45 protein-coding genes and 1 other annotated feature (1 of these 46 running past the window's edge) are annotated in these 57671 nt (G+C 45.5%); of the genes, 28 read left to right on the top strand and 17 right to left on the bottom strand.

Features of this window, described 5'->3' with window-relative positions:
- From btuF to gltB (JC606_RS12240), 8 genes are all read right to left on the bottom strand, one after another.
- On the bottom strand, positions 1–542 hold the 5' portion of the coding sequence (gene btuF, locus JC606_RS12275; protein WP_008222870.1) for a vitamin B12 ABC transporter substrate-binding protein BtuF. The gene continues 313 nt to the left of window position 1, outside the view; 542 of the gene's 855 nt are visible here — the first part of the coding sequence; its start codon is at positions 540–542; its stop codon lies off the left edge, out of view.
- Between the two features lies 1 nt (position 543).
- Positions 544–1497, bottom strand: a complete 954-nt coding sequence (locus tag JC606_RS12270) for a cobalamin biosynthesis family protein (RefSeq protein WP_137408242.1) — start codon at positions 1495–1497, stop codon at positions 544–546.
- A gap of 10 nt (positions 1498–1507) precedes the next feature.
- Positions 1508–2203, bottom strand: coding sequence for a 5'-methylthioadenosine/S-adenosylhomocysteine nucleosidase (gene mtnN / locus JC606_RS12265; RefSeq protein ID WP_198778669.1), 696 nt, complete (start codon positions 2201–2203; stop codon positions 1508–1510).
- Positions 2204–2330: 127 nt separating this feature from the next.
- Positions 2331–2759, bottom strand: coding sequence for a DUF1499 domain-containing protein (locus JC606_RS12260; protein WP_137408241.1), 429 nt, complete (start codon positions 2757–2759; stop codon positions 2331–2333).
- Positions 2760–2929: 170 nt separating this feature from the next.
- The gene (locus tag JC606_RS12255; protein ID WP_137408240.1) at positions 2930–4342 is read right to left on the bottom strand and encodes an FAD-dependent oxidoreductase; all 1413 of its coding nucleotides are present in this window, start codon (positions 4340–4342) and stop codon (positions 2930–2932) included.
- Between the two features lie 16 nt (positions 4343–4358).
- Complete coding sequence (gltB, locus tag JC606_RS12250) at positions 4359–8822, bottom strand: glutamate synthase large subunit (protein ID WP_198778668.1); 4464 nt, start codon at positions 8820–8822, stop codon at positions 4359–4361.
- A gap of 426 nt (positions 8823–9248) precedes the next feature.
- A complete protein-coding gene (locus JC606_RS12245; protein ID WP_102425685.1) occupies positions 9249–10718 on the bottom strand; it encodes a glutamate synthase subunit beta in 1470 nt (489 codons plus the stop codon).
- Positions 10718–15265 (bottom strand): glutamate synthase large subunit, encoded by a 4548-nt coding sequence (gltB, locus tag JC606_RS12240; RefSeq protein ID WP_198778667.1) that lies wholly within the window; start codon positions 15263–15265, stop codon positions 10718–10720. The genes JC606_RS12245 and gltB (JC606_RS12240) overlap by 1 nt, the downstream gene beginning before the upstream one ends.
- Positions 15266–15794: 529 nt before the next feature.
- On the opposite strand from gltB (JC606_RS12240), the gene JC606_RS12235 reads away from it, so the two are divergent.
- The 4 genes from JC606_RS12235 to JC606_RS12220 all read left to right on the top strand — a co-directional run bounded on the left by JC606_RS12235 (position 15795) and on the right by JC606_RS12220 (position 21544).
- Positions 15795–16748: a TIGR01212 family radical SAM protein gene (locus JC606_RS12235; RefSeq protein ID WP_198778666.1), complete on the top strand. Its 954-nt coding sequence runs from the start codon at positions 15795–15797 to the stop codon at positions 16746–16748.
- Positions 16749–16839: 91 nt separating this feature from the next.
- The gene (locus JC606_RS12230; protein ID WP_198778665.1) at positions 16840–18591 is read left to right on the top strand and encodes a sensor domain-containing diguanylate cyclase; all 1752 of its coding nucleotides are present in this window, start codon (positions 16840–16842) and stop codon (positions 18589–18591) included.
- A gap of 150 nt (positions 18592–18741) precedes the next feature.
- Positions 18742–21093: an aerobic respiration two-component sensor histidine kinase ArcB gene (gene arcB, locus JC606_RS12225; RefSeq protein WP_198778664.1), complete on the top strand. Its 2352-nt coding sequence runs from the start codon at positions 18742–18744 to the stop codon at positions 21091–21093.
- A 7-nt stretch (positions 21094–21100) separates the two neighbouring features.
- Positions 21101–21544, top strand: coding sequence for a hypothetical protein (locus JC606_RS12220; protein WP_198778663.1), 444 nt, complete (start codon positions 21101–21103; stop codon positions 21542–21544).
- 119 nt (positions 21545–21663) lie between these two features.
- On the opposite strand, the gene arcA is transcribed toward JC606_RS12220, so the two are convergent.
- Both arcA and JC606_RS23665 read right to left on the bottom strand, forming a co-directional pair.
- Positions 21664–22380, bottom strand: coding sequence for a two-component system response regulator ArcA (arcA, locus tag JC606_RS12215; RefSeq protein WP_004741534.1), 717 nt, complete (start codon positions 22378–22380; stop codon positions 21664–21666).
- Positions 22381–22752: 372 nt separating this feature from the next.
- Complete coding sequence (locus JC606_RS23665; protein WP_137408245.1) at positions 22753–22905, bottom strand: ribonuclease activity regulator protein RraA; 153 nt, start codon at positions 22903–22905, stop codon at positions 22753–22755.
- Between the two features lie 52 nt (positions 22906–22957).
- Between JC606_RS23665 and JC606_RS12210 the strand changes: the two genes are divergently transcribed.
- The gene (locus JC606_RS12210) at positions 22958–23443 is read left to right on the top strand and encodes a putative 4-hydroxy-4-methyl-2-oxoglutarate aldolase (RefSeq protein ID WP_061033359.1); all 486 of its coding nucleotides are present in this window, start codon (positions 22958–22960) and stop codon (positions 23441–23443) included.
- 63 nt (positions 23444–23506) lie between these two features.
- Here JC606_RS12210 and JC606_RS12205 read toward each other — a convergent pair whose 3' ends face one another.
- Positions 23507–23965: a ribonuclease regulator gene (locus tag JC606_RS12205; RefSeq protein WP_032498815.1), complete on the bottom strand. Its 459-nt coding sequence runs from the start codon at positions 23963–23965 to the stop codon at positions 23507–23509.
- Between the two features lie 318 nt (positions 23966–24283).
- Positions 24284–24402, top strand: a sequence feature (Thr leader region).
- A gap of 29 nt (positions 24403–24431) precedes the next feature.
- On the opposite strand from JC606_RS12205, the gene thrA reads away from it, so the two are divergent.
- The 4 genes from thrA (at position 24432) to JC606_RS12185 (ending at position 29977) form a co-directional block, all read left to right on the top strand.
- Positions 24432–26891 (top strand): bifunctional aspartate kinase/homoserine dehydrogenase I, encoded by a 2460-nt coding sequence (gene thrA, locus JC606_RS12200; RefSeq protein ID WP_102423581.1) that lies wholly within the window; start codon positions 24432–24434, stop codon positions 26889–26891.
- A gap of 17 nt (positions 26892–26908) precedes the next feature.
- Complete coding sequence (gene thrB / locus JC606_RS12195; RefSeq protein ID WP_198778670.1) at positions 26909–27865, top strand: homoserine kinase; 957 nt, start codon at positions 26909–26911, stop codon at positions 27863–27865.
- Complete coding sequence (gene thrC, locus JC606_RS12190) at positions 27862–29148, top strand: threonine synthase (protein ID WP_198778662.1); 1287 nt, start codon at positions 27862–27864, stop codon at positions 29146–29148. The genes thrB and thrC overlap by 4 nt, the downstream gene beginning before the upstream one ends.
- A 169-nt stretch (positions 29149–29317) precedes the next feature.
- Positions 29318–29977: an NADPH-dependent FMN reductase gene (locus JC606_RS12185; RefSeq protein WP_008224348.1), complete on the top strand. Its 660-nt coding sequence runs from the start codon at positions 29318–29320 to the stop codon at positions 29975–29977.
- A gap of 95 nt (positions 29978–30072) precedes the next feature.
- On the opposite strand, the gene grcA is transcribed toward JC606_RS12185, so the two are convergent.
- Positions 30073–30450, bottom strand: a complete 378-nt coding sequence (gene grcA, locus JC606_RS12180; RefSeq protein ID WP_004739575.1) for an autonomous glycyl radical cofactor GrcA — start codon at positions 30448–30450, stop codon at positions 30073–30075.
- A gap of 326 nt (positions 30451–30776) precedes the next feature.
- Here grcA and nfo point away from each other — a divergent pair, with 326 nt between their 5' ends.
- From nfo to JC606_RS12165, 3 genes are all read left to right on the top strand, one after another.
- Positions 30777–31685: a deoxyribonuclease IV gene (nfo, locus tag JC606_RS12175; RefSeq protein ID WP_170222461.1), complete on the top strand. Its 909-nt coding sequence runs from the start codon at positions 30777–30779 to the stop codon at positions 31683–31685.
- A gap of 375 nt (positions 31686–32060) precedes the next feature.
- Positions 32061–32741 carry a uracil-DNA glycosylase gene (gene ung / locus JC606_RS12170; RefSeq protein ID WP_102424746.1) on the top strand — a complete coding sequence of 227 codons (681 nt, stop codon included), beginning with the start codon at positions 32061–32063 and terminating at the stop codon, positions 32739–32741.
- 86 nt (positions 32742–32827) lie between these two features.
- Positions 32828–33379, top strand: coding sequence for a hemerythrin domain-containing protein (locus JC606_RS12165; RefSeq protein WP_105058979.1), 552 nt, complete (start codon positions 32828–32830; stop codon positions 33377–33379).
- 145 nt (positions 33380–33524) lie between these two features.
- On the opposite strand, the gene JC606_RS12160 is transcribed toward JC606_RS12165, so the two are convergent.
- Positions 33525–33713 carry a DUF3545 family protein gene (locus tag JC606_RS12160; RefSeq protein ID WP_004739567.1) on the bottom strand — a complete coding sequence of 63 codons (189 nt, stop codon included), beginning with the start codon at positions 33711–33713 and terminating at the stop codon, positions 33525–33527.
- Positions 33714–34425: 712 nt separating this feature from the next.
- Here JC606_RS12160 and JC606_RS12155 point away from each other — a divergent pair.
- Both JC606_RS12155 and yaaA read left to right on the top strand, forming a co-directional pair.
- Positions 34426–35853 carry an alanine/glycine:cation symporter family protein gene (locus tag JC606_RS12155; protein WP_102424747.1) on the top strand — a complete coding sequence of 476 codons (1428 nt, stop codon included), beginning with the start codon at positions 34426–34428 and terminating at the stop codon, positions 35851–35853.
- A 222-nt stretch (positions 35854–36075) separates the two neighbouring features.
- Complete coding sequence (gene yaaA, locus JC606_RS12150) at positions 36076–36852, top strand: peroxide stress protein YaaA (RefSeq protein WP_004739564.1); 777 nt, start codon at positions 36076–36078, stop codon at positions 36850–36852.
- A 114-nt stretch (positions 36853–36966) separates the two neighbouring features.
- On the opposite strand, the gene srmB is transcribed toward yaaA, so the two are convergent.
- Complete coding sequence (gene srmB / locus JC606_RS12145) at positions 36967–38232, bottom strand: ATP-dependent RNA helicase SrmB (RefSeq protein ID WP_137408230.1); 1266 nt, start codon at positions 38230–38232, stop codon at positions 36967–36969.
- A 107-nt stretch (positions 38233–38339) separates the two neighbouring features.
- Positions 38340–39068, bottom strand: a complete 729-nt coding sequence (locus JC606_RS12140; protein ID WP_102423001.1) for a tRNA1(Val) (adenine(37)-N6)-methyltransferase — start codon at positions 39066–39068, stop codon at positions 38340–38342.
- Positions 39069–39382: 314 nt separating this feature from the next.
- On the opposite strand from JC606_RS12140, the gene brnQ reads away from it, so the two are divergent.
- Complete coding sequence (brnQ, locus tag JC606_RS12135) at positions 39383–40696, top strand: branched-chain amino acid transport system II carrier protein (protein ID WP_102424027.1); 1314 nt, start codon at positions 39383–39385, stop codon at positions 40694–40696.
- Between the two features lie 119 nt (positions 40697–40815).
- Here the strand turns inward: brnQ and fldB are convergent, their stop codons facing one another.
- Positions 40816–41337: a flavodoxin FldB gene (gene fldB, locus JC606_RS12130; protein WP_198778661.1), complete on the bottom strand. Its 522-nt coding sequence runs from the start codon at positions 41335–41337 to the stop codon at positions 40816–40818.
- 150 nt (positions 41338–41487) lie between these two features.
- Between fldB and xerD the strand changes: the two genes are divergently transcribed.
- The 8 genes from xerD to JC606_RS12090 all read left to right on the top strand — a co-directional run bounded on the left by xerD (position 41488) and on the right by JC606_RS12090 (position 50941).
- Complete coding sequence (gene xerD / locus JC606_RS12125) at positions 41488–42402, top strand: site-specific tyrosine recombinase XerD (protein WP_008224436.1); 915 nt, start codon at positions 41488–41490, stop codon at positions 42400–42402.
- 26 nt (positions 42403–42428) lie between these two features.
- Positions 42429–43208, top strand: coding sequence for a thioredoxin fold domain-containing protein (locus JC606_RS12120; protein WP_128161960.1), 780 nt, complete (start codon positions 42429–42431; stop codon positions 43206–43208).
- Between the two features lie 119 nt (positions 43209–43327).
- The gene (gene recJ, locus JC606_RS12115) at positions 43328–45064 is read left to right on the top strand and encodes a single-stranded-DNA-specific exonuclease RecJ (RefSeq protein WP_198778660.1); all 1737 of its coding nucleotides are present in this window, start codon (positions 43328–43330) and stop codon (positions 45062–45064) included.
- A 236-nt stretch (positions 45065–45300) separates the two neighbouring features.
- Positions 45301–46399, top strand: a protein-coding gene (gene prfB, locus JC606_RS12110) for a peptide chain release factor 2 (protein WP_100205982.1) whose coding sequence is annotated in 2 segments (ribosomal slippage) — positions 45301–45375 and positions 45377–46399 — 1098 coding nt in all. Because the reading frame shifts where the segments join, the coding sequence is not laid out codon by codon here.
- A 64-nt stretch (positions 46400–46463) separates the two neighbouring features.
- A complete protein-coding gene (lysS, locus tag JC606_RS12105) occupies positions 46464–47981 on the top strand; it encodes a lysine--tRNA ligase (protein ID WP_061033349.1) in 1518 nt (505 codons plus the stop codon).
- Between the two features lie 270 nt (positions 47982–48251).
- Positions 48252–49586 (top strand): cyclic-di-GMP-binding transcriptional regulator VpsR, encoded by a 1335-nt coding sequence (gene vpsR / locus JC606_RS12100; RefSeq protein ID WP_116870031.1) that lies wholly within the window; start codon positions 48252–48254, stop codon positions 49584–49586.
- A gap of 587 nt (positions 49587–50173) precedes the next feature.
- Positions 50174–50425 (top strand): hypothetical protein, encoded by a 252-nt coding sequence (locus JC606_RS12095; RefSeq protein ID WP_008224444.1) that lies wholly within the window; start codon positions 50174–50176, stop codon positions 50423–50425.
- Between the two features lie 204 nt (positions 50426–50629).
- Positions 50630–50941, top strand: coding sequence for a DUF6482 family protein (locus JC606_RS12090; protein ID WP_061033347.1), 312 nt, complete (start codon positions 50630–50632; stop codon positions 50939–50941).
- A 48-nt stretch (positions 50942–50989) separates the two neighbouring features.
- Here JC606_RS12090 and mutH read toward each other — a convergent pair whose 3' ends face one another.
- On the bottom strand, positions 50990–51655 hold the full coding sequence (mutH, locus tag JC606_RS12085) for a DNA mismatch repair endonuclease MutH (RefSeq protein WP_105059059.1): 666 nt from the start codon (positions 51653–51655) through the stop codon (positions 50990–50992).
- A 616-nt stretch (positions 51656–52271) separates the two neighbouring features.
- On the opposite strand from mutH, the gene rppH reads away from it, so the two are divergent.
- The 5 genes from rppH to JC606_RS12060 are packed head-to-tail and all read left to right on the top strand — an operon-like array spanning position 52272 to position 57580.
- Entirely contained in the window at positions 52272–52790 is a 519-nt protein-coding gene (gene rppH, locus JC606_RS12080) for an RNA pyrophosphohydrolase (protein ID WP_004739545.1), read from the top strand.
- A 2-nt stretch (positions 52791–52792) separates the two neighbouring features.
- The gene (gene ptsP, locus JC606_RS12075) at positions 52793–55042 is read left to right on the top strand and encodes a phosphoenolpyruvate--protein phosphotransferase (protein WP_137408225.1); all 2250 of its coding nucleotides are present in this window, start codon (positions 52793–52795) and stop codon (positions 55040–55042) included.
- Positions 55043–55050: 8 nt separating this feature from the next.
- The gene (locus tag JC606_RS12070) at positions 55051–55842 is read left to right on the top strand and encodes a sulfite exporter TauE/SafE family protein (RefSeq protein WP_137408224.1); all 792 of its coding nucleotides are present in this window, start codon (positions 55051–55053) and stop codon (positions 55840–55842) included.
- Between the two features lie 55 nt (positions 55843–55897).
- Positions 55898–56719, top strand: a complete 822-nt coding sequence (gene lgt / locus JC606_RS12065; RefSeq protein ID WP_008221585.1) for a prolipoprotein diacylglyceryl transferase — start codon at positions 55898–55900, stop codon at positions 56717–56719.
- A 9-nt stretch (positions 56720–56728) separates the two neighbouring features.
- Entirely contained in the window at positions 56729–57580 is an 852-nt protein-coding gene (locus JC606_RS12060) for a thymidylate synthase (protein ID WP_102425317.1), read from the top strand.
- Positions 57581–57671 lie beyond the last annotated feature (91 nt).

The following is a 57671-nucleotide window of genomic DNA, read 5'->3' as shown; positions in this document are numbered from 1 at the left end:
ACGGTGATAATAGGTTTTTCACTTAGCTGGTAGAAGTAGCTGACAGGCTCCGCATCTTTGTATTTTAGCCTTAATGCGTTGAGCTGCTCTTTGTATTGCTTAGCATTATTCTCACCGATACTCGGATCGCTGGCGTATTGGCTAAGTTGCTCTATATTGGTCGCGATGCTGTCTAGGCTTTTGGTTTTCGAGTAATAAATATTAAAGCCAAACTGCTCCAGTTTCGCCAGTTCTCTCGGTGGATTACCCGCTGGCCAAGCAAGGATAAGATCTGGCTGAAGCGCGATGATTTTCTCAACCTTGATACCTTGATAGTTTGCCACTTTTTCTAGCTTATCGGCTTGTGGTGGGTAATCACTTCGTTCACTCACAGCAACTAAGTTATCGCCTAAACCCGCACTGTATGCGAGCTCTGTGGCGTGAGGGGCTAAGCTGACCACGCGTTTTGCCTTAGTTACTTCGGTTGCAAGCGTGCTTGGTATCCATAAGCTAAAGCTGATCGCGAAAGTTGCACATGATGTAACAAGTTGAGAGGGTTTCACTTTAAATCCCTTGGTGAATAATGAGTAAGGCTAAGCTTTGTAAGAATATCCAAATAGCGATGCGTCCAAATAGCAGCTTTTGAACCTGTGATAAGTGCAGTGCGGATGGGGCGATTCTTCCGCCTAATTTTGCGCGAATGGCTTTGGTATCGTTGTAAATAGCCGGACCACCGAGTGATAGCTCAAGCTTATTGCCTACTGCTGTAATCAACCACGCAGGGCCTGGCAGAGGCCAAGAGCGACTTTGAGTTAGCATCATCTTAAGTGTGTGAGACGCTTTATCACCGCATACGATCATCAAAGCAAATAAACGCATTGGGATAAATTCAAGGATCGCGACGATTTTGATGGCTGTTGAGCCAAAAGGAGAGAACTGCTTGCGACTTGGTGACCAAGCTCGAGCTAATTCGATAATCAGGCGATACATCAACGCCGCGATTCCGCCTCCGATGGCGTACCAAAACAGCACACAAACCACATTGCGACCGTAGCCCATGATGATGGTCTCAGCCCCAGCTTTCCCAAGCCCTAGTGACGATAGTGAATCCGTTTGACGATTGACAATCGGAGCCAGCAATTGACGCGCAGTCACTTTATCTTCTCGGCTAAGTGTTTTAATGAGCTGGTTTGCCAGCTTTTCATTATTACGCCAATCAATGGCGAGCAGTAACAAAGCCAGTTGAAACAGCTGAGTCTGCCAAACCAAAGGTTGCAGTGCCAAGAGAAGAATCAGAGCTGGAAGTACCATTAATCCCCAGGCTAAGGTGCCAGAGATCAGGCTTTGGGAATAGTTTTGGTTGTTATTAACCTTGCTTGCTAAAAGCTCAGCAAACTTATGCCATAAGGTCGTGGGGTGTGCGGCATGAGGGATAGGTAGAATCAAATGAAAAAGCAGTGCTCCCCACATTACAAGGAGCACGCCATTTGCAAATACCTGATCAAACAGTGTTTGCATGCTTAGTCGCTTACTTTAGTAGGGCAACCATTTTGATAACCATTTCAGAAGAGCTTTGTGCTGCTAGTGGCAGGAACTCTTCAAAACTCATTGGTGATACTTTGTCTGCAACGTCAGAGATTGCACGAACAACCACAAATGGTACTTGGAACTGGTGACAAGCTTGAGCAATCGCAGAAGCTTCCATTTCTACAGCAACCACAGATGGGAAGTGTTTACGGATGAACTCTTGGCGTTCTGCTGTGCAAACAAATGCGTCGCCAGTACAGATAAGGCCACGAACCGCGTGCTTGTCTTCCATTTGAGCTAGCGCTTGCTCAGCTACTTTCATCAGGTTCTCGTCAGCTTTGAATGCAGCTGGTTGACCTGCCATCTGGCCGATTTCGTAACCGAAAGCTGTTACGTCCGCGTCGTGGTGACGTACTTCTGTAGAGATAACTACATCGCCAAGGTTTAGAGTTGAATCAAAACCGCCAGCAGAGCCCGTGTTTAGAACGACATCTGGTTGGTATTCGCTTAGTAGGATAGAGGTACCAACAGCCGCAGCTACTTTACCAATGCCTGATTGAAGCAAAACAACGTCAACACCATTTAGCTGACCAGAGAAAAAGGTACAACCGCCTTTATTAACTTCAGTAATGTCTGAAATAGCTGCTTTTAGGATCGCAACTTCTTGCTCCATTGCGCCAATGATGCCGATTTTCATGTGTAGTCTCTTAATTAAAAAATATTTAAACAGTAGAGCGAAATTGTAGCATGGATAAGAAGCGTCGAGCGACTGCCCAGAAGCACTTCTCATCCGAATAGTGTGGATTTACTCCAGTATTCTTTGTCTATTTGATTAGACCTTCGCTTTGCAAGCTAGCACGAAGTTGTTCTGCTCGTTTACGGTTCACACCAAAGTCAGAGTAGCCAGTGCGGGACTCTGAACGAACGATGAGCTTGTCTCCATCGACTTTTAACTCAAGGTCATCGACAAAGCGCATGATGCGTGATGTGCACTCAACACGCAGGTAATCATCGGTTTTGTTGGCCGTTTTCGCGCCCGGCAAAGTCAAAGCGACTTGCTCAATGGCATCAAGGCTTGCTGAATCGGATAGCTCGTATGCAGCCAAAGCGTGTTGTTCACGGTCATCTTGTGTTGATACGCAATTTGGTTTGTCACCACAAGGTGATGAAGTTCTGTTTTTCATGTCCGTAATCCCTTGGCTGCAAGCGGTTAAAGTTAAAAGTGATAGCGAGAGGAGAGCGGCTTTTTTCATAGTGTTTCCTATGGCGAATTTTAGTTTTAATTGTAGTTCTCGGTATTGGTTAATTTTCGATTGTTTTACGTATTTTTTATTATGCCGTTAGTAAACGTATCGAACTTAAAAAAGGATCCATATGCGGATCCTTTTTTATAGTAACGAACTGAGTAATAAAGGAAACCTAATCACACTTCTAGATAATCCAATATCCCTTCAGCGGCTTTGCGACCTTCATCGATAGCGGTCACCACTAAATCTGAGCCGCGAACCGCATCGCCACCGGCAAAGATTTTGCTGTTGGTGGTTTGGTACTGAAACTCTTGCTGGCCGGGTGCTTTAATTCGGCCCCATTGATCAAGCTCGACACCGAAAGGTTCTAACCATTCCATAACGTGAGGTTGGAAACCAAATGCCATGATCACGGCATCGGCTTCAAGAATGTGCTCACTGCCTTCAACAGGTTCTGGGCGGCGACGGCCTGCTTCATCAGGTTCACCTAATGCGGTTTTCACGACTTTAACGCCAGCAACATGCCCAGAACTATCAAGCTCTAAGCCGATAGGCTGGAGGTTAAACTTGAACTTCACGCCTTCTTCACGTGCATTCTTCACCTCACGGCGAGAGCCCGGCATGTTGGCTTCATCTCGACGGTAAGCACACACCACATCTGCCGCATTCTGACGAATAGAGGTTCGAACGCAATCCATCGCCGTATCACCACCACCAAGCACGACGACTTTCTTACCTTGCATATCGATAAATGGGGTTGGGTTGTCTAGTTCCATGACCTTGTAGGTATTAGAAATCAAGAATGGCAGAGCATCATAAACGCCCGGAGCATCTTCATTATCTAGACCTGCACGCATGTTCTTATAAGTGCCGACACCAAGGAAAACAGCGTCGTAATCATCGACCAGCTCTTGAAGTTGAATGTCTTTGCCAACTTCGATATTCATTCGGAACTCAACACCCATCTCGCTAAAGATGCGGCGGCGATTCTCCATGATACCTTTCTCAAGCTTGAACGATGGAATACCAAACGTCAGTAGACCGCCGATCTCCGGATAGCGGTCAAACACAACAGCTTTTACGCCATTGCGTACCAAGATATCAGCCGCCGCTAGACCTGCCGGCCCTGCACCGATGATCGCGACCTTTTTATCGGTCCATTCAACGTGAGACATGTCAGGCTTCCAACCCATCTCAAAGGCTTTGTCGGTAATGTACTTTTCAATATTGCCAATGGTTACTGCACCGAAATCGTCATTGAGGGTACAAGAGCCCTCACACAAGCGGTCTTGAGGGCAAACTCGACCGCAAACCTCAGGCAGGCTGTTGGTTTGGTGAGACAGTTCAGCGGCTTCGATAATACGCCCTTCATTGGCAAGCTTAAGCCACTGAGGGATGTAGTTGTGAACAGGACATTTCCATTCACAGTATGGGTTGCCACAGTCTAAACAACGGTCTGCTTGCGCTTTCGCTTGCTGTTTAGTGAAAGGTTCGTAGATCTCTACAAACTCAATCTTACGTATCTTGATTGGTTTCTTCGCTGGGTCTACGCGATTCACATCAATAAATTGGTATACATTCTGGCTCATTATTGGCTCCTTCCAATTATTGCGCTTGAACACGAAGTTCAGCTGAGCTGCGGCTTTGGTGGCCGAGCAGGGTGTTTAGATCCGCCGTCTTTGGTTTCACTAGGTAGAACTTCGGAATCCATTCATCAAAGTTCGCCAGAATAGCTTCAGCGTGTACTGAGCCCGTCTCTTCTAAGTGCTCTGCAATTAAGCCACGCAGATGTTCTTGGTGGATATATAAGTCAGATAGAGAAAGCGCCTCAACCGACTCGTTGTTCACTCGGCCTTGGAAGTCTTCGTTCTTATCCATGACATAAGCGAAGCCACCCGTCATACCTGCACCGAAGTTAACGCCAGTTGCGCCAAGAATGGCAACAATACCGCCCGTCATGTATTCACAGGCGTTGTCACCCGCACCCTCTATCACGGCAACCGTGCCTGAGTTACGTACGCCAAATCGTTCGCCAGCCGTACCTGCAGCAAATAACTTGCCTCCGGTTGCACCATACAAACAGGTGTTACCTATGATGGTTGCTTCGTTACAAGTAAATGCGGTGCCTTGGTGAGGTTTGATAACCACCTTACCGCCAGCCATGCCTTTACCAACATAGTCATTAGCATCACCCGTTAGGTAAAGCTCTACGCCGCCTGCGTTCCAAACAGCAAAGGATTGGCCTGCGGTACCATCGAGATATAATTTGATTGGTGAACCAGCCATGCCTTGGTTGCCATATCGCTTAGCAATTTCGCCAGAGATACGTGCGCCTATCGAGCGGTCTGTATTAATCACGTTGTAGTAAAGGCTGGTGGACTGTCGTTTCTCAATCGCATCGAGTGCATCATCCAGGATCTGCTGGTTGAGCTGAGCCTTATCAAATGGCGCGTTTGGTTCGGTCCAATACAGAGGGTGACCCTCTGGTGATACCGGAGCTTCCAGTATCGATGAGAGATCCAATTTACTCTGTTTTGCAGTCAGGCCTTCAACAGCCTCCAGTAAATCTGTGCGTCCAATTAGGTCTGTGAGTTTTTCTACACCAAGGTCTGCAAGGTGTTGGCGAACTTCATCGGCTAAGCCAGTAAAGTAGTTCACCACCATGTCTGGTAGCCCCTTGAAGTATTCGCGGCGCAATGTTTCATCTTGAGTCGCGACGCCTGTCGCACAGTTATTAAGGTGGCAGATTCGTAAGAATTTACAACCCATTGCGACCATTGGTGCGGTACCAAAGCCAAAACTTTCAGCACCGAGAATAGCGCCTTTAATCACATCGAGACCGGTTTTCAGACCACCATCAACTTGCAGGCGGATCTTATGACGAAGTCCGTTCGCAACCAGTGCTTGCTGAGTTTCGGCTAAGCCAAGTTCCCAAGGGCAACCTGCGTATTTTACCGAGGTCAGTGGGCTCGCTGCGGTACCGCCATCATAACCAGATATGGTGATCAGATCGGCGTAGGCTTTTGCCACACCAGTCGCGATAGTACCAACACCTGGTTCCGATACTAACTTCACTGAAACCAAGGCTTTAGGGTTAACTTGCTTAAGGTCGAAAATCAGCTGAGCCAAATCTTCGATCGAGTAAATATCGTGATGCGGAGGCGGGGAGATCAGAGTAACCCCCTGAACCGAGTATCTCAGCTTAGCGATTTCTGCCGTCACCTTATGACCTGGCAGCTGACCACCTTCGCCGGGTTTCGCCCCTTGTGCTACTTTGATCTGTAGAACATCCGCATTGGTTAAGTAATGTGGCGTTACACCAAAACGGCCAGACGCAATCTGTTTGATGCGTGAGTTACGGTAGGTACCAAAACGTCGTGGATCTTCACCGCCTTCACCAGAGTTAGAATAGCCACCTAAGCGGTTCATCGCCATGGCCAGTGCTTCATGCGCTTCTGGGCTCAGGGCACCAATCGACATCGCTGCGGAGTCAAAGCGCTTGAATAGGTCGCTACTCGGCTCGACTTGCTCAAGAGCTAATGGTTTCTCGGCTTTCTTCAGGCTCATTAAGTCACGTAACATAGCCGCAGGGCGAGCGTTTACTTGTTTCGCAAAAGAGAGGTAATCCGATGCTTCGCCAGTTTTTACTGCGGTTTGCAGCGTGCCGACCACGTCTGGGTTATAAGCGTGGTATTCACCACCATGGACGTATTTCAGTAAACCACCGTGCTCGATTGGCTTACGCTTAGTCCATGCTTTACGTGATAGGTTGTAAATATCTTGCTGGAAATCGCTAAAGCTTGCGCCTTGAATTCGAGTAGTTACTCCGCGGAAACAGAGCTCAACGATATCAGAATGTAGGCCAACGGCTTCGAAAAGCTGTGAACAGCGGTAAGAAGCAATGGTTGAAATACCCATCTTCGACATGATCTTATACAGACCTTTGTTGATGCCGTTTTGGTAGTTCTGCATCGCTGCACGATAGTCTTTGTCTAAAGATCCATCATCGAGCATCTTGCCTAACGCCTCATAAGCAAGGTACGGATAAACCGCAGTTGCACCAAAGCCAAGTAGTACCGCGAATTGGTGTGGATCGCGAGCGGTTGCTGTTTCCACCACTATGTTGGCATCACAACGCAGGTCGGTATCAGCAAGGCGAGTCTGTACTGCACCCACCGCCATTGCTGCTGGAATTGGTAGTTTGCCTTTCTCTAAACCTTTATCCGATAACACAACCAAAACCGCACCGTCACGTACTTCTTGTTCTGCACTATCACATACCGCTTTGATCGCTTGTTCAAGGTCTTGCTGCGCTGGATCGTAGTGCATGCTTAGGATCGAATGGCGGTAGTGCTTTTGATTCAGTTGCAGAAGTTGCTGCATGTCTGAGTAAAGTAGAACAGGAGAATCAAATGTCACACGATAGGCGTGTCCATCTGTTTCACAGAACACGTTCATCTCTTGGCCAATGCTGGTGGCGAGTGACATCACATGCTTTTCACGCAGAGGATCAATCGGTGGGTTGGTGACTTGGGCAAACTTCTGACGGAAATAATCAGTGACCAGACGCTCTTTTGAAGAGAGTACCGCCATTGGCGTGTCGTCGCCCATTGAGCCGACCGCTTCCTGTCCCATATCACCAAGCACGCGTAATACCTGATCGGACTCTTCGTTGCTCATTGCAAACTGTTTTTGGTAGGTTTTGAGCGTGTCATCGTCGAAGCTACGCTTACCCACTTGGTCATCATCGAGCTCAGAAAATGGTGTTAGCTTGTGAACGTTCTTTTCCATCCACTCTTTGTAAGGGTGGCGACTTTTGAGGTCATTATCGATCTCGTTAGATTGCCATAGCTTGCCACGGCGAGTATCTATCACCAGTAGTTCACCAGGCCCAACACGCCCTTTTTCTGCTACTTCATCTGGCGCGTAGTTCCAAATACCAACTTCTGATGCCAGTGTGATTAGGTTGTCTTTGGTAATGACATAACGCGCAGGACGCAGGCCATTTCTATCTAGGTTACATGCCGCGTAACGACCGTCAGATAGAACGATACCAGCAGGGCCATCCCACGGTTCCATGTGCTTGGAGTTGAAGTCGTAAAAGGCACGCAGGTCTGGATCCATATCTGGGTGGTTCTGCCAAGCAGGCGGAACCAGCATACGCATAGCTCGGAACACATCCATACCACCGGCTAGGAATAGATCGAGCATGTTATCTAGGCTTGAGGAGTCAGAGCCCGTTTCATTCACGAAAGGTGCTGCATTTTGCAAGTCTGGTAGCAGTGGTGAAGCAAATTTATAGGCACGAGCCTTGGCCCACTGACGGTTACCCTCGATGGTATTGATTTCACCATTGTGCGCTAAATAACGGAATGGCTGCGCGAGAGGCCAACGTGGTTGTGTGTTAGTCGAGAAACGCTGGTGGAACAGACATATCGCTGATTCCATACGTAAGTCTGCAAGATCGAGGTAAAATCGTGGAAGATCGGCAGGCATACACAAGCCTTTGTAGACCATCACTTGTGTTGAAAGGCTACAGATATAGAAATCTTGGTCTTCGGTGATCTGTTTTTCAACTCTGCGACGCGCGATGTATAAGCGGCGTTCAATATCACGCTCACGCCAACCGGCTGGCGCAGAGATAAATACTTGCTGAATATTTGGAACAGAATCTTTTGCGATAGGACCTAATACTTCGGTATTGGTCGGTACTTCACGCCAACCAGCAACGGTCAATGTCTCTTGGGCGAGCTCTTTATTGACGATCTCTTGTGCTGATTGAGCTTTGATTGGGTCTTGGCTGAAGAAAATCATGCCAATAGCGTATTGCTTGCCGAGATTAAAATTATTCTCTTCTGCAATAATTCTTAGATAGGAATCTGGCTTCTGTAGTAGTAAGCCACAGCCATCTCCAGTTTTACCATCCGCAGCGATACCACCACGGTGTGTCATGCGATCTAGGGCTGAAATAGCAGTTCTCACCAACTTATGACTAGGTTGGCCTTCCATTTGCGCTATTAAACCAAATCCACAGTTGTCTTTTTCAAGACTAGGATCATATAGAGCCATTGCAATTCTCCCTTTTGCTTCTCTGTCATCCAGACAGTAAATGACTAACTATTCATGTACTTGTTATTTTTTATAAACTTACCGTTTTTTAGCTAGTTCAACGTTATCCTTTGTGTTAACAAAACCCAGTGGCTTTATTTTCACCAGTTTTACAACGTATAGCTAATTGTGTTTAAGGTCAAGTTCATGGTTAATTATCATGCATAAACGCGATTAACCACGTAATAATCTAAAATACTCGATTGATATCAATTAGATATGAATAGGGAATGTTAATGATATTTAACATTTATAGTAAGGGCGCATCTGTAGTAACAAAATGCCAGATAGAAAAAAGGCTAGCATCGAGTGCTAGCCAAATATAAAAGTTAGGAAGGGTGTTGCTTTTCCTCTAGGCTAACGTCATTGACGTTAGCCCGAGAAATATTATGCGGAAAGCATGAGTGAATCGGCTTTCGCTTCTAGGTTTGAGTTGCCCATTAAGAAGTCATCAATCGCAATTGCACATTCACGACCTTCGTTAATGCAGCGAACGACTAGAGACTGACCTGTACGCATATCACCAGCGGCAAAAACGCCTTTCTGGTTGGTTGCGTAACCTTCAGAAGCAACGTTACCGCGCTCGTCCAGTTTGATATCAAGTTGAGCAAGTACACCGGTTGGCTCTGGGTGTAGGAAACCCATCGCTAGGAATGCTTGGTCACATGGAATCACACGCTCTGAGTTTGCTACTTCGTCAAAAGTAGGGCGCTCACCTGGCGCTGCGTCTTTCCACACGATATCGGCGATACGTAGACCGGTCACTTCGCCTTGATCGTTACCGATGAACTCTTTAGTCAAGATGTTCCAGTGACGTTCACAGCCTTCTTCGTGAGAAGTCGTGGTCTTCATGATCATCGGGTATTGAGGCCAAGGCATGTTTGCTGGACGCTTCTCTGGTGGGATCGGCATGATCTCAACCTGAGTAATGCTCGCTGCTTTGTGACGGTTTGATGTACCCACACAGTCAGAGCCAGTATCACCGCCACCGATAACCACAACGTGCTTATCTTTAGCGTGAATCTCTTCACCTTTTAGGTCCATGTCGTTTGCGCGGCGGTTGTTTTGGCCAAGGAATTCCATAGCAAAATGAACGCCTTTCAATTCACGACCTGGGATTGGTAGGTCACGAGGAACCGTAGAACCACCGGTTAGCAATACCACATCAAACTCTTGGCGTAGCTGCTGAGCGTTAACATCAACACCAATGTGTTGATTCACTTTAAACTCAACGCCAGCTTCAGCCATTAGGTTGATCTTACGATCAATCACGTCCATGCCTAGTTTGAAATCTGGGATACCGAAACGCAGTAGGCCGCCAACTTTCTCGTCACGTTCAAAGACCGTTACCGAGTGACCAGCGCTGTTTAGCTGCTCAGCTGCGGCTAGACCTGCAGGGCCAGAGCCAACAATCGCTACGGTTTTGCCTGTGCGAGAGCGAGGCGTTTTTGGTTTTGCGTACCCTTCACGGTACGCAGTTTCTACAATCGTTTTCTCGATATTACAGATGGTGATTGGGTCTTGGTTAATACCTAGTACACAAGCACTCTCACAAGGAGAAGGACACACACGACCTGTAAACTCAGGGAAGTTATTGGTCGAGCTTAGGATGTTCCAAGCTTCTTCCCAGCTGTCACGGTAAACAGCGTCATTAAATTCTGGGATGATGTTACCAATTGGACAACCGCTGTGACAGAAAGGTACGCCACAGTCCATACAACGAGATGCTTGAGTATTGATCTTGTCACCAAACTCTTCGTTAAGTACGAACTCTTTGTTGTCTTCGATACGAACCGATGGGTCGAGCTTCTTTGGAAGCTCGCGACCGTGTTCTAAAAATCCAGTAGGCTTACCCATTATACTGCCTCCACTTCTTCCGTTTGTGCCTGTTGTGCTTCAGCTTTACGCTTCTCAAGAACTGCTTTGTAGTCGCGTGGCATTACTTTAATTAGTGATGCAACACTTGCTTCAAAGTTGTCTAGGAAAGACTGAGCAACTTCACTTCCTGTGAATTCAACGTGCTTGGTTAGCATATCTAGTAGAAGATCTTTATCTTCTTGTTCAATTGGATCTAGGTCTACAAGTTCAGGGTTAAGCTTGGTTTCGAAGTCACCGCCTTTATCCCAAACATAAGCGACACCGCCACTCATACCCGCAGCAAAGTTACGACCTGTTGAGCCAAGGATAACGGCTACACCGCCAGTCATGTATTCACAACCGTGGTCACCAACGCCCTCAACAACAACCTTCGCACCTGAGTTACGAACACAGAAACGTTCACCAGCCATACCGCGAATGAAAGATTCACCTGAGGTCGCACCGTAGAAACATACGTTACCAACCACGATGTTATCTTCAGCAACGATAGAAGATTTTGCATCTGGGTACAGTACCAAAGTACCGCCAGACAGACCTTTACCCCAGTAATCGTTCGCGTCGCCTTCTACTTCGAACTTAACGCCTTTCGCAAGGAACGCACCGAAAGATTGGCCAGCGCTACCGTGGAACTTAACGTTCATTGGTTGTGGCAAACCTTGGTCTTTGTAAACCTTCGAGATTTCGTTCGACAGCATGGTACCCGCAGAGCGGTCCGTGTTGATGATTGGGAAGGTCGCATTTACAGCTTCACCTTTCTCAAGTGCAGGAATCGCAGCTTGGATCAACTTGCGGTCTAGAACATCTTCTAGGTTGTGGTTTTGTTGTGTCTGGTTGTAGATACCATCTTCTTCACGAGCCTGCTCAATGTGCAGTACAGGTGTTAGATCTAGGTTCTTGTACTTCCAGTGGCCGATATCGTCACGAACTTTAAGTTTGTGCGATTGACCTACCATCTCATCGATAGAGCGGAAGCCAAGTTCAGCCATTACTTCACGCAGACCTTCAGCCATGTATTGGAAGAAAGTCACTACGTCTTCTACGCGGCCGTCGAAACGCTCACGCAGAGTTTTGTTTTGTGTTGCGATACCAACAGGACAGGTATTCTTGTGACACTTACGCATCATGATACAGCCTTCAACAACCAATGCTGCTGTTGCTACGCCCCATTCTTCCGCGCCAAGTAACGTTGCTACTGCAAGGTCACGTGGTGTTTTCATCTGACCATCTGACTGAACAACGATACGGTTACGTAGGCCATTTTTCAGTAGTGTTTGGTGAGTTTCCGCTAGACCTAGCTCCCAAGGCAGACCTGTGTGACGGATAGAAGACATCGGAGATGCACCCGTACCACCATCAAAACCTGCGATAAGTACCACGTCAGCTTTCGCTTTTGCTACACCTGATGCAATCGTACCTACGCCAGCTTCTGATACTAGCTTCACGTTGACACGGCCGTTACGGTTCGCGTTTTTCAGATCGTAGATTAGCTGAGCCAAATCTTCGATTGAGTAGATATCGTGGTGTGGCGGTGGCGAGATTAGACCTACGCCTGGAGTCGAGTGACGGGTTGCGCCGATCCAGTCATCAACCTTATCACCAGGTAGTTGACCACCTTCACCAGGTTTCGCACCTTGAGCCATCTTGATTTGTAGCTCATCAGCGTTCGATAGATAGTAAGACGTCACACCAAAGCGACCAGAAGCCACTTGTTTGATTGCTGAACGCTCCCAGTCACCGTTTTCTTTACGTTCGAAACGTGCTGGATCTTCACCACCTTCACCTGAGTTTGACTTCGCGCCGATACGGTTCATTGCAACAGCCAGTGTTGAGTGAGCCTCATGCGAGATAGAGCCAAAGCTCATTGCGCCGGTAGCGAAACGCTTAAGGATGTTCTCGATTGGTTCTACTTCCGCTAGAGGAATAGAGCCTGCTGGGTTTTTGATGAAATCAAGTTGGCTACGTAGCGTTGCTGCGTTGTCGCCTTGGTCATCAACGGCTTTCGCATACTTCTTGAACTGAGCGTAATCTTTATTACGCGTCGACTCTTGAAGTAGAGAGATAGTTTCTGGGTTGAACAGGTGCTTCTCACCACGTTGTTTCCACTGGTAAACACCGCCAACATCAAGGATTTGAGCTGGGATTTCACGAGCTGGGTAACCAACACGGTGACGAACAAGCACTTCACGAGCGATGTCGTCGATGGTTAGACCTTGAATACGAGAAACCGTACCTGTGAAGTATTTTTCAACCACTGACTTGCTGATACCAAGTGCTTCAAAGATTTGTGCACCGTGGTAAGACTGCAGTGTCGAGATACCCATCTTAGAGAAGATCTTCAGTAGACCGCCGTTAACACCTTTACGGTAGTTATCGAAGAACTCACGTGGGTGAACGTTCGGGTCTAGTTTCTTAGTACGTTGTAGTTCAACAATCGTTTCAATCACTAGGTATGGGTTAACTGCGTTTGCACCGTAGCCCAGAAGTGTTGCGAAGTGGTGTGTTTCACGAGCATCACCCGTTTCAACCACGATGTCACACTTAGCACGTAGGCCTTTACGGATTAGGTGGTGGTGTACCGCGCCAACCGCCAGCATTGCTGGAATTGCAGCGTGGTTAGAGTTAACCGCACGGTCAGTCAGTAGGATGATTGAGTAACCATCAATCACGGCATCTTCTGCGTATTGGCAAATACGTTTTAGTGCACGCTCTAACTTACCTTGGTCTCCGTTTGCTTGGAATACGATATCTAGGGTCTTCGCTTGAAGGTGCTCGTTATCGATAGCACGCAGCTTTTCTAACTCAGAGTTAGACAGTACTGGAGACTCAAGCTCTACCTTTTGACAGTGCTCAGGTGTTTCTGAAAGCAGGTTCTGATCTTTACCTAAGTAAGTGTTCAGAGACATAACCATACGCTCACGGATCGGGTCGATCGGTGGGTTAGTTACCTGTGCAAACAGCTGCTTGAAGTAGTTTGAAAGGTGCTGCGATTGGTGAGAAAGAATCGCTAGCGGCCAGTCAGCACCCATTGCAGAAAGTGGCTCATAGCCCGTCTTCGCAAGAGGTAGAATGATTTCGTTCACTTCTTCAGAGCTCACACCAAACGATTGTTGTTTGTGGAGAAGTTTCTCTGGAGAAGGTTGGCTAAATTCGTTGCTCGCGTCTGGTAGCTTTTTCAGGCTAAGAAGGTTCTCTTCAACCCATTTCTCGTAAGGTTGAGATTTTGCGATGCCATCTTTCACTTCTTCATCAGAAATGATGCGGCCTTGCTCAAGGTCAGCAACGAAGATACGACCTGGTTGTAGACGACCACGGTATTCAACGTTTTCTGGTGCGATTTCAACAACGCCAGATTCAGACGCCATCACTAGGAAATCGTCTTTTGTCACTGTGTAGCGAGAAGGGCGCAGACCGTTACGGTCAAGAGTTGCACCTACTTGAACACCATCAGTGAAACATACCGAAGCTGGGCCATCCCATGGTTCCATTACGTTCGCGTGGTACTGGTAGAACGCGCGACGAGTTGGGTCCATGTTTTTGTTTTCTTGCCATGCTTCCGGGATCATCATCATCAGTGCGTGTGGCAGAGTACGACCAGACAGAACCAGAAGCTCCAATGCCATATCGAAGTTTGATGAATCTGAGCTACCTTCCTGACAGATAGGCAGTAGCATGTCGATTTCAGCTTGTGTGAATAGATCCGATTCTAGGATCGCCTCACGCGCTTTCATCCAGTTAAGGTTGCCGCGAACCGTATTGATTTCGCCGTTGTGTGCGATGTAACGGAAAGGCTGAGCTAGACGCCAACGTGGGAATGTATTGGTAGAGAAGCGAGAGTGTACTAGTGCTAGAGCCGTCACCATAGTTGGGTTTTGCAGGTCTAGGAAGTACTGAGGAACTTGTTCTGTTGTTAGCTGACCTTTGTACACCAACGTCTTGTAAGACATAGAGTTGATGTAGAAGTCATCACCGATATTTGAAACGCTTTCTAGGCACACGCGAACAGTGTAGTTACGTAGAACGTACAGCTTACGCTCAAGCCCTTCTGGAGTAATACCAGGGCCGCCAGAGATAAAGACGTGTTCAAATTGAGGTTCAGTGCTTAGTGGGTCAGCACCAATCATTGAATTGTCCGTCGGAAGTTCACGGTAGCCGATCACTTCTAACTCTAGGCGTTGTGCATTGCGTTCTAGAATGTCGCGACATTGTGCACGTTTGTGTTCATCTTTAGGGAAAAGTACAACACCAACACCATATTTTTCAAAAGACGGCAGTTTAATTCCAAGCTTAACGGCTTCTTCAAGTAAGAATTCGTGCGGCTTCTGTAGCAGGATACCTGCACCATCACCAGAACACGGATCGCAGCCTTGGCCGCCACGGTGTTCCATACGTGCAAGCATATCGAGTGCTTGAGTTACTACATCATGAGATTTGCGATTCTTTAGATGCGCAACAAAACCGATACCACAAGCGTCATGCTCCAGTTCAGGAGTATACAGACCCTGTGAGTTCTGCTCTTGATCTACCATAGATACATCCTTCCAGTTAAATCTAGGCGCAACTTCTTTGTATAAAGTCAGCCTTGTCCTTTTATATTTATGAGTCTAAACCGGCCTGTGTTGGCGGTTTGAATCCTTTCCGTATCTCGCAGGAAAAGTATTGCGAGAAAAACAATCCTTGGTGATATCCGTTTATTTTTAGCCACAAACTAGTGGTTTATATAGGTGGGAGTTGGATATCACCGACTTATTAGCAAGTTTTCGTTGTAAGAAATTACACAAAAATAGCCAATATGTGTAAGTATCCTACAATTTTGTCTAGGCGAATTGCAATGAAAGTTGAACCGTGTAGACCATTTTTTTCGTTTTATTTTGAATTTTATGTCTAACAAATGTGCAACATTAGGCAAATAGAGCGACTTTTTTGCATGTTTATTGATATTTGATAGGTTGCTCGCAAAAAGCCTTGAGTAAACTAATTGGTCGAATTTTGCAGGGATGTAATTTTTTTTCAAAAAAGACTGATATTCATTCTTATTTACTTGAGCGCTTTGAAAATATGCAATTACATGAGTTGGTCAATACTATCGGCCAAGATCTTCAACGCCGTTATGGCGAAAAGGTTCACAAGCTAACGCTGCACGGTGGTTTTAGCTGTCCAAATCGAGATGGAACCATAGGTCGCGGAGGCTGCACTTTTTGTAATGTGGCGTCATTTGCCGATGAGCAAACCCAAATCCAAAGTATTGCCGACCAATTAAAAGATCGTGCGGGTGAAATTGCTCGTGCGAAGAAGTATCTGGCTTATTTTCAGGCATACACCAGCACTTATGCTGAGGTGCAAGTGCTCAAGAATATGTACGAAGAAGCGCTAAAAGCACCGGGTGCCGATATTGTGGGGCTCTGCGTTGGTACAAGGCCTGATTGTGTGCCTGATTCTGTTTTGGAATTATTGGCTGGTTATGTTGAGAAAGGGTACGAGATCTGGCTCGAGCTCGGCTTACAAACGGCCAACAACGATACTCTTAAGCGCATTAATCGCGGCCATGATTTTGCGGTGTATAAAACGATCACCCAGCGTGCTCGCGCTCTCGGAATTAAGGTGTGTACTCACCTTATTGTTGGCCTGCCAAAAGAAACTAAAGCGGATAACCTGGAAACACTAGATAAGGTATTAGCGGTAGGAACGGATGGCATCAAACTTCATGGCCTTCATATCGTAGAGGGAAGTACCATGGCCAAGGCATGGAAAGCAGGCAAGCTAGAAGCTCCAAGCCTTGAAGAGTATGTCGAGATTGCTACTGATATCATTCAGCGTACGCCAGCGGACGTGGTTTACCATCGTGTTTCTTCTGCGGCAAGACGTCCTACATTACTCTCTCCGTTATGGTGTGAGAACCGTTGGCTGGCGATGACAGAGATAGGTCGATCACTGGATAAAACCGGTGCACAAGGCATTAAAACAGGCTCTGCATTCGAGTACACATTACCTGTTTTAAACGCGGCTGATTGATAGAAATGAGTGAGAGTAGGTAACAGCAGATAAAACCACCAAATAGTGGTAACATTTCCCTCACAGATTTTATGGTATAGATTGAGAGTAGATGGAACTGGTAATGACTTGGTTGTGGGACAGAGCGTATGGCTACGGTGTTTATATCGTTTTCATGTTGCTGATTGCTCTGATCTGCTGGCATCTTTATTCACGTTATCAGTCTCATATTGAAAAGTTACTTCTCTCGACGCCATCCCCTCTATTTTTCGTTGATGTCCGGACCGGCGAGATCTTGTATTCCAACCGTCAGGCAATGCAGTTGCTTGGTATCCGCCAGATTGGCGTAAACTTTCGTTTTCCTACCGTGGAAAGCGAAAATAGTTTCCGTCAATACTTAACCAATCACATCAACTCTCGATCATTTGCTCAGAACTCGCTTTGGGCACTGTCTGAATTTGAGTCCCTCAAGATCAATCTTGTGGGGCGTAAGATCCACTTTAGAAACAAAAAAGCGTGGATGATTCACGCATCACCTTACAAAAACACGAATGAAGAGCAATCCCAAGAACTACGTGAACTGAATGTCGCCCGTACCGCTTTGGACTCCCTGTCTGAGTTGATTTATGTAAAGGACCAAAAAGGTGAATTGCTAGCAAGCAACCGCTCCTTCAAGAAGTTTTGGCATGGCCGCCCAGAAGAGGGCACCTTGAGCGTTTCTGGTGGTGCACTGAAAGGGCGCGTTAGTGAGCGTTCATGGACAACTGACCAAGATGGTAAAAGCTGCCTACTCGAAACGTACCAAAGCGTCTTACTTTCTCAAGATGGGGAAAATATTGGGACACTTTCTATTAGCCATGATGTGACCGATTGGCACGACATGCAGCAACAACTACGTGGCGAAATGGAGAAGCGGAAAGACACCGAGGTGGCACTTGCGCAAAGAGACACTATCTTGCAAAACATCTTGGAAGCCAGCCCAGACTCGATCGGTATCTTTAATGAAAACATGGTTTATCAAGCGTGTAATAAGCCGTTTGTTACAGCGCTCGGGATCTCTGAAGTCAGTGATTTGATTGGTAAGCGACTACAAGATGTCGTGCCAAACAGTATGTATGTACGGATCTCTGAAACTGACCACCAGGTTCTTCATCAAGGTAAATCACTGCGCTATATCGATAAAGTGATGTCCAGTGATGGTGAATACACTTGGTATGACGTGGTGAAGTCGCCATTTAGAGACCCTGCATCCAGCACCAACGGGGTGTTGATCATGGCTCGTGATATCACTGAGCGTTACCTTGCAGAGCAGAAACTTGAAGAGGCGAACCTAGAGCTTGAGCGTCTCAGCTTTATGGACAGTTTGACTCAGGTTTCTAACCGACGCCGCTTTGATGAACAGTTGTCGACATTGTGGCATTACCATGTGCGCGAGAAGTTGCCGTTGACCATCATGCTTTGTGACATCGACTTCTTTAAAGGCTACAACGACTTCTATGGTCACCAACAGGGTGATGATGCTTTGATTCAGGTTTCGCAAGCCTTTAAGCAGGTACTGAATCGTTCGTCTGATTGTGTGGCTCGTTACGGTGGTGAAGAGTTCGGCTTTATCTTGCCAAACACGACTGCTGATGGGGCATTAATGGTGGCGCAACGCATTCATGATGAAGTGCTCAAGCTTGGGCTGATTCATGAAAAGTCGACCGTTTCTGAATTCATTACCGTCAGTATTGGCATTATCTCTTACGTGCCTACCCCTAATGATGAGATGGAGTCTGCGGTAGCGTTAGCCGACAGTGCGCTTTATCAAGCTAAGTCTGATGGCCGAAACCGTTCTAGTGTGCATCCATCGTCGATTCGCTAAACAAATTTATCACTGACTTAGCCTTTATTTACTTGGGTTATCTGTTTTAAACAATATAACCCAGCTCTCTTGCTGCATGTGATGTAGCTAGCTTACCTCCTATCTTCAAACAGGGTAGAATGTTGCTAGTCTTATCGCATGGAGCGCTAAATGAAACCCATGAAAAATCTCGCCCAGTATTACGTGGATCTACTCGTAAAGCTTGGGATTGTCCGCTTTTCTATCTTACTCGCCTTAGCGCTTGTTGCCCTCGCTGTTGTCGTGCAAGTCGGTATCACTCTCGCACTTAAAGGTAATGTTGATGACATCGACATTGTCCGCTCAGTATTCTTCGGTTTAGTGATCACACCTTGGGCCGTTTACTTTCTGTCAGTGGTTGTTGATCAGCTGGAAGAGTCTCGTCAGCGTTTAGCTAAGTTAGTCTCTAAACTTGGCGACATGCGAGAGCGCGACCAAGAGCTGAATAATAAGTTGCAGCTTAATATCGAGAAGCTTAATCAAGAAATTGAAGAGCGTGAAAAGGCCGAAGAGGCGCGTGCTGAAGCGATGCATGACCTCGAGAATGAAGTATTTCAGCGTGAGCGCACTCAGCTTGAACTTGCAGAGCGAACGGCACTGCTGCGCTCGTTTATCGATGCCTCGCCTGACCTTATTTACTACCGTAATGAGGACGGCGTGTTCTCGGGTTGTAACCGAGCAGTTGAGGAGCTCACTGGCAAGACAGAAAAAGACTTGGTGGGTTTGACGCCGTGGGATGTGTACAGCAAAGAAATCGCTCAGCAAGTTGTTGAAACTGATAAGAAAGTTTTTGCCGACAACCAGGCACTCACCTACGATCAATGGCTCGAATACCCAGATGGGCGTAAGAGCTACTTCGAACTGCGTAAGGTGCCTTTCTACAGTAAAGATGGTCGCCACCTTGGTTTGGTGGGCTTTGGTCGTGATATTACCGAACGCAAAGAACACCAAGAGTCTATCGAGAAAGCGAGTCGCGATAAGACCACCTTTATTTCTACTATTAGCCACGAGTTAAGAACACCGCTTAATGGCATTATTGGCTTAAGCCGCATGTTGCTTGATAGCCAGCTGACCAGTGAGCAGCGCAAACAGATGCAAACCATCAAAGTGAGCGCTGTAACACTGGGTAATATCTTCAACGATATTATCGATATGGATAAGTTCGACCGTCGCAAGCTTGAGCTATTCCCAACCCCGATCAACTTTGAAGACTTTGTTGTGGAGATCGAAAGTATCTCGGCACTGATGGCTGAACAGAAAGGTTTGAGGTTCGACTTAGAACGATTGTCTGATCTTCCTGTGGCTGTTGAAGTTGATGGTACTCGTTTGAGACAGGTGCTGTGGAACCTTGTTAGTAACGCGATGAAGTTCACCAAAGATGGTGGCGTGGTGATGACTGTTAGCGCCGATATTGATGGTGATTTTGCCAACATCACTATGGAAGTTGAAGACACAGGCATTGGTATTCCTGAAAGTGAGCTCGAGAAAATCTTCGCGATGTACTATCAGGTGAAATCAGGCACCGATAACTTGCATGCAGTGGGAACCGGTATTGGTCTTGCTGTCTCTAAACAGTTGATCAACATGATGGATGGTGACATTGAGGTAACCAGTGAAGAGGGCTTTGGTAGTACCTTCACGGTTTCGATTCGTGTGCCTGTTAATCATGATACTCAAGCCTTGATTAAGACACCTCGAAAACAGTCGAACCTTAAGATCTTCATGGTTGAAGATATCGAACTCAATATCACGGTTGCGCGCTCTCTGTTGGAGAGCCTAGGTCATGAAGTGACGGTGGTGATGACTGGTAAAGAGGCACAAATTGCCTTCAACCCAGAAGACTATGACTTGGTATTGTTGGATATCCAGCTACCAGATATGACAGGCTTCGATATTGCTCAGTACTACCGTGAGAAATACAGCAAGCTACCGCCATTAGTGGCATTGACTGCGAATGTACTTAGCAACAAGCAAGAGTACTTCCAGAAAGGTATGGATGAGGCGATCAGTAAACCGCTATCCGTGAGAGCGATTCAAGATGTGATCAGCGAACTTATCGAGGATGCACCAGAGGTTGTTGAAGAAGCTGAAGTGACCGAAAAGGTTGATGAAACTAAGCCGACTATTTCTTCTATTGATACCAGTTTGCTTGATATTGATATGCTAGAGTCTTATGTTGACATTGTTGGACCGAAGCCGGTTTTAGATAGCATCGTGATGTTTGAAGATATGATGCCGGAGTATATGGAAATATTGAACTCCAACATGGTCGCGAAAGACCAAGCCAGTATTGTCTCTGAGGCGCACAAGATTAAAGGTGCTGCAGGTTCAATTGGTTTGAAGCGCATCCAGCAAGTGGCTCAGAAAGCTCAATCTCCAGACCTACCAGCTTGGTGGGAAAACATTTCAGATTGGGTCGATGAGATTAATAACGAATACCAGAATGACATTGAAGTCTTAAAGAGTTGGTTAAACCAAAGGTAGAAGAATAATGAAAAAATTAGCATTCGCCGCATGCGTAGTGGCATTAGCGGGCTGTGCTGCACCACAAGTTGAGTGGCAGCAGGACAACCAAGTTGAAGTATCTGCAGCGACAGTCACAATGAAAAGCAACCTTTGGCACAACAAGATGCCAACGATCGGAGAGACTCAAGACAAAACTCTGCATGGCGCTATTTACCTAGAGTCAGATTCAGAATTACCAGCAACACTGGCGGTGGAGAGCGTGACCGTTAAGCAAGGCTCAGATACCTTGTTAGTAACGGCTGACGATCTTGATCTAAGAACGCACAGCGAGACTCAGTGGGAAGTCGCGTTTGTATGGCAGCTAGAGATCTACAGCGAAAAGCCGGTTGATGTTGCGGTTGAACTGAAAGACGGTGAGACGGTGAAGTGGCTGGTGGAGAAAGACGTTAAGGTTGATACGGTTTACTAACTTCAACTCAGCACAACAAAAAAGGGAGAATGCGTTGGCATTCTCCCTTTTTAATAACCATTGATTGCGCTTCAACTGTTTAAACACTATGTGCTAAACGACTAGAAACGCGAATCGAATTAGTCTTCTAGGTCACCACAAAAGCGGTAGCCTTCACCGTGAATCGTTGCGATGATTTCTGGAGTACCAGAAACAGATTCAAAGTGCTTACGAATACGACGGATTGTTACGTCTACAGTACGATCGTGTGGCTTAAGCTCACGGCCAGTCATCTTCTTAAGAAGGTCTGCACGTGTTTGGATCTTACCTGGGTTCTCACAGAAGTGAAGTAGAGCACGGAACTCTGAACGAGGTAGCTTGTAGCCTTCGCCATCTGGGCTAACCAGAGAACGACTGTTGATATCTAGTACCCAACCGTTGAACTCGTACTTCTCAACGCTGCGCTTCTCTTCTTGAACAGAGCTTGTGCTCATTGAACGGTTAAGAAGGTTGCGTGCACGAATAGTCAGTTCACGAGGGTTAAAAGGCTTAGTGATGTAATCATCAGCGCCGATCTCTAGGCCAAGGATCTTATCAACTTCATTATCACGACCAGTTAAGAACATAAGCGCTACATTTGCTTGCTCACGTAGTTCACGCGCAAGTAGTAGGCCATTCTTACCTGGAAGGTTGATGTCCATAATTACAAGGTTAACTTGGTTGTCAGATAGCACTTGGTGCATCTCTTCACCGTCGCTAGCCTCAAAAACAGCATATCCCTCTGCTTCAAAAATACTCTTTAGAGTGTTACGAGTTACTTGCTCATCTTCAACGATAAGAATCTGCGGGGTTTGCATTTGGCGGTACCTAAATTTGTGACGAAACTGTGCTAATAGAATAAATTCTAGGCAAAAACATAACATACAGGTAATGTATTTTTGATGATAACTTAAAGTTTTCAAAAAAACACTTACTTCCAGCTATCTGCCTTCCTTGAAGTATTGCCCAATAACGTAGATCCAGTACGCCTTTCAATCATTCTTTTAGTGATTGCAACGGATTCTATAATGTTAACAGCATGCTAACAACGCGAGAATGTTAATTCCATTCACTTTGTTGATTTACATCAATTGCCGTATCGCAACAAACTTTAATAGTATGGCTACAACTTAACCAGTGTTATGGTGACTATTTAGCAGGAAAACCAGAATGATTATTCGAGATAGTGATCACATCTCGCCCGCTAACGACCTGATTATGAACCAAGGAAGCTGAACGCTGTCCTTAGAGTCTAGTAGATAAATATGTTCAATCAACCTTGATTCAGTATTAAATTGAGCATAGGACAATGAAAACAAAGGAATAATTTTTAATAACAATATAAAAGCATAGGGGCTCGCCTGATTTCAGGTACGCCTTACTCACGGAGGATATATGCACGATATAACACCCGACTTGTGTGATGAGTTTGAAAGCAAAGTCACCCTACTTAACCTTCCATTACAGAACTTCGGCCAACGTGGTGCGTTCTGGGGAAAAATTGTAACAGTTCGTTGTTATCACGATAATTCGAAGGTTCGCGAAGTTTTAGAGACTGACGGCAGCGGCAAAGTATTGGTTGTTGACGGAAATGGCTCGTGTCAAAAAGCACTGCTTGGTGACCAACTCGCGATTCTTGCCATAGAGAATGGTTGGGAAGGCGTGATTGTAAACGGTGCTGTACGTGATGTTGGAATGATGTCACAAATGGACTTGGGTGTTCAGGCGCTAGGTGCATCACCATTCAAAACAGAGAAGCGTGGCGTAGGCCAAGTAAACGTGACACTGACGGTGCATAACCAATTGATTCAGCCTGGAGATTACATTTATGCCGATTGGAATGGCGTGCTAATTTCATCTGAGTTACTGCTTGAATCATAAGTGGTGAGTGATCCTCAGGTGATGTTTGGATCATAATTTATCCGTCGATATTAAGCTTGTGGATTAGAAGCGAAACCCTAGTCCTACTTCGACACCTTGCTGCCACTCTTCGTAATCAAGGGTGGCATGCAAATCCAAGTTGTCGGTCAGTTGCACTCGGCTTGACACCTCAGCCGCAACAGATTTGTCACTGTCTTCTGTTTCATCTTTATAGGTGTGCAAAGAACTGTTGAACGAGACCCTTTCTGAGAACTGGTAACTGACACCGCTCAAGAATCCACTTTCATGCTTCAATGACGCATTGTTGATTCGTGTACCGACGTAAACATCCACGTCATCGAATAAGCTGTACGCGTAACCGCTGTCGACTTTCCAAGTATCGAAACTTTCGTTGGATGCGTTTTGAGATGAAATAAAGAACTTGTGGGCCGAACGATCAATTTGACTCGGCAATAAAGGCAAGCTATTCGCAGAACAAACAACAGGCATAGCAAAGGCTAAAAGAATAAGTAATCTCTTCACTTCCCACTCCTGATGTCATTTATTATTGTTCTTTGAACGTTATCGTTCAATTAAAGCACAGTTCTTGTACGCTTGCTGAACAATCGATATAGCATTTTGTTATGACCTTATATGAAATTGATTGCTTTTCTCTGTTCGTTAATCAAACTGTATCTTCGAATTGTCGGTGCACACTGGATGTTTTATCACTGAAATGACGGTTTGCTCTGAAAAACGGTCTGAATGTAAAAAAAACGCAACTTTTCATTGACGTCTAGTGGTAAAAATTGATACACGTAGAGTAAAGCACAAGCAGAGAATTTGATATGCAGCACGTAAGCCACCTAGTAATGACCACAACCATTATTATTACCGACATTAACATTGTTGGGGCAGGCTGCTAAGTAACGGATTTTAAAAAAAAGGCCTGTATCCAACAAGATACAGGCCTTTTTTTGTACCATTTTTATGACTTATGGAGAAAGGGATGCGCGTTTTAAAGTTTGGAGGTTCATCATTAGCTGATGCAGATCGTTTTTTACGAGCGGCTGATATCATCGCTAATAATGCCCAGCAAGAAGAGCTAGCCGTTGTACTATCGGCTCCAGGAAAAACAACCAATAAGTTGGTCGCTGTTATTGAAGCTGCACTAAAAAATGGTGAAGCTGACGCACAGATTACAGAGATCGAATCTTCATTTAATGCACTATTTGCAGAGATCAAAGCGGTCGTACCTTCAATTGATGGTTCTGCGTTCCAAGAGCAGGTGGATACTTCTCTTGCTCAGCTAAAGCAGTTCGTGAATGGCATCAATCTACTTGGAATGTGCCCAAACCACGTCAACGCTCGCATCATCAGTAAAGGTGAGCGAATCTCTATCCAGTTAATGAAAGCAGTGTTGGAAGCGAAAGGCCAACCAGCAAGCCTGATTGACCCTGTTCAATACCTATATGCTAAAGGCGATCACCTTGAAGCTATGGTCGATGTGGATGTCTCTACACAGAACTTCCAACAATCACCACTTCCGAAAGGCCACGTTAACATCATGCCGGGCTTTACTGCTGGTAATGAAAAAGGTGAGCTAGTCACGCTTGGTCGTAATGGCTCTGACTACTCAGCAGCTGTGCTAGCGGCGTGTCTACGTGCAGATTGCTGTGAAATCTGGACTGATGTCGATGGCGTTTACAACTGTGACCCGCGCTTAGTTGATGATGCCCGTCTGCTTAAATCACTTAGCTACCAAGAAGCAATGGAGCTTTCTTACTTTGGTGCTTCGGTTCTACACCCGAAAACTATTGCTCCTATCGCACAATTCCACATTCCTTGTCTGATCAAAAACAGCTTTAACCCACAAGGTGCTGGTACTTTGATTGGTCAAGACACTGGCGAAGATAACCTAGCAATCAAAGGCATCACGACACTAAGTGACCTAACGATGGTTAACGTATCGGGCCCAGGCATGAAGGGTATGGTTGGTATGGCGAGCCGCGTATTCGGTGCGATGTCTTCGGCTGGCGTATCTATTGTTCTTATTACTCAATCGTCTTCTGAGTACAGCATCAGCTTCTGTATCGAGTCGGCTGATAAGTTAAAAGCTAAGCAAGTGTTATCAGAAGCGTTTGAACTTGAGCTTAAAGATGGCCTGCTAGAGCCAGTTGAGTTCATGGATGACGTTGCTATCGTGACCTTGGTGGGCGATGGCATGCGTACTTCACGAGGTGTTGCTTCTCAGTTCTTCTCTTCTTTAGCTGAAGTGAACGTGAACATTGTTGCGATTGCACAAGGCTCATCTGAGCGCGCTATCTCTGCGGTTATCCCTGAAGATAAAATTTCAGAAGCAATCAAAGCGTGTCACGAGAACCTATTTAACTCCAAGCACTTCCTTGACGTATTCGTTGTTGGTGTTGGCGGTGTTGGTGGCGAACTTGTTGACCAGATCCAACGTCAGCAAGGCAAACTGGCTGAAAAGGGCATCGTGATTCGCGTATGTGGTTTAGCCAACAGCAAAGGTTTATTGCTAGACAGTGAAGGCTTACCACTAGAACAGTGGCGTGATCGCATGTCGAGTGCGACAGAAGAGTTCAGCCTCGCTCGCTTAGCCGCTCTTGTTCAACGTAACCATATCATCAACCCTGTATTGGTTGACTGTACGTCTAGCGAAGATATTGCGGCGCAGTATGCTGATTTCCTAGCAGCAGGTTTCCACGTAGTCACACCGAACAAGAAAGCAAACACAGCAAGCATGGCTTACTACCATCAGCTGCGTGAAGTCGCACGTAACTCACGTCGCAAGCTGATGTACGAGACAACCGTAGGCGCAGGTCTACCAGTAATCGAAAACCTACAGAACCTAATCTCTGCAGGTGATGAGCTTGAGAAGTTCAACGGCATTCTGTCTGGTTCTCTTTCTTACATCTTCGGTAAGCTTGATGAAGGTATGACGTTAAGCCAAGCAACCAACATTGCTAAAGACAACGGCTTTACTGAACCGGATCCTCGTGACGATCTATCTGGTATGGATGTCGCGCGTAAGCTACTTATCCTTGCTCGTGAAGCTGGCATGGCACTTGAGCTTGAAGATGTAGAAGTTGATCAAGCTCTACCACCAGGTTTTGATGATTCAGGTACGGTTGAAGAGTTCATGGCTCGCTTACCTGAAGCGGACACTTACTTCCAAGAGCAATCAGCTATCGCAGCAGAAGAAGGCAAAGTACTTCGTTATGTTGGTGAGATCGCCGATGGTAAATGTAAGGTTCGTATCGCAGCTGTTGATGGCGACGACCCAATGTTCAAGATTAAAGATGGCGAGAACGCGCTAGCATTCTACAGCCGTTACTACCAACCAATCCCACTAGTACTTCGTGGCTACGGCGCTGGTACTGAAGTAACAGCAGCAGGCGTATTCTCTGATGTGATGCGTACTCTTGGTTGGAAATTAGGAGTTTAGGAATGAGTTCAAGTGATATGGATGTTGTCGTTTATGCTCCTGCATCAATCGGTAATGTCAGTGTAGGGTTTGATGTGCTGGGGGCCGCTGTGTCTCCAGTGGATGGCACACTGCTGGGTGACCGAGTTATGGTTAAAGCAGGTGATGAACCATTCTCACTTAAAACAGCTGGCAGCTTTGTTTCTAAGCTGCCAACTGAAGCGAAAGAAAACATCGTCTACGACTGCTGGGTGGTGTTCTCTAGAGAGCTAGATAAAAAAGGCGTTGCGCTTAAGGCACTGGAAATGACGCTAGAAAAGAACATGCCTATCGGTTCTGGTTTAGGTTCAAGTGCATGTTCAATCGTCGCGGCGCTTGATGCGCTAAACCGTTTTCATGGTCAGCCACTGAATGAAACTGAACTGCTTGCCCTAATGGGTGAGATGGAAGGTAAAATTTCAGGTGGTGTGCATTACGACAACGTAGCACCTTGCTACCTTGGTGGTGTGCAACTCATGCTTGAAGAGCTAGGCATCATTAGCCAAGAAGTGCCGTGCTTTGATGACTGGTACTGGGTGATGGCTTATCCGGGCATTAAAGTATCTACGGCTGAAGCGAGAGAGATCCTACCATCTCAGTACCGTCGTCAGGATATCATTGCTCATGGTCGCCACTTAGCGGGCTTTATCCACGCGTGTCACTCAGGCCAACCTGAACTGGCAGCGAAGATGATCAAAGACGTGATCGCTGAACCATATCGTGAGAAACTGCTTCCAGGGTTTGCTGACGCACGTAAATACGCGCTGTCGGCAGGTGCATTGGCTACTGGCATTTCTGGTAGTGGCCCAACTCTATTTAGCATTTGCAAAGAACAAGATGTCGCCGAGCGTGTTGCACGCTGGTTAGAACAAAATTACGTACAAAATGAAGAAGGATTCGTTCACGTTTGTCGCCTAGATAAGCAAGGTTCGATCGTTACAGGAAGTGAGTTATGAAACTGTACAACATCAAAGAAAATGATGAACAAGTCTCTTTTGGCCAAGCCGTTCGTCAAGGCTTAGGTCGCAATCAAGGTCTATTTTTCCCATCTGAACTGCCAAAGTTTGATGATATCGATGCGCTGCTAGCAGAGGATTTTGTCCCTCGTAGCTCAAAGATTTTGTCGGCACTTATCGGTGATGAACTACCGAAAGAGCAGATTGATCAAATGGTGGATGCAGCGTTCCAATTCCCTGCGCCAATCAACCAAGTAAAAGATGGTGTTTACGCACTTGAGCTTTTCCATGGCCCAACACTGGCGTTTAAAGATTTTGGTGGTCGCTTCATGGCGCAATCTCTTGCGGCAGTTTCAAATGGCGGTCAAATCACTATTTTGACAGCAACATCAGGTGATACTGGTGCAGCCGTTGCGCATGCTTTCTACGGCATGGAAGACATCAACGTTGTGATTCTTTACCCGAAAGGCAAGATCAGCCCGCTACAAGAAAAGCTATTCTGTACGCTGGGTAAGAACATCCACACGGTAGCGATTGATGGCGACTTTGACGCGTGTCAGGCGCTAGTAAAAGATGCATTTGATGACGCAGCACTGCGTGAAGAGATTGGTCTTAACTCAGCAAACTCTATCAACATCAGCCGCCTGATGGCTCAGATCTGTTACTACTTTGAGGCAGCTTCTCAGCTAACCAAAGAGCAGCGTGAAAACCTGGTTATCTCTGTACCAAGTGGTAACTTCGGTAACCTAACTACGGGTCTATTAGCGAAAGCGCTTGGCCTACCAGTGAAGCGTTTTATCGCCGCTACCAATGAAAATGACACGGTTCCTCGTTACTTAGAAACTGGCGAGTGGGCTCCAAAACCGACAGTTGCGACAACATCGAACGCAATGGATGTGAGCCAACCAAACAACTGGCCACGTATCGAAGAGCTTTGCCAACTGAAAGGCTGGGGCTTGGATACACTGGGCAAAGGTAAAGTATCTGACGAGCAGAGCGCTGAATCAGTACGTGACCTTAAAGCGCAAGGTTACCTTTGTGAGCCACATGGTGCTATCGCTTACCGTCTATTGGATGAACAGTTGCAAGAGGGTGAAACTGGCTTGTTCCTATGTACAGCGCACCCAGCGAAGTTCAAAGAAGTGGTTGATGATATCCTAGGTTCAGACATTGAACTGCCAGGTCCGCTAGCTAAACACGCTGCAATGGAGTTGTTATCTGAAGATTTAGATAATGATTTTGAAGCACTAAAAGCAGTACTACGTCGAGTTCAACCAGCGTAATTTTTATTTGCGTGTAGGACCTGATGGTTAAGAGAAAGGTGAATGAGCAGTCATTCACCTTTTTTATTGCCCAATAGCTTATAAAGTTAACTTTATTTAGGTCATTTCCTCGGGTTAAATGGTTTATCTGGTTAATAGTTTTAACCCAAGCTCAACGGAAAGGGATAGTATGAATTTTTTGATTTTCCTTGGCTCTGTACGTGAGAGTACACCACCAAGACCTGCTCGATTAGGAATGAGAGTCAGCAAGGCGTGTGCAAAACTACTAACGAATAAACACTCAGATCATACGGTTGAGATTATCGACCCACTGGATTACGACTTTGGTGACGTATTTAAGCCTGAGTTTTCTTACCATCGTTCCAAAGTACCTGCACATCTTGCGGAGTTAGCCGATAAGATTGCCAAAGCTGATGGCTACGTGATGGTAAGCCCGGAATATAACCATTCAATGAGCCCAGCACTGGCCAATATTCTTAACCATTTTGGTAGCTCGTTATTCTCATATAAACCGAGTGCGATTGTGACGTATTCTGCAGGGCAGTGGGGTGGGGCAAGAGCGTCGGTTTCGATGCGAACCTTCTTATCTGAACTCGGTTGTTTGCCGGTTTCTGCGATGATTCATCTGCCTAAAGCACAAGAAGTCTTTGATGAAGAGGGTTGTGTTGCCCAAGAGTCAGAGCAAGCTCAATGGGATGAATACATGAACCGAACCTTCCATCAATTGATGTGGTGGGCACAAGGTGCAGCGTTACAGAGAGACAAAGTGGATCCTACAACGTTAGCCAAGGCCTTTACTAAAGACCCTTCTCAGCGAAATGCGCCGTAGCCGGTGTATAGGCAAATGTGAGCGCCATAAAAACGAAAAAAGCTTGGTCATCTCTGACCAAGCTTTTTAAATCTTTAACACTCTAGTTTCTGAGATTATAGAGACTCAGTGAACGTACGTGCGATAACGTCACGTTGTTGTTCAGTTGTTAGAGAGTTGAAACGTACAGCGTAACCCGATACACGGATAGTTAGCTGTGGGTAGTTCTCTGGGTGAGCAACTGCGTCTTCTAGTGTTTCACGCTTAAGAACGTTAACGTTTAGGTGTTGACCACCTTCGATACGTGGTGCTGCTTCGATAGCAACTTCACGGCTCTCGTATTCACCTAGGTCTGCAGCTGGGATAACTTGGTCAGCTTCGAAACCAGCAGTAGCTGCAACACAACGAGCTTCATTCTTTTCGCTGTCTAGTAGCCAGATTGAGTTTAGTAGGTCGTCGTTTGCTGCTTTAGTAATTTGAATACCTTGGATCATAACTATCTCCTAGTCCACTGAATGTGGTTTGATTATGGTGTTAACTTTCGATTTTTATTGAGCTGGGTAATATATACCTAATATTTGTGAGGTTAACATTGATTTAAGTCAAAAAACAACCAAAAACCATATTTTTACAAAGGTGATTATTTTGAGGTAAATCAATAAAACCTTTGAAAACAAACTAATTACAAAATATTTTAAACTATAAAAAATATTTAACGGTTATATTTGTTGTAATTTTACTACATTTATTGCGCTTTTATTGAGCGGTAACCGATACGGCCCTTTATTTATTATGCATTCTGAAAGTGTGAAGTGATTTAATGACAAACAAAATTTCATCGTCAAAACCTGAAACAAATATTAAGTTTATTGGCGCTCATGTGTCGGCAGCCGGTGGTGTTGATCAGGCTCCAATGAGAGCTCGAGAGATAGGTGCTAATGCGTTTGCACTGTTTACTAAAAACCAGAGGCAATGGGCTGCAAAGCCGTTAGAGGCGAAAACTATTAGCGCCTTTAAAGCCAACTGCAAAATGTTGGGCTTTTCAGCGGAGCACATTCTTCCTCACGACTCCTACTTGATTAACCTCGGCGCACCAGAAGAAGAGAAACTAGAGAAATCACGCGCTGCCTTTATTGATGAGATGGAACGTTGTAACCAGCTTGGGTTAACGCTTTTGAACTTCCATCCTGGCAGCCATCTTAAAAAGATCTCTGAGACTGAGTGTCTAGCGAAAATCGCAGAGTCGATTAACCTCGCCCATCAAGCAGTTCCTGATGTGATGGCGGTGATCGAGAATACGTCAGGCCAAGGCACTAACTTGGGTTGGAAGTTTGAGCACCTAGCAGAGATTATCGAGCAAGTAGAAGATAAATCGCGTGTTGGCGTGTGTTTAGACACCTGCCACACCTTTACAGCGGGTTATGACCTAAGAACAAAAGAAGCGTGCGAACACACTTTCGCTGAATTTGACCGCATCGTGGGTATGCACTATCTAAGAGCAATGCACATCAATGATTCAAAAGCTGAGTTCGCGAGCCGAGTTGATAGACACCATTCTTTAGGAAAAGGCGAAATTGGCTGGGATTGTTTTGAGTATATTGCCTCAGATTCCCGCTTTAACGGAATCCCTCTTATCTTAGAAACGATTGATTCGACGATTTGGAAAGAGGAAATTCAAAAGCTTAGAATGTTTCATCGCTCAGCAACGCTAGCGACGGGAGAGGCGTAATAATAGAGGGGAAAATTAATTTTCCTCTTTTTATAAGAATTGGCACCTTTATTTCATAGCTACTAAGTGAATATGTAGTTCACGATGTCTTATAGGAGGTGCCTTTATGTATTCAAAAGCCCAAACTTCAACTGTTTCTGCCGCTCGTCGTTTACCGACTCCAAATCGTCACGTGCATAGCCATGGTCACCATCGTACTCAGCAGAAAAGCGGTTAATCGAGATCAACACAACTTGAACTGATTATTATGATTCATCAACAAATGAACCCTACACATCATGTTTATTGATAGCTGTATGAGGTATAACTAGTAGCCGATACAGCTATTTTTTGACTGGCGAAACCTAGAAACCATGATGATTGGGAAGTAAAACGATGAGCACACCAAAGACTTGGGCATCCATTATTAATGACGAACGTGAGAAAGAGTACTTCCAAAGTGTTCTCGCTTTCGTCGAACAGCAACGTAATAGTGGGAAAACCATCTACCCACCTCAAGAGCAGGTATTCAGCGCTTTTGATATGACGCCCTTTGAGTCTGTACGAGTGGTTATCCTAGGACAAGACCCTTATCACGGTGCTAATCAAGCACACGGCTTGGCCTTCTCTGTATTGCCCGGCGTTAAAATCCCGCCTTCTCTACGCAACATGTACAAAGAACTGGCACAAGATATCGAAGGTTTTGAAGCGCCTAACCATGGTTACCTTGAAGATTGGGCATCACAAGGGGTGTTGATGTTGAATACTGTTTTAACAGTAGAAGAGGCACAAGCACACTCACATGCCAAATGTGGCTGGGAAACCTTTACCGATGCCATTATTGCAGAGCTGAACCAGCGTTCTGAGCCGATTATTTTCTTGTTGTGGGGCGCGCATGCGCAGAAGAAAGGCCAAGCGATTGACACACAGAAACATCATGTGTTAGCTGCACCTCATCCTTCACCGCTGTCGGCACGTCGCGGTTTCTTTGGTTGCCAGCATTTTTCAACGGCTAACAAACTACTTTCTTCTATGGATCAGCAACCTATCGACTGGCGCCTACCTGCAGAAGTGTAGGTTGGTTGTTTTCTGAGCAGGGTCAAATCATAACTCGGTATCTTCGTATACACTTATAAATAGTAGGTGTAATGGAGTGCAATACTATGATGATTGAAAGGATAAGACGAGAGCATGGCTATATGGCTCGATTACTCGCGATACTCAACAATAAGTTAGAGTTTCTAAAACAGGAGCGAGAAATAAACTATAGCCTTATCGCTGAGGTGGTTCACTACTTGATGAACCATTCAGATAAAGTACATCACCCTAAAGAAGACGTCATTTATCGCTATTACCTTAAGCAATATGGCAGTGACCAAGCAATTGAGGACTTGGAACTCGAGCATCAATTGCTATCTGAGAAAACGGCTGACTTTTTAGGTGTGGTAGACATGATCCTCCAAGATGCCGTGGTTCCACAGCAGGTGTTCATCGATCAACTCGAAAGCTTTGTTAAAGCGCAGAGAAAGCATATGGAGTATGAAGAGAAGCATGTGTTACCTATGATCGTGCAAGCATTTACAGTGAAGGATTGGCAAGAGGTTGAATCGCAATGGCTTCAACCCGAAGACGATCCTGTGTTTGGGGATACGATTGCTGATCAGTATCGTCAACTCGCGGCGCGCGTGCGACAAAATGAACAAGAGTGTGTTTAGCGAGTTAGTATTTCCCTCTATATTAAAGGGGTCTTTCCCTCACAACGGAAATTTCAAAATGACTCGCAGCGCACGATAACACCAAATGAAAGAAAAAAAGCACCTTCATAGGTGCCTTTTGCTATCTGTTTTCTTATCGTGCTGATTAAAGCTTTATATCGTCAAGGCTAAAATCAAGACCTAGGTTCATCTCTCTTAGCTCTTTCTCAAGCTGCCTACGATCGTTGATTGCTTCGATTTCACGCCACTTACGCTTGAGTGGTTTAGAGCGTGTTTTCTGAGTTGCACGTGGCATTTCTAGTTCTGATATTTCATCGAATTGAAAGTTATCCATAAGCCATATCTCCTTCCGTGGGACTAGTTCTTACGAACTATTAAATATCATAATTAGGTTCACCATAACCTTGATTTGTTTCTCATTTGTTTCAAAACCATGAAGCTTTTGTTCTCATTTTTTATGCATGCTCACACATTGTGGTGATTTTTATGTGCAAAAAACGAGCAAACAAACCGAAGTAAACGATTAAATTACAGGTTATTGAATGTTAATTCATTGTGCGAAAGGAATAGTATTTTAGTGATAATGCATTTAAGTGCGTATTGTACTGTACGAGACGGGGATCTTATTACTCTAGAAAAAAACACAGATCTTCACTATACCTTGTAAAACCTAGGCTGACGTTACTTTTACAGTGCGTCGTTCTTATTCGGTGGGGTCGGTTGTTGATGTTGAGATTATGTCCCGATAATGTGACTTTTATTGGGCTGGATTGTTGAAAAATGTGTTAACAAAAGGAGTGTTATTAGTGAAATGTCATTTTGATATAAATCAATTTGCATATTGATTTTTAGATCATCTCGCTGCATTATCCGCCCGTCAAAAAATACACCGATACGTAAAATGGATGCATGAAGCGACATTTACAATCTAGATCGCAACAAATAAATATAAAACTAATGCCGACACAACTATTGACACTGGCATAGGTGATCTAGAGGAAGGCTTGGAAGCATGATCGGTGCTTAAACTCAATTACGAGGTTCACGTGACAGACTTAATCAATTTGATGAACGATCTCCTTTGGGGATCTATCTTAGTTTATTTACTGGTTGGTGTGGGTATCTACTTCACCGTACGACTAGGCTTCATTCAATTCCGCCATTTCGGCCACATGTTCTCGGTTCTAAAGAACAGCCGCAAAGCAGACAGTGCTGGTATCTCTTCTTTCCAAGCTCTTTGTACTAGTCTTGCTGCTCGTGTTGGTACGGGTAACATGGCAGGTGTTGCTGTAGCACTTACTGCTGGTGGCCCTGGTGCTATCTTCTGGATGTGGCTAATTGCAATGCTAGGTATGGCAACATCATTTGCTGAAAGTACGCTAGCGCAGTTATACAAAACACGCGATAACGACGGTAACTACCGTGGTGGCCCTGCATACTACATGGAGAAAGGCCTAGGCATGCGTTGGATGGGGGTTCTATTCTCTATCTTCCTAATCATCGCATTCGGTCTTGTATTCAACGCGGTTCAAGCGAACGCGATTGCAAGTGCAATGAATACAGCGTTTGACTTTGAACGCAGCTACACAGGTGTAGCAATCGTAATTATCTCTGCATTCGTTATCTTCGGTGGTATCCGTAAGATTGCACGTACTGCAGAAATCATCGTTCCAATCATGGCATTGGCTTACCTTGCTATCGCTCTGTTTATAATGTTTGCGAACATTGAAAGAGTGCCTGAAGTGATCGCTCTTATCTTCAAGAGTGCATTCGGCCTACAAGAAGCGGCTGCCGGTGGTCTAGGTTACGCAATTGCACAAGCGATGATTAACGGCATCAAACGTGGTCTGTTCTCGAACGAAGCGGGTATGGGTTCTGCGCCAAACGCAGCAGCTTCTGCTACGCCTTACCCACCGCACCCAGCATCACAAGGTTATGTACAAATGCTAGGTGTATTCATGGATACGATCGTTATCTGTTCTGCAACAGTAGCAATCATCCTGATGTCTGGTGAGTATGTACCACACGGTGAAGTAACAGGTATAGAGTTGACTCAACGTGCACTAACAGCACAAGTAGGCTCTTGGGGCGGTATTTTTGTAGCGGTAGCGATTTTCTTCTTCGCTTTCACTTCAATCATTGCAAACTACTCGTACGCTGAAACGAACCTGATTTTCCTAGAGCACAACAACAAGAAAGGCTTAGTGCTGTTCCGTATTATTGTTCTGGGTATGGTTATGTTTGGTTCTCTGGCAACGCTACCAACGGTATGGGCACTGGCTGACGTATCGATGGGTCTAATGGCGATTGTTAACTTGGTGGCGATTATCCTGCTATCAGGCATCGTGATTAAGCTAGCGAAAGATTACAACCGTCAACTAGACGCAGGTAAAGTACCGACATTTGATTCAAATGACTTCCCAGAGCTTAAGTCTCAACTGGAAGACGGTATTTGGGACAACAACAAGAAGTAATCTTGTTGGAGCGATAAACCGCTCATCCTAAAACGATTAGAAAGGCTAAGGTTTCGACCTTAGCCTTTTTCTTTGTCTACCGTTTGTTATTTTGCGGTTTTGGTGATTGAAAGTGGGGGGTTAGAATCATCTATCAAAGTAATAGGAAGAGTCATAAAGACAAGTTGATGTTTTTTCTATACTCTAGCAGCATCCAGTTAGATAACCGATTAGGGTAAAGTTATGTTAGTTGTCGTGTCTCCAGCCAAAACACTTGATTACGAATCACCATTAGCGACAGAACGCTTTAGTCAGCCTGAGTTTGTTGAACACTCTGCTGAACTGATTGAAGAGTGCCGCAAGCTGACACCAGCAGATGTCTCTGCATTGATGAAAGTGAGCGATAAGATCGCAGGGTTGAACGTAGCGCGCTTTGAGCAGTGGAGCGAGACTTTTACCCAAGAGAATGCACGTCAAGCCATCCTTGCCTTCAAAGGTGATGTATACACAGGCCTAGACGCTGAAACACTGTCGGATGAAGATTTTGACTACGCACAGAACCACCTGCGTATGCTTTCTGGTCTTTACGGCTTACTAAAGCCACTTGATTTGATGCAACCTTACCGCCTAGAAATGGGCACGCGTTTAGCGAATGCTCGTGGTACTAATTTGTACCAGTTCTGGGGCAATATCATCACAGACAAGCTGAATGAAGCGCTGAATGCTCAAGGCGACAATGTGCTGATCAACCTAGCATCTAACGAGTACTTCAAAGCGGTAAAACCAAAGAACTTGGATGGCCAAGTGATTACACCGGTATTCAAAGACTGCAAGAACGGTCAATACAAGGTGATCAGTTTCTACGCGAAAAAGGCGCGCGGCATGATGGCTCGCTACATCATTGAGAACAAAGTGGACTCAATTGAAGCACTGACTAAGTTTGATACCGCGGGTTACTACTTCGTAGAAGAAGAGTCGAATGCGAAAGAGCTTGTCTTCAAGCGTGAAGAGCAAAACTAGACGTTATTGATTCAAGGTAGTCGCGCTTTAAGGCGAGATACCAACTAGATATAGAAAAGCCCCATGCAGTTCGCTGCGTGGGGCTTTTTGTTGAATCATTCAAAAGTTAGCAGATTACTTTTTCTTAGCCGCTTTCTTTTTCTTCGCGATTTTTTTCTTCTTCGCGAGCTTCTGCTTCTCTACTGCTTTTTTATCTTCTTTCTTTGGTTTCTTTTTCTTAGTTACCGTGGCTTTCTTGTGCGTTGGACGCATGCCTTCAACGAAGCGCTCTTTGATTGCTTCTTTGGTGTAACGAGCAACGCGTTCAATCATCAATTGATCGTGCGCTTCGATTAGAGAAACCGCATTACCTTTTTTACCAGCACGAGCCGTACGGCCAATTCGGTGTAGGTAAACATCAGCTGTGCGTGGCATGTCGTAGTTAATTACGTGGCTTACATCTGGAAGGTCTATACCACGAGCCGCTACGTCAGTTGCTAGCAGTACGTTTACAGTGCCATCACGGAAACGAGCAATCGCATTGTTACGACGATCTTGAGGCATTTCGCCTTGAATCCAAGCACATGGAATCTGAGCGCTCTCTAGCAGTGCACGCAGGTCACCTAAACGCTCACGAGTTTTCAAGAAGACGATGCTACGCTCAGCTTCTTTAGTAATGATGTGTTTTAGCAGCTCAAGTTTGTGCTCTGCTGTGTCTGCACGGTGGTACCACTGAGTGATCTTTTTACGCTCACGTAGTGATGACTTTGCGTCGATCTCTGCTGGGTTGTTCAGTAGGTCTTCAGTGAAACCTTCAACACCTTTACCTTCTAGCGTTGCTGAGAAAAGTAAAGTTTGCTTACGCCAGCGACACTCTGCAGATAGGCGATCAACAACAGGACCAAAGCCCATGTCTAACATGCGGTCTGCTTCGTCTAAGATCAGCCATTCGATCGCACGACAATCAAAGCGCTCAGCTTCGATGTATTCCATTAGGCGGCCTGGAGTCGCAACAACGATGTCTTGGGTGGTGCCAAGAATGTCTGCGTGCTCTTGGTACATCACACCACCTGTGATGGTGAAGATGTTTAGCGCAGTGTATTTCGCAAGTTCACGAGCTTGGTCAGTGATCTGCATTGCTAGTTCACGGGTCGGCGTCAGGATAAGCATACGAGCAGGGCCCGCTTTCTTACGTGGGAAATCCTGAAGGTACTGCAGTGCTGGCAGTACGAATGAGGCTGTTTTACCAGTACCTGTTGGCGCAGAAGCCAAAACGTCTCTTCCATCTAACGCTTGTGGGATTGCTTCAGCTTGTATCTGTGTTGGGCGTTCGTAGCCCATTTCGTCAATTGCTTTAAGCAGCTCTTGGTTTAGATCGAGTTCTGCAAAGGTTCTGATCACTGTTGTTTCTCCACAAGCAATAAATGTTTCTGCCTCAAAAAGCAGACGATAAAAAAGAGTAGTCGGACATTATAGAAGCATTAGTGATTAGGATCACATGGTATTTGCTACATCTTGAGATAAAAATCTTTGGTGAGCGCTATAAATGCCTCGCTATAACCATTTTGATGATGAATGGTAAGCGATTCACGCTGCAAATCGGCCTCACGCGCAGGATCTTTCGATAACTCAAAAAGAATTCGACTCGCAGGCTTCTTGTCTGTGGTTTTTACATCGAGACGCTTAGCTAGGTGCCAACCGCACTGTTTGGCAAGCTTGATAAAACCTTCTCCCTCAGGCGTTGGCAGTATAAAACTGGCGGTTGCAGTTTCGGTTGTGATCTCGAAACATCGCTTGGCAAGTTGCAGATGATCCAAGCTGTCAGTGTGTCTAGCAGTTGCTCTTTGGCTCTGCAGTGACTGCTCTCCTGAGTTGAAGTAGGGTGGGTTGCAGATTATCGCGTCAAACTTTTTTGGAAAGTCGGCGGTGAGCACGCTGCTATCATGCAGAGTGATGCGATCTTGCCATGGCGACTGCTCAATATTAATGGTCGCAGCTTCAATCGCGTGTGGATCAATATCGATCGCGGAGATCGATATGTCAGCAAAGCGCTGCGCGGCCATCAAGGCCAAAAGCCCGGTGCCTGTTCCAATATCGAGTGCTAAGGACTTAGGTGCAATGCTTACCCATGCGCCAAGTAGTACACCATCGGTACTGACTGGCATACCGCTTTGCCCACCGTAAATTGAGAATTGCTTAAAATTGAAGCTTTTAGTCTGCACGATTTTGTCTTTCATGAATGTTCTGAGTATCGAGATATTTTAAGTGATTAGCTCTAATGTTAACCACTTGTGTGGATCAATGTTCTGCTTGAGAAACTATTGTTGTGAATTATGGTTAGTTTATAATTGTGGCTATTTTTTCATATCCAGTGGAATCCACTGCTTTTTGTTTGTATATGCAAATTTATATGGTGTTTTTGTGTGGTGACTTGCAGCTAGCCAGTTGTTTCGTCATTATGCGCGACTATTTTATAGATTGAATGGCAGCTTTTCGCTGTAACATTCACGTAAGCACAACATAAATTCATAAATATAATTAAGGATTATCTGTGAAACAGAGTCTAAAACTAACAGATATAATGGCATTGGGCTTTATGCTTTTTGCGTTTTTCTTAGGTGCGGGTAACATCATCTTCCCACCTCTAGCTGGCCAACTGGCTGGTGATCACTTTTTTCCAGCGATGTCTGGTTTCCTGCTGACTGCCGTTGGTCTGCCGTTAATCACTATCGTAGCCGTTGCACTTGCGGGTGGCTCTTGGGATCATCTAACTAAAGATCTTCCTAAGAAAGCAGCGACTATCATGGCTGTGTTGATCTTCATTATCATCGGTCCTGCATTTGCTGCACCACGTACCGGCCTTGTTGCTTATGAGATGGCGGTGAAACCGTTCTTCATCGATGCCTCTCAAGCTCACCTAACATTCTTTTCTATCGCATTTTTTGTGGTTGCCATGTTCTTCTCATGGTCTCAAGGTAAGCTAATTGACGTTATCGGCAAGGTTCTAACACCAGCACTTTTCATCGGTTTAGTTGTACTGGCGGTTGCTGTATTTGTTAACCCTCAGGGTGATATTCTTGGTGCTCACGGTGAATACATCACTCAGCCATTAACAAAAGGTTTCCTTGAAGGTTACAACACCATGGATACTTTTGCTTCACTGATGTTTGGTATGCTGATTGTGGACTCTATCCGCAGCAAAGGCATCACTGACCGCGCAGCGACGACTAAGTACCTGATCAGCGCAGGTTGTATTGCTGCGGCGGGTCTAGCATTCGTTTACATTTCTCTGTTCTACCTAGGCGCAACAAGCGCAACAGTAGCTGCGGGTGCTGACAACGGCGGTGCGATCTTAAGCCTATATGTTCAATCACTGTTTGGTCCTTCAGGTCAGCTAGTGCTTTCTGTCATCGTACTACTAGCGTGTCTAACAACAGCGATTGGCCTTGTGTCTGCGTGTTCTGACTACTTCAGCTCATTAACGCCGCTGTCTTACAAGACTTGGGTAATCATCAACGGTGTTGCTTGTGCTACGGTAGCGAACGTTGGTCTTTCTCAGCTTATTTCTCTGTCTGTTCCTGTACTGTTTGCGCTTTACCCAGTAGCGATCGCATTGGTAGCACTGACGTTCTTGCGTAGCCGTTTCCCTAATCCAAAAGCGGCGTACCGCGTTGTGGTATTAGTGTCACTACTGTTCGCTCTTATCGATGGTGCGAAAGTAGCGGGTGTTGATGTATCTGCATTGAAGATGCTTCCTCTGTTTGAGATCGGCATGGGTTGGTTACTTCCAACGGCGGCAGCAATCATCTGTATGTTCTTTGTTGGTAAGTCAGCAGAGCAAGAGATGGCAGAAGAGACGGTTTAATCACTTATTGAGATTAGATAGTCACTAGACACAGAAAAGGCCTCATTACTTCGCAGTAATGAGGCCTTTTTGTATGCTGTGTGCTTTGATATGAACAGCTGTTCGAGAGCTTACATGGCTTATAGCTTCTCGCTGTACTCAACCAGAATTTGTTCTACCCAGCTTGCGATACGGTCGTCGCTGAGTTCGTATTGTGAGTCTTCATCCAACGCCAAGCCGACGAATTGTGATTGATCTTCTGTGAGTGCTTTAGACGCTTCGAACTCGTAGCTGTCGTCGTTTGGCCAGAAGCCAACAAATTGAGCTCCGGCCGTTTTGAGCTCGTCATGCAATAGACCCATCGCATCCAAGAACCACTCTCCGTAACCCTCTTGGTCACCTAAGCCAAACAGTGCCACAACCTTACCTTTTACTGGTGTCGTCGCGATATCGTCCCAAAGCTCATTCCAATCTTCTTGGATTTCGCCAAAGTCCCACGTAGAAATACCCAGAAGTAATAGGTCGTAGTCTGCCATTAATGAAAGCGGAGTCTCTTTCACGTTATGGATATCAACTAGGTCTTCACCAATAATGCCGCGAATTTTTTCTGCTGCCATTTCTGTGTAGCAGGTGGTTGAGCCGTAAAATAATCCAATTTTCATAGCAAACGTTCGATTTTAATTTCAGATTGCGAATTCTAACCATAAATCGACTTCGATTGCAGCGATTATCCACTCAAGGTGTAATTTTTATGGCATTCATATTTGCTCTGGCATACTCTCAAAACAGTTTCCAATATTGTGAGTAACACTATGCAGTCGCCTCAAGGGCAGAGCGCAGACCACGGTCTAGTTGAGCAGTTTCTAGATGCTATGTGGATGGAGCGAGGGTTGTCAGAGAATACTCTTGTCTCGTATCGTACTGATTTATCCAAGCTATTAACGTGGATGGAACAGAATAATTATCGCCTCGACTTTATTAGTCTCTCTGGGCTACAGGACTACCAAAGTTGGTTGGTTGATGCGGACTTTAAGCAGACTTCCCGTGCACGTATGTTGTCGGCGATTCGTCGTTTGTTCCAATACCTGCATCGTGAGAAAGTCAGAGCCGATGATCCGAGTGCGTTGTTGATCAGCCCTAAGCTGCCACAACGTCTGCCAAAAGACCTAAGTGAAGAGCAAGTGGATGCTTTGCTCGATGCTCCTGATCCGAATGACCCGATTGAACTTCGCGATAAGGCGATGCTTGAGTTATTATATGCAACCGGTTTGCGTGTGACGGAGCTGGTTAGCCTAACGATGGAGAACATCAGCCTGAGACAGGGCGTGGTACGTGTTATTGGTAAGGGCGGTAAAGAGCGCTTGGTGCCAATGGGCGAAAACGCTGTGGACTGGATTGAGAGTTTTATTGAACAAGGGCGCCCGCAACTGCTTGGTGAAAACAGCTCAGATGTGGTTTTTCCAAGCAAACGTGCTAAACAAATGACCCGTCAGACATTCTGGTATCGTATTAAACATTACGCGGTTATCGCAGGTATTGACACAGAATTGCTATCCCCGCACGTTTTGAGACACGCTTTTGCCACTCATTTACTGAACTATGGTGCCGATCTTAGGGTCGTACAGATGTTACTTGGGCATAGTGACTTATCGACAACCCAAATTTATACTCACGTGGCGACTGAAAGGCTGAAGCAAATTCATACTCAGCATCACCCTCGTGCTTAAATCCATTTATTTTTAAGGTGAACTTAATGAGCGTATTACGCCGTCTTCCTCTATTAGCGCTGCCGCTGATGATCACTGCATGTAATGCATCAGAAGCGAAAGTAGAACAAACCACAACAGCCGCAGAGGTTGCTTCAGCTCAAGATATTGATACTGCGGCGCTCACCAAGCGTTTTGAAAAAATCGGTATCAAGGTGAACAAGATTGTTCCTTCAGATATTGATGGCCTGCTAGAGATTCAAACCAACAGTGGCATTATCTTCTCATCTCCAGCGGGCGATCATTTTCTAGCCGGTACACTTTACTCTCTGGATGAGAACGGCAAATTCAGCGATGTATTAGCAGAGCGTCAAGCGCCTATCAATGCTGAGAAAGTAGCGGCACTGTCTGATACAGTTATCGAATACAAAGCAGACAACGAAAAGTATGTTGTGACTGTGTTTACTGACATCACTTGTGGCTACTGCGTTCGTCTTCACAGCCAAATGCAGGGCTACAATGACCTAGGTATCACGGTGCGTTACATGGCATACCCACGTCAAGGTGGTACAGGCCAAGTAGCAGACCAAATGGCGGCGATCTGGGCTTCTGACGATCCAAAAGCCGCAATGCACAATGCTAAGGTAGAGCGTAAGATGCCAGTTTCAAGTAAAGACCTTGAAGAGAAGAAACAGATCATCGCTAAGCAGTACCAACTAGGTCGTGAGCTTGGTATTAATGGTACACCTGCTATCGTATTGGCAAGCGGTGAGTTGGTGAGTGGTTACTTACCACCTGCACAACTGCTTCAGCGTTTAGAGCAGTAGTCTTAGTCTCTAGCAGAGCTGTCACAGTCGCCATCAGTTAATATGGCGACTGTATTACTTATTTATTCCCATGTTTTTGATTTAAGGAGTGGCCTGATTGATATCAGGCCCATTTTTATATGATAGAGATTCAACGCCGTCCTGAGGTCGACATTTCCGTTTTACCTGCTCATTTACCAGATCTGTTAAAACGCATCTACGTGAGCCGCGGAGTCAACAGTGCAGACCAACTTGAGACTGCAGCGAAAGGTCTACACTCCTATCAAAAACTGGGCGGAATCGATGCTGCCGTTGAATTGTTGTTTAAGGCGATTCAGCATCAAAAACGCATTATTGTGGTTGGCGACTTTGATGCCGATGGAGCAACCAGCTCTGCGCTGTCGGTACTTGCGCTGCGTATGCTAGGCAGTTCAAATGTTGATTACCTAGTTCCTAACCGTTTTGAAGATGGTTACGGTCTTAGCCCTGAAGTGGTGGAACAAGCAATCGAGATTGGTGCGGAAGTGATCATGACGGTTGATAATGGTGTCTCTTCGATTGAAGGGGTGCGTTTTGCCAAAGAGAAAGGTTTAGAAGTTCTGGTCACTGACCATCACTTGCCGGGCAGTGAATTGCCTATGGTTGATGCGATGGTAAACCCGAACCTAGAGAGCTGTGCATTTCCGTCTAAAGCCCTCGCTGGTGTTGGCGTGGCTTTCTATCTGATGATGGCACTGTGTGTTCACATGCGTAAACTGAATTGGTTTGCTGAACGTGGCATGACAGAACCTAAGCTAATGGAGCTGATTGACCTTGTTGCTCTAGGCACCGTTGCGGACGTGGTGCCACTTGATGAAAACAACCGAATCTTGGTGCACCAAGGCTTGCAACGTATTCGAGCGGGTAAAGCTCGTCCGGGTATTCAAGCCTTGATTGAGATTGCAAAACGAGATGCGAAACGTTTGGTCGCTTCGGATTTTGGTTTTGCACTGGGTCCTCGTATCAATGCTGCCGGCCGACTTGACGACATGTCATTTGGTGTTGAGCTACTGATGAGTAACAACATCCACGCTGCACGTCGCATGGCGAGTGAACTTGATGGTTTGAACCAGACTCGCAAAGAGATCGAAGAGGGCATGAAACAAGAAGCGATGGCTTTCTGTGAACGACTTGAGTTTGGTAAAGACGACTTGCCTTCCGGCTTGGCACTATTCCAACGTGATTGGCACCAAGGTGTGATTGGTATTTTGGCTTCGCGTATCAAAGACAAATACCATCGCCCTGTGATTGCGTTCGCCGATGGTGGAGAGGGGAGCATTAAAGGCTCGTGCCGCTCGATTCCGGGTTTGCATATGCGCGATGCGCTAGACCGTATCGACACTCTAAACCCAGGTCTGATTCTTAAGTTTGGTGGCCACGCAATGGCGGCTGGCTTAACGATCATGGAAAAGGACTTTGAACGCTTTAGCAAATTGTTCAACGATGTAGTGAAACAAGAACTCGGAGAAACGGCACTTAAGGGCATTATCTTGTCTGACGGAGAGTTGCTGCCTGAAGAGTTCTCTATGCACACCGCTGAAACGCTGCGCGCGGGTGGTCCTTGGGGGCAAGCATTCCCAGAGCCTATCTTCGATGGTGAGTTTAAAGTACTGCATCAAAAGCTGGTGGGTGAAAAACACCTAAAGCTAATGTTAGAGCCGCTTTACAAAGGCCATCCAACCAATGTGATGATCGACGGCATCGCTTTCAATGTTGATTTGCGTCGCTGGCCAGATGCCTCAGTGAAAACTGTGCATCTTGCCTATAAGCTGGATATTAACGAGTTTCGTGGTAACCAGTCATTGCAGTTAATGGTTGAGCACATCGAAGCAAAATAGCCTAACTTCAATAAGATTACGGCTTCATTCGCCTTATCAAAACAACAAGCTCGGATGTGAAATTCGGGCTTGTTTTTTTTCCTAAATCGCCCGCAATGGCACCAATTTCTGAGCTTAAAACTTTATATTGTTGTAAGTGACTGAATATTGGTTTGCCCTCTAAAAATTTCTGTATCTCCGTCACACTTTTGAGTACAATTCTTCGGTTAAATTCTACTCATAAATGATGAGCTAAAATGTTTGAAATCAATCCTATAAAAAACCGTCTGCAGGATGTGTCTGAGCGCACAAATATCCTGAGGGGGTACCTTTGACTATGACGCTAAGAAAGAGCGTCTAGAAGAAGTAAACGCAGAGTTAGAACAACCGGATGTATGGAACGAACCTGAGCGTGCTCAAGCGCTAGGTAAAGAGCGTTCTGCACTGGAAGCGGTAGTAGAAACGATTGACCAACTTGACCAAGGTGTTGAGGATGTTGATGGCCTACTAGAGCTAGCGGTTGAAGAAGAAGATCAAGAAACGTTCGACGAAATTGAACCAGAACTAGCGGAGCTTGAAGCTAAGTTAGGTAAACTTGAGTTCCGTCGTATGTTCTCTGGTGAGCATGACGCTTCAGATTGTTATATCGATCTACAGTCGGGTTCAGGTGGTACTGAAGCACAAGACTGGACTTCAATGATGCTGCGCATGTACTTGCGTTGGGCTGAAGCGAAGGGCTTCAAAACGGAAGTTATCGAGGTATCTGAAGGTGAAGTTGCTGGTTTGAAAGGTGCAACAGTACGTATCTCTGGTGAGTATGCGTACGGTTGGTTGCGTACAGAGACAGGTGTTCACCGTCTAGTTCGTAAATCACCATTTGATTCAAGTGGCCGTCGTCATACTTCATTTGCATCTGCGTTTATCTACCCAGAGATTGATGACAACATTACGATCGACATTAACCCTTCTGACTTACGTATTGACGTATACCGTGCTTCGGGCGCTGGTGGTCAGCACGTAAACACCACGGAATCGGCGGTACGTATTACTCACGTTCCAACTAACACAGTGGTTCAATGTCAGAATGACCGTTCGCAGCATAAGAACAAAGATCAAGCGATGAAGCAGCTACGTGCTAAGCTTTTTGAACTTGAGATTCAAAAACAAAATGCTGAAAAACAAGCGAATGAAGATACTAAATCAGACATCGGTTGGGGCAGCCAAATCCGCTCTTACGTTCTGGATGATTCACGTATCAAAGATTTACGCACCGGCATTGAAAACCGTAATACTCAAGCGGTTCTTGATGGTGACTTAGACAAATTTATTGAAGCTAGCCTGAAATCAGGTCTGTAAGCTTTTTACCGACTATATTTGCGAAAATATAGCTGTTCAAATTATAAAAGCAGGGTACATCTCAATGACTGATGCTGTTCAAAACGAAAACGTACAAGAAGAAAACAAACTAATTGCTGAGCGCCGTAGCAAGCTGGATCACATCCGCCAAAGCTGCAAAGCAAATGGTCACCCAAATGATTTCCGCCGTGAGCACCTAGCTGGCGATCTTCAAGCGGAATTCGGTGAGAAGACTAAGGAAGAGCTAGAAGAGCTTAACCACATCGTTGCGATCGCTGGTCGTGTAATGGCGAAGCGTGGTCCATTCCTTGCGATTCAAGAAACTTCTGGTCGTATCCAAGCATACGCAGCGAAAGACGTACAAAAAGTACTGAAAGAGAAGTACCAAGGCCTAGATATCGGTGACATCATCGGTGTTAAAGGTGCACTTCATAAGTCAGGTAAAGGCGATCTTTACGTGAACATGGAAGAGTTTGAACTGCTGACTAAAGCTCTTCGTCCTCTACCAGAGAAGTTCCACGGTCTAACTGACCAAGAGATGCGTTACCGTCAGCGTTACGTTGACCTAATCGTGAACGAAGATTCTCGCAACGCATTCATCGTGCGTTCTAAGCTTGTTTCTTCAATCCGTAACTTCATGAGCTCAAAAGGCTACCTAGAAGTTGAAACGCCAATGATGCACGTGATCCCTGGTGGTGCGACTGCACGTCCATTCATCACTCACCACAACGCATTAGACATCGACATGTACCTACGTGTTGCACCTGAGCTTTACCTTAAGCGTCTAGTGGTTGGTGGTTTTGATCGTGTATTCGAGATCAACCGTAACTTCCGTAACGAAGGTCTGTCTCCACGTCATAACCCAGAATTCACAATGATGGAATTCTACCAAGCGTACTCTGATTACAAAGACCTTATGGATCTAACTGAAGAGATGCTAAGCACAGCGGCTATGGACGTCCTTGGTTCTACTTCTATGCCTTACGGTGACGAAACAGTTGAGTTCGGTGGCAAGTACGCGCGTATGAGCATGTTCGATGCGATCAAGCACTACAACCCTGAGCATGCTGAGATTCAAGCACTAACAGAAGCAGACCTACAAGACCGTGAGAAGATGGTAGCAATCGCGAAATCTGTACACGTTGAAGTAGAAACGTTCTGGACATGTGGTCAGCTTCTTGAAGAGATCTTTGGTGAAACGGCTGAGCCTCAGCTAATTCAACCAACGTTCATCACAGGCTACCCAGCGGATATCTCTCCTCTAGCTCGTCGTAGCGATGACAACCCGTTCTTCACAGACCGTTTTGAGTTCTTCATCGGTGGTCGTGAAGTAGCGAACGGCTTCTCTGAGCTTAACGATGCACAAGACCAAGACGAGCGTTTCAAAGCGCAAGTTAACGCGAAAGACGCGGGTGATGATGAAGCAATGTACTACGATGCAGACTACATCACAGCACTAGAGCACGGCTTACCACCAACAGCGGGTCAAGGTATCGGTATCGACCGTCTAGCAATGCTATTTACAAACACGCACACAATCCGTGACGTGATCTTGTTCCCGGCAATGCGCCCACAAGCGTAACTCTTGCTTACGGGTCGTAACACCCAATAAAATTTAAAAGCCACCTTCGGGTGGCTTTTTCTATTTTTAGAGCTCAAAACCTAGTCTGTACCGCACTCTTGATTCGAAAAATCACTATTTCTGACATAGTCTTACTATTGAGACATAAAATCTAAGATAGTCTCACTACTATACGTCTCTGCGCTGAATACGATCTCGTGGCATCTAGCCGAACGAAAAGCGATGAGTCGTATTAGTCTGATTTAAATAAAAATAGAATAAGGAAGAAGGATGGGAACTCAATTTAAGATGGATTCCTTACCAGGTTCTCTTATCGTCGTTGGTGGTGCGTACGAACCCTGGTTATCTGTATTAGAACAAGTGGGTTGGCAGTGTACCCAGTGTGCTGACTTGCGAAAAGCGGATGCCTTGATTGCTGATATTGGCCCATGTATTGGTATTGTCGATCTCAGCCATGATGAATTCAGTCTTAATGGTATTGCTAACCTTGTGAGTAACAATAAGCAAGTACGATGGCTCGCTTTTATCCGTGAATCGCAATTAAGCTCTGATACGATCTGCCAATTTATCGTTAACTTCTGTATCGACTTTTTCACGGCACCTATCCCTGATGCTCAGCTATTGAGTACGATTGGACATCAGCTGGGAATGCTCAAGTTAGAACAGAAAGTATGGCCAAATTACGGTATCAATAACAATATGGGCTTACTGGGTGACTCAGTTGCTGTGAAGCGCTTGAGAGATCAAGTCAAGCGTATTGGTCCAACCGATGTCAGCATCCTGATTTATGGAGAGAGCGGCTCAGGCAAAGAGACGATTGCACGCTCTATTCATCAAAACTCCTCACGATCTCAAAAGCCATTTCTAACGGTGAACTGCCGTGCCTTGTCTGAAATGAGAATAGAAGCTGAGGTATTTGGAATATCAGCACAACCAACGTCTTCTCCTTGTATGCTGGAAGAGGCCGATGGTGGCACCATCTTGCTCAATGATGTTTTGGCGATGCCACGTAATCAACAGTTGAATCTGCTGCGTTTTCTACAAGAAGGCAAGATTGAGACCGCAGAAGGACCTAAGTCTGTTGATGTGAGAATTCTGGCTGCGAACTCCTCTGATATCGAGAAAGCACTGATAGAAGGGGACTTCAATGAAGAGCTTTATCACTATATCAATGTGCTGCGCATTCATGTGCCGAGCCTGAAAGAGCGTGTAAGCGATATCTCCGTACTAGCTGATCACTTCCTACGAGAGTATTCGAAAGAGTTTAATGCTCAGGCTAAGAGTTTTTCAGACGATGCCATTCGTTCGATGAATCGCTACCACTGGCCAGGCAATGTTCGCGAATTGATGAATCAGATAAAGCGTGTTGTGTTGATGTCGGATGCAGTGATCATCGAAGATCACCAACTAGATTTACCAAAACAGAATGATGAACGACGTAGCTTGAAGAGTATTCGTGAACGTTCAGAGCGCGATGCGTTGTTAATTGTTTTGGAATCATACGGTGGTCAGGTTTCGCTGGCAGCTAAAGAACTTGGTGTATCACGGGCAACCATGTACCGTTTGTTGAATAAACACAGCCTTATTTCTGAGGGAGTGGTGTAGAACTTTCTTCTAAGTCATTCAATCTGTTCGTGTAAATTTAAGAGCCACGCATCATGCGTGGTTTTTTTTGTTGCTAGTCGTTACGTTTATGTTCGAACAACTGAGAGATGAACTCTAAGTCGTTAAGAGAGATATGCTGTGATTTTATATAACCATAGTGAATATGTTATATGTAAATGAATATGCAACTGATATTTCAGGCGATTGCATTGTTTTAAAAATGTTAACCAATTAGCGGTTGAATAATATACTCACTTGGTTAGACTTTAACCGTGAAAGCAACGATTTAATAAAGACTTGTCTGCTTTTACTTCCCCATTTCTTTTTGGATTTTTTAGTTAGCTTGGAGGCGCAAATGAAACATTTCGATTTTATACAGCACATTTGCGCGTCGTTTGATCCGTGTACTGACATGGTGACTGTTATGTCACAAATCTCAGCCATGGCCGATCGAAACACCCAAGATAAACCTAACTAATAGATCCGTATCCTTATTTGGCTGCGGAAAAATAGCAGCTAAGTGAGAAGCCCTCATACTATCTAACACGCTATTTTTCCTCAGTTGACTCAACAACTGGAGAGTTATTATGCGTCACTCAGTATATTTAAAATTAGCAACAGTCCTTATCCGTGCCGATCTTCGTCGTGAAGAGCGGGAATGGCAGCGAAAAGTACGTCGTAGTTCACTAGACCTACCTTGGCACAACACTCATTTGCTAAGAGATATTGGCCTTGAAGCCGATGGTCGTCCAATTGGTTTCTCTGAGCCTGAAGTTGTCACCATTGAACGTCGCGTTCGTCATCTTCGTCGTGTTCTTAGCGCGCGAATACCGACGTAATCTTTCGGGGTTGATCGCACCTTTCAACCCCTTAAATCATTGACGGTGATAGTTAGGTGTCAAAAGTGAGCGCTTTTGAACTAGAACTGGACAAAAAAGAGAAGCATTGGCTTCTCTTTTTTGTTTTTTTAATCGAGAAAAATCAACGTGCCCTAGTAAAGAAATAGAGTTCTACTAAGCTATAGAGAGCAAGGGAGGCCGGTTATGCAAAAGCATCAGTTAGACATGTGGCTACATGGAGAGCACAAAGACTCGTATCAAATCCCCAAAGTGTACGTTATTGGCTGTTCCGATATCTCGGAATATCTGCTGGCTGTGGAGTACAAACACAAGCTTGAGCCGGTAAAACAAGATGGTGAGCCACTTCACTTTGGATCTTTGGATCAAGTGAAAGAGGAGTTACTCCGGCTAGGGTTTGAAAAGGCCTATCTTCGCTTGCACAATGCTTATGACGAATTTGGCAGTGAGCCAAGTCAAAGCTACTGTGATATCGAATTAGCGTTGAAACCTCATTGATCAAAGAACGTAACTCACTGATATTGTTTCGTACTAATGTTTATTGGGCTATGCGTAATGCGTCGTCAGCAAGTTGTGAGTAAATTGAGTTCGCAAATAAAACCCACGAGGCTTGGTCTTGATGGGCTTTCCACTGGCTCCATAAGCTTCGGTTAACACGCGACTGTTTGCGGCCTTTGGACGTAAGTGTAGGGCTTCTCCATGCCTTGCCGTGATCTGTTCAACGTTCCCTAAAACGATCAACTCCATCAACTCTTCCCAGTCTCTCTTTAGGAGTTCGTTCTCAGCTTCACTTGGTGTCCATAGTAGTGGTGATCCAACGTGACGTTCTGCCAGCGGGATTTCTCTTTCCCCTTCTACAGGGATCCACAACACTTTAGACAGTTTATTGCGAACATGGCTGGTTTCCCATGTCAGTCCTTGCACTCCCATTAATGGCGCCACACAAACAAAGGTGGTTTCAAGTGGCTTACCAGAATAGCCAATCGGAATACTCTTTAGCTCGATGCCTAGCTTCGCGAAATCCTGTTCTGGTTTACTGCCGGCAGGTGCGCCTAAGTGCCATTCTAACAGTTGCCCAACCCAGCCTTTGTCTCGCTTAAGATCGTTTGGCATGTCCATCTCTGCTTCATCAGCGAGCTCTTTGAAGGTCATCCCGGCAATCGCGTAAGCTCTGTCTAACAACTCTTGTTGTGTTTGTGGTTCTGGTTTCATAATAAAAGGCATGATCAAAAAAATGATTTTATCAGAAGTTATCACCAAATGACGACTGGTTAAGAAATGATCTCCTAGTCGAAGAAGGGATCAAACTTAGGGTTATCCACAGGACATAAAGGTAATTAATTGAAATATTAATTTAGTGGATAAATAAACAGGGGTTTTTGGTGGATAAAATGCTTGCCAAATGGGGTGTAAAATGAATCTTTCACTTGGTAGTGTGGATAAACACCGGGGTGGTTGATCTTTGAACAGCTTGTGTTTTTAAAAGATCTTTTGAGTTTTGACTGTGCTTTGATTTTTTATTTTTATTTTAAGGTGTTGATTTTTAATGTTTAAGTTTTTGTTTTTCTAGTGGGCTGGTTTTAGTGTTGATGAATCTATGGATTAAAAAAAACGATTGCGGCTAATTCTTCACATAGTTATTCACAGAAAAGGTGAATAAATGTGGTCTAGGTCTCACTATTGTGTGGGTAACTCGGATTTGAGCAAAACTTATCCATATTTGCAGATAATATTCATAAATATAGCGCTTATCACGTCACTAAGTTTGCTCCAATTGGGGATATGTGGAAAAATCAGTGTAATTAAAAATTTAGATAGAGGTTGGCCAGTGATAGATGGCGATGGTTACCGATTAAATGTTGGTATTGTAATCTGTAACAACCATGGTCAGGTCTTCTGGGCTAAACGATACGGGCAACATTCATGGCAATTCCCTCAAGGGGGAATAGATGAAGGTGAAACTCCGGAACAGGCAATGTACCGTGAGTTGTATGAAGAGGTTGGCCTTACTAAAAAGGATGTAAAGATCGTCGCGACAAGTCGTCATTGGTTACGCTACAAGCTACCCAAACGACTGGTTCGGTGGGATTCTAAACCTGTCTGTATTGGACAAAAACAGAAGTGGTTCCTTTTACGCTTAGATTGCGATGAATCGCGTATCAATATGCAGCGTGGGAGTACACCTGAGTTTGATGGTTGGCGTTGGGTGAGTTACTGGTACCCAGTTCGACAAGTAGTTTCTTTTAAGCGAGATGTTTACCGTCGAGCGATGAAAGAGTTCGCATCTTTAGCAATGCCGTTTAAAGAGCGAAAAACAAAAGGAAAACGCAAATTGCGTAGAGGTTAAGCATGCTCAGTCAACTAAGGGAAATAGTTGAACACGTATCAAGAGTTGAAGATGTATCGACGGCACTTGATATTCTAGTTAAAGAGACATGCAGTGCGATGCAGACGGAATGTTGCACCGTGTATTTAGCCAATAATGATATGCAGCGCCTTGAGTTGATGGCAACTCAAGGCCTGATCTTTGAAGGTAATAGTATTCACATTGGTTTCGACGAAGGCTTAGTTGGCCTCGTGAAACGAAGTGCTGAACCTATTAACCTTGCACAAGCGTCTGCTCACCCTGCTTATAAGTTTTTTCCAGAACTTGGAGAAAACATTTACCACTCTTTTCTTGGTACTCCGATTATCCATCGCAAGCAAGTGCTTGGCGTATTGGTTATTCAACAAAAAACACCTCGTTTATTCAGTGAGATGGAAGAGTCATTCCTCGTTACGCTCTCAGCTCAACTTGCAGTTATTGTGGCGCACGCTCAAACTCAAGGTCATTGGCTGTTGGAACAACAAAAGCTGCCAGGCATCAAAGGTATTGCTGCTTCATCTGGGGTAGCGATTGGTGATCTGTGGTGGGACAACACCCAACCTGAATTAACGGATGTGTATCCTGCTTCGACGCTCAATATCGAGCGCGAGCAAGAGTTATTGGCAGTGGCGGTTGAGAATGCCCTCAATGACTTCAAGCGCATGCGAAAGCGCTTAGACAGTGAAATCAATAAAGACGCATTGGCGATCTTTGACCTGTTTACGCACTTACTCAACGATCCTATGTTGCGTAAGGATCTAAAAAGCCAGATTCAGAAAGGCGATAAAGCGGACTGGGCACTAAGACAGGTGGTTGAGAGCTATTCCAACCGCTTTGCTCGTATGTCGGATGTGTATTTGCGTGAAAGGGCGCAGGATATTCGAGAACTCGGTCAAAGGCTGTTGTACTTCCTTCATAACTCTGAGTATGAGCTACGTACCTTAGATAAGCCGATTATTCTGGTGGTTCGTGAGTTAACCGCTTCAGTATTAGCGTCGATTCCAAAAGAGAAGCTGTTGGCAGTGCTCTCTTTGGAAGGGGCGGCGAACTCGCACGCTGCTATTTTATCTCGCGCGCTTGGTATTCCTTCGGTGATGGGGGTTAGCATTAACCTCGAGCAAGCGAATGGTAAGCAAGCCATCGTCGATGGTTATAGTGGCGAGATCTTTATCGAGCCGACCAAGAACCTGCTCAAAGAGTATCGCGGGCTGATTCTTGAAGAGAGTGAGCTCTCCTCAATGGTCAATCGCGAGCTGTATCTACCTGCGAAAACCCAAGATGACCAACAGGTCGAAATCCTACTTAATGCAGGTTTGAGCGCTGATACCAATATTGCTATCAACCAAGGTGTTGATGGCGTTGGTTTGTACCGAACGGAAATCTCGTTCTTATTGCAACAACGTTTCCCATCAGAGGATGAACAGTTCAAGCAGTATCGTTCTGTGCTTTCAAGCTACCCAAATAAGCAGGTGGTGATGCGTACACTCGATATTGGTGGTGACAAGGCATTACCTTACTTCCCAATCGAAGAGGACAACCCCTTCCTTGGCTGGCGTGGTATCCGTTTTACGCTGGATCATCCTGATATCTTCATTATCCAACTGCGTGCCATGTTGCGTGCGAGTTGTGAAAGCCATAACTTGAGCATTCTGCTACCGATGATTTCGGGCGCTCAGGAGTTGGATGACGCCCTGCAGTTGATTGAGCAAGCCTATGATGAAGTGCATGAACTTGATAACCGAGTACGAATGCCGCGTATCGGTATCATGATTGAAGTGCCTTCGATGCTCTATCTTCTACCGCTGATTGCTGACAAGGTCGATTTTGTCTCTGTCGGCACCAATGACTTAACCCAATATTTATTGGCCGTTGACCGGAACAATTCCCGCGTCTCTGATGTCTATGAATCTATGCACCCGGCAGTGATCATGGCATTGAAACAGATTCATGATACTTGTAAGCAATATCAATTACCTGTGTGTATTTGTGGAGAGCTAGCCGGTGATCCAATGGGCGCATTGTTACTGCTTGGGTTGGGGTATCAGACGTTAAGTATGAACACCTCGAATGTGGCTAGAACCAAATATTTGATTCGCCAATCTAACTTGAGCGAATTACAGGATTTGGCAAATAAGGCACTTTCAAAGCCGTATGGCAGTGACATCTATAGTATGATGCTGAACTATTTCGAAGAGCGTGAATTTACAGGCTTCATTCGAGCAGGTAAAAAATAGGAATTAACGTGTCATATGAACTTATAGGCTTGCTAGCAGGCCTTGGTGCTGTTGTTGGTGTTTTAGCTGGCTTGCTGGGTATTGGCGGTGGGTTGATGGTGGTTCCGGCCTTACTGTTCTTGCTCCCGAAAGCGAGTATCCCTCAAGAGTTTGCAATGCAAATGGCATTAGCGACCTCGCTATCTACCATTATTGTTACGTCAGGATCGTCTGCGATTAACCACTTAAAGTTGGGTAACGTCGAGATATTTGTCGTTAAATGGTTAATGCCAGGGGTTGTGGTTGGCGGTTTTCTCGGTTCTTTTGTAGCTGACGTTATTCCTTCTCAATACCTGCCTAAAGTTTTTGGTGTGATTGTGTTAGTGCTAGCACTGCAGATGCTGTTGTCGATTCGCTCTAAGAGCCAAAAAGCGATGCCGGGCTCTGCGACAACCATGTTATGTGGTGGTGGCATTGGTTTGGTTTCAAGCTTAGCGGGTATTGGTGGTGGGTCGTTGTCTGTACCTTTCCTTAACCATCATGGTGTGGAAATGCGCAAGGCAGTGGGCTCGTCTTCGGTGTGTGGTTTCGTTATCGCTATCTCTGGAATGCTAGGCTTTATTTGGCATGGCTCGTCTGTCGAGGGGTTGCCTGCGTTTAGCCTCGGTTATGTCTACCTGCCTGCCTTGGTTGCGATATCGTGCACATCAGTGCTAACCACACGAGTGGGGGCGAAACTGGCTACGCAATTACCAACACCAGTACTTAAGAAGTTCTTTGCGGTATTTTTAATGTTTATAGCAGCGACCATGCTGCTGTAGTGTCTTTCGTTAGCGATTGAGCTAACCGTTATTCAATTTAGATAGAGAGCCAAGTATGTCTCAGGGTTTTATTGAATTCCCAAATATCGATCCTGTTCTTATTGAACTAGGACCAATCTCAGTTCGTTGGTACGGCCTAATGTACCTTGTCGGTTTTATGTTTGCTCTTTGGTTAGCAAATCGCCGAGCTGATCAGCCGGGTAGCGGTTGGACTCGAGAGCAAGTATCAGACTTATTGTTCGCTGGCTTTCTAGGTGTGGTACTTGGTGGTCGTATTGGCTACGTGTTGTTCTACAATTTTGACCTTTTCTTAGCGGATCCACTTTATCTATTTAAAGTATGGACTGGCGGTATGTCTTTCCACGGTGGCTTGCTGGGTGTTATCACCGCAATGTTCTGGTATGCGAAAAAGAATGGTCGCACCTTCTTCGGCGTTGCAGACATGATTGCACCACTCGTCCCATTTGGGTTAGGCATGGGCCGTCTAGGTAACTTCATGAACAGTGAGCTATGGGGCCGTGTTACGGATGTGCCATGGGCAATCGTATTCCCGAATGGTGGTCCACTTCCTCGTCATCCATCTCAGCTTTATGAAATGGCGCTTGAAGGGATTGTGCTGTTCTTTATCTTGAACTGGTTTATTAAAAAGCCTCGTCCTCTTGGTTCTGTATCAGGGTTATTCCTTGCAGGATATGGTACATTCCGCTTCTTAGTAGAATACGTACGTGAACCAGATGCTCATTTAGGCTTGTTCGGCGGGTTTATCTCTATGGGACAAATCCTATCACTGCCAATGGTAATCATCGGTGCGCTGATGATGGTATGGGCATACAAGCGCGGTCACTACAAAGACGAATTACCACAACAAACGAAGTAAGGAATTGGTGTGAAACAGTATTTAGATCTCTGTCAGCGTATCGTTGATAACGGTACTTGGATTGAAAATGAACGCACGGGCAAGCGCTGCCTAACTGTGATCAATGCTGACCTTGAATATGATGTTGGTAACAACCAGTTCCCGCTTGTCACTACACGTAAGAGCTTTTGGAAAGCGGCAGTTGCTGAACTGCTTGGCTACATTCGCGGTTACGACAACGCTGAAGATTTTCGTAAGCTAGGAACGAAAACTTGGGATGCGAATTCGAACCTGAATGAAGCATGGCTGAATAACCCTTACCGCAAGGGTGAAGATGACATGGGCCGTGTTTATGGTGTTCAAGGCCGAGCATGGGCAAAGCCTGATGGTGGTCATATCGACCAACTGAAGAAGATTGTTGATGACCTGACGAACGGTATCGATGACCGTGGTGAGATCTTAAACTTCTACAACCCAGGTGAGTTCCACATGGGATGTTTGCGTCCGTGTATGTACAGCCATCACTTCTCACTACTTGGTGACACGCTGTACCTAAACAGTACTCAGCGCTCTTGTGATGTACCACTAGGCCTGAACTTCAATATGGTTCAAGTATACGTGTTCCTAGCTATCATGGCGCAAATCACGGGTAAAAAAGCGGGTGTGGCTTACCACAAGCTAGTTAACGCTCATATCTATGAAGATCAACTGGCGCCAATGCGTGATATTCAGCTAAAGCGTGAGCCTCTAGCTGGCCCTACATTCCACATCAACCCAGAGATTAAGTCTCTAGAGGATTTAGAAACTTGGGTAACAATGGATGACTTCTGGGTTGAAGGTTACGAGTGCCACGAAGCGATTAAGTACCCATTCTCGGTTTAATCGTATCCGTTTGTTTGATTGAAAGGCTGCCACTGTGCCTGTCTCTTATACACAAATCCCTAAGCCACGCTTGGGGATTTTTTTTGAACTA

The sequence above is a fragment of the Vibrio sp. IB15 genome, from assembly GCF_016406055.1.
GTDB lineage: Bacteria > Pseudomonadota > Gammaproteobacteria > Enterobacterales > Vibrionaceae > Vibrio > Vibrio chagasii.
This window is presented reverse-complemented; position numbering and strand designations above follow the sequence as displayed.

What these genes read in the sequence shown, in the direction of transcription:
- JC606_RS12270 (WP_137408242.1), bottom strand. Translation starts at nt 1,497, where the DNA reads ATGCAAACACTGTTTGATCAGGTATTTGCAAATGGCGTGCTCCTTGTA.
- mtnN (WP_198778669.1), bottom strand. Translation starts at nt 2,203, where the DNA reads ATGAAAATCGGCATCATTGGCGCAATGGAGCAAGAAGTTGCGATCCTA.
- JC606_RS12260 (WP_137408241.1), bottom strand. Translation starts at nt 2,759, where the DNA reads ATGAAAAAAGCCGCTCTCCTCTCGCTATCACTTTTAACTTTAACCGCT.
- JC606_RS12255 (WP_137408240.1), bottom strand. Translation starts at nt 4,342, where the DNA reads ATGAGCCAGAATGTATACCAATTTATTGATGTGAATCGCGTAGACCCA.
- gltB (WP_198778668.1), bottom strand. Translation starts at nt 8,822, where the DNA reads ATGGCTCTATATGATCCTAGTCTTGAAAAAGACAACTGTGGATTTGGT.
- JC606_RS12245 (WP_102425685.1), bottom strand. Translation starts at nt 10,718, where the DNA reads ATGGGTAAGCCTACTGGATTTTTAGAACACGGTCGCGAGCTTCCAAAG.
- gltB (WP_198778667.1), bottom strand. Translation starts at nt 15,265, where the DNA reads ATGGTAGATCAAGAGCAGAACTCACAGGGTCTGTATACTCCTGAACTG.
- JC606_RS12235 (WP_198778666.1), top strand. Translation starts at nt 15,795, where the DNA reads ATGCAATTACATGAGTTGGTCAATACTATCGGCCAAGATCTTCAACGC.
- JC606_RS12230 (WP_198778665.1), top strand. Translation starts at nt 16,840, where the DNA reads ATGGAACTGGTAATGACTTGGTTGTGGGACAGAGCGTATGGCTACGGT.
- arcB (WP_198778664.1), top strand. Translation starts at nt 18,742, where the DNA reads ATGAAACCCATGAAAAATCTCGCCCAGTATTACGTGGATCTACTCGTA.
- JC606_RS12220 (WP_198778663.1), top strand. Translation starts at nt 21,101, where the DNA reads ATGAAAAAATTAGCATTCGCCGCATGCGTAGTGGCATTAGCGGGCTGT.
- arcA (WP_004741534.1), bottom strand. Translation starts at nt 22,380, where the DNA reads ATGCAAACCCCGCAGATTCTTATCGTTGAAGATGAGCAAGTAACTCGT.
- JC606_RS12210 (WP_061033359.1), top strand. Translation starts at nt 22,958, where the DNA reads ATGCACGATATAACACCCGACTTGTGTGATGAGTTTGAAAGCAAAGTC.
- thrA (WP_102423581.1), top strand. Translation starts at nt 24,432, where the DNA reads ATGCGCGTTTTAAAGTTTGGAGGTTCATCATTAGCTGATGCAGATCGT.
- thrB (WP_198778670.1), top strand. Translation starts at nt 26,909, where the DNA reads ATGGATGTTGTCGTTTATGCTCCTGCATCAATCGGTAATGTCAGTGTA.
- thrC (WP_198778662.1), top strand. Translation starts at nt 27,862, where the DNA reads ATGAAACTGTACAACATCAAAGAAAATGATGAACAAGTCTCTTTTGGC.
- JC606_RS12185 (WP_008224348.1), top strand. Translation starts at nt 29,318, where the DNA reads ATGAATTTTTTGATTTTCCTTGGCTCTGTACGTGAGAGTACACCACCA.
- grcA (WP_004739575.1), bottom strand. Translation starts at nt 30,450, where the DNA reads ATGATCCAAGGTATTCAAATTACTAAAGCAGCAAACGACGACCTACTA.
- nfo (WP_170222461.1), top strand. Translation starts at nt 30,777, where the DNA reads ATGACAAACAAAATTTCATCGTCAAAACCTGAAACAAATATTAAGTTT.
- ung (WP_102424746.1), top strand. Translation starts at nt 32,061, where the DNA reads ATGAGCACACCAAAGACTTGGGCATCCATTATTAATGACGAACGTGAG.
- JC606_RS12165 (WP_105058979.1), top strand. Translation starts at nt 32,828, where the DNA reads ATGATGATTGAAAGGATAAGACGAGAGCATGGCTATATGGCTCGATTA.
- JC606_RS12160 (WP_004739567.1), bottom strand. Translation starts at nt 33,713, where the DNA reads ATGGATAACTTTCAATTCGATGAAATATCAGAACTAGAAATGCCACGT.
- yaaA (WP_004739564.1), top strand. Translation starts at nt 36,076, where the DNA reads ATGTTAGTTGTCGTGTCTCCAGCCAAAACACTTGATTACGAATCACCA.
- JC606_RS12140 (WP_102423001.1), bottom strand. Translation starts at nt 39,068, where the DNA reads ATGAAAGACAAAATCGTGCAGACTAAAAGCTTCAATTTTAAGCAATTC.
- fldB (WP_198778661.1), bottom strand. Translation starts at nt 41,337, where the DNA reads ATGAAAATTGGATTATTTTACGGCTCAACCACCTGCTACACAGAAATG.
- xerD (WP_008224436.1), top strand. Translation starts at nt 41,488, where the DNA reads ATGCAGTCGCCTCAAGGGCAGAGCGCAGACCACGGTCTAGTTGAGCAG.
- JC606_RS12120 (WP_128161960.1), top strand. Translation starts at nt 42,429, where the DNA reads ATGAGCGTATTACGCCGTCTTCCTCTATTAGCGCTGCCGCTGATGATC.
- recJ (WP_198778660.1), top strand. Translation starts at nt 43,328, where the DNA reads ATGATAGAGATTCAACGCCGTCCTGAGGTCGACATTTCCGTTTTACCT.
- lysS (WP_061033349.1), top strand. Translation starts at nt 46,464, where the DNA reads ATGACTGATGCTGTTCAAAACGAAAACGTACAAGAAGAAAACAAACTA.
- vpsR (WP_116870031.1), top strand. Translation starts at nt 48,252, where the DNA reads ATGGGAACTCAATTTAAGATGGATTCCTTACCAGGTTCTCTTATCGTC.
- JC606_RS12095 (WP_008224444.1), top strand. Translation starts at nt 50,174, where the DNA reads ATGCGTCACTCAGTATATTTAAAATTAGCAACAGTCCTTATCCGTGCC.
- JC606_RS12090 (WP_061033347.1), top strand. Translation starts at nt 50,630, where the DNA reads ATGCAAAAGCATCAGTTAGACATGTGGCTACATGGAGAGCACAAAGAC.
- mutH (WP_105059059.1), bottom strand. Translation starts at nt 51,655, where the DNA reads ATGAAACCAGAACCACAAACACAACAAGAGTTGTTAGACAGAGCTTAC.
- ptsP (WP_137408225.1), top strand. Translation starts at nt 52,793, where the DNA reads ATGCTCAGTCAACTAAGGGAAATAGTTGAACACGTATCAAGAGTTGAA.
- lgt (WP_008221585.1), top strand. Translation starts at nt 55,898, where the DNA reads ATGTCTCAGGGTTTTATTGAATTCCCAAATATCGATCCTGTTCTTATT.